Raw genomic sequence first — 57671 nt, 5'->3', positions numbered from 1 at the left:
GGCTTTGTTTTCTTAATTTAGACAAAAAAGGCTCTCCTTTCGTAATCTCTTCTAATCATGTACTTTCCTTCGTGAAAAGAATGACCGTTTCTTGGGTTGTTGTGCCATCATATGCGTTAAAATATGAGAAAACACTTTATCCATCTGTCCATCCTTGTCAAAAGGATCAATATGTAACGGCAGACTATATACACTCGATGTATCCAGAGCTTTACGAATTCGCTGAACTGCTTCACTTGCTGCCAGAGGCAGACAATATATCCATTTCTCTTGTGGATACCGATGATGTGATCGAACAAAAGCGCCAATCTCCGCCTGTCGCCATTCGGCACCTGAGCCTATCACAATCGGCAGATCTGCACGCAGGAATTCTTCCAGCCGGTTCTGGTCCTGACCACTACCGAGATCCATCACGATGAATTGATAACTCCCCCCAAGCAAAGACAAAATATCCGCTCGCCCGGATTGTTTCCAATAATGCACACCATCCACTGCAAACTGTCTGCCTGCTGGCACCGGTTTACCCGCTTGAGCGATTTGTTGAATTCTTGCAAAGGATTGAGAGCGAGGTGACATTTCAATAACAGCTACTTTGAAGTTTTGCCTTTCGAGATAATGACTGATAGCTATAGCCGTGTGGGTAACCCCTACACCAGATGAAGCACCAGTCAAGGCAATAACTCTTGTTCCGCCATTCAAGGTCATGGTTGCATCTCCACCAGGCGTTATTCCACCGGGTATTCGGAGCAGTTCCTTTCGCACCTCATCGGCAGATTGGAATCGCTCCTCGGCATTATATCTTAACAATCTTCTTGCCACAGGGATGTACGTCCGTGGAACATCGCTCCGGATAGAACTTTCCACACCCTGAATCCATTCCGTATAGGCCCCACTTGTCATAAGATACAGCAGCAATGCTCCGAGTCCATATAGATCTGAACGAGCATCGGTCTGACCCGAGCCATATTGTTCTGGAGCGGCGAAACCAGCAGTTCCCAACTTGACGGTATCTTCGGCACTTTGCGGTTTGTAACTTCTGGCGATGCCAAAATCGATTAATCTTACTTCATGTTCCGGAGTGATCATGATGTTTGATGGTTTCAGATCCCTATAGATCACAGGTGGATTCAGATTATGCAAATAACTCAACACATCGAGCAATTGAAGTACAAGCTCCGTCAACTGCTCCATCGGGATCTTCCCACGACACTGCTTGAAATACTCACTGAGCGTTAACCCGTCGATGTATTCCATCACCAAGTACGTGTACCCATCTTCATCCGGGACAAAAAAATCAACAATTTGCGGCAATCTTGGATGGCGAAGTGATGTCAGAAGAGCGGCCTCCGTCTCCATACTGCCTTCATATGGCATAATCGTTACGCTTTCTTTAATTGCCCATATCTTGCCCGGCAACTTGAGATCCTCCGCCTCGTATACATGGCTCATTCCGCCTGTTCCCAGAATGGATACGATACGATATCTACCTCCCAGCAGGCTTCCGCGTTCCAGCCTGGCCGGATGTCTCATATCAATTCCTCCTTCATTACACAACAAAAAAGGGAAAGCTTCACCGAAGTAGAACAGACCGGATATCCGGTTTCGTTCACTTCGGGATGCTTTCCCTCAGGTTTGTTATGGTTAATATTGGTATCATTATAGTACAGGCAGGAATAGATTGTAAAGCACAAAATTTAATGAGCTTAATCGAATCAATTTCATAATGCCTTTAGCTGCTTTAATCAAGGCTAGATCTCTTAATATTTGACCATATAAAGTGTAATCTCTTCCCGGTTATGGAACAACTGCTTGGAACGTTGAATCTGCATCCGCGAACGCTCAAACGTATCAATCACATCTTTAATGAGTGCGAGCGGCTTTTTATGCAATAACTTCACGGTAACAATCGCTGTTCCCCCGGGTTGCAGACTATATAGAAGGTCTGATACAAGTCGGCTCATCAGCTTGGGACTCCAACTCATATCACATACGAGCAGGTCGAATTCTCCTTCGCGGAAACGAACATCCCCTGCGTTTTTCTTCAAGAAAGTCAGTTTTGGTGATGCCAGCAGCGTTGCATCCATCTTCGCCGGATCTACCGCCGTAACTTCAAGCCCACGTTCAAGCAGGAACGAGGTCCATCCACCTGGTGCTGCACCGATATCAAGTGCTTTATGAAAAGAAGTAAAGTCAATGCCAAACGTCTGCTCGGCTTCAAGCAATTTGAACTTAGCACGCGAAATCTGTCCATCTTCTTTTTGAAAACGTACGGCTCCCCCGCTCCAGTCTGACAGGTTCTGTTCAGGTCTGGATACGCCAGCATACAACATATCATTCGCAGCAAATACGGAAATGACATATTCAGCATCACGTACAACCCATTCGCAGCCTAGCTCATCCAGCTTTTCTGTCAGCAATTGCTTCAATGAGGCCGCATTTTCTTGCCAAAAGGACCCTTCTGTCTTCCGTACCTGCAGCACGACAGGGGTACCAGTCAGTTCCTTATGATTCAGCACAAATGCAATCAATTTCTCGATAGATTGTTCCGAATCTTCTGTATTCTCCTGAAACTGAACAGGTTGAATATGACGTAAAAACGTTGGATACTCTGCCCACAGCTTATCTGCAACTTCTTCCTCCGCTACAGGCAGACCCGCAAGCAATATTTCTCCTGGTACGAGTACCGTGCTCTTCACCGCACCAAACGTACGACGCAACTCTTCCTGAGCATAAGGGGCAAAGCCATGATTGGCCGTGCAGATAAAACGGGAGAAGTTGCCTTCTTCCCAAGACGATTGTGTACTCAAATTGTGTTACCCTCCAGAACGTACGCGTATCCACGGACGACCATTATCCCACTGGATATCGACCGGCACATCGTACGTATGCTTAATTGTATCTTGTGTCAAAACTTCATGCTTGGGGCCAGCTGCCGCAATACGTCCATCGCGGATCAAGGCCACATGCGTAAATAAAGGTACGATCTCTTCAACATGATGTGTTACATACACAACTGTAATGTTACGCTGGCGCAGACGATCAATCTCAGCCAGCATTTTCTCACGTTCATATAAGTCTAGTCCGGCACAAGGCTCGTCCATAATCAGCAATTTTGGCTCAGCCATTAATGAACGAGCAAGCATGACTTTTTTACGCTCCCCTTGGGATAACGTTCCAAGCGGGTTGTTGGCCAAGTTGGCAAAGCCCATGTCATCTAACAAACTCATTGCCTTTGCTTTTACTTCATCAGGAATTGTCTGATAAAAACGCAAAAAAGCATAAGCTCCTGTAGCGACGACCTCCCATACCGGATCTCTGGGTGTGAGTTTCTCAATCAACGTTTGGCTGATATAACCGATTTCCTTACGTACTTCCCTGACGTCACATTGTCCATACAAATTACCGAGTACTTCAATGCGTCCCTGGCTTGGAAACATATATCCGTTCATCATTTCCAGCAACGTTGTTTTGCCAGAACCATTCCGACCCAGAATAACCCAATGTTCGCCTTGTTCGATGCACAAATGTACGTCATCCAAGATTTGATTCTCTTCTCGTCGAAGTGAGACATGTTCCATCGAGATTATACTCATTTCAGCACCGCCTTCCGGATCTCCGAGAGTAAATGCTCCACAGAGCTCATCCGATAAACCATTTTTGGAACATCTTGCTGGCCATCAAACAGCATCACTGCTGGTACGCTTGAAATTTGAAATTGTTGCACAAGTTCAGGAATGTCATGGATGTTCATTTCGGATAAAATACCTTCTGGCAGCATGTGCTCCACTACCTCCAACATACGCCGCGCTGCCGCACATGTCCCACATAAAGGGGTATATATAAATACAGCCTGTGGCATGCCTTCCCATACGCCGCGCATTAACATTTTGGATGTAATTGGCTTCATTAACGTTCTTCTCCCGCAGCAACACGCAGCATGACCTCACCCGTCATTGGACCATTATGAATGGTTACCGAATCCGGTTTATTGCTATATAACATCTCGTACATCTGGCGTTTCCCAAACATACTGGACGTATGCAAATAGATCTCACGCGGAAATAAACCTTCTCGTACAATGGATGCCGCAACCTCTCCGCCATTAGGCGAATCTGGACCAAGCTCATAATCCAGAGACAAAATGTCCACGTCACCTTCTCTTAGCAGCATCAGGCACTCTTCTGCATTCGTTGCCAGAACAAACCCTTTCGGACATGCCCGATAGTCATCCAAAAAAACATGCATACAATCGCTCCTCTCCCCACTATAACCAGGAACGCATGAGCACTATATCATCACGGTGCGTTCCATCTTCGCCCGTTTCTGTTTCAAGCACAACAACCGCTTTTTGGAACTCAGGCGCAGTTAACAATGCTTTCATTGATTCATTTCCGATATATCCCTGTCCGATTCTCGCATGTCTATCCTTACACGAACCAGACGCATATTTGGAATCATTAAAATGTACAGCAGCAACATTATCCCAGTATCCGAGCTTCCTGCCCTTATCAAGCATCGCAGCTTCGTTGCCTGACGCCCAAATACCTGAAGCAAAAGCATGGCATGTGTCAAAACAAAAAGCAATATGCTCCGGATATCGGCTTAATTTGCGAATCTGTATCATTTCTTCCATTGTCGTGCCCATCGGGCCATGATCACCTGCCTGATTTTCAATCAGCACCTTTGAATGTCCATTCCAATTCTCCAAGGCGGTATCCAGACAATGAATGAGGTTCTGATAACCCTCCAGCGGATCGTTTGTTTTGATATGTCCAAAATGGACCACCGTCCCAACAGAACCGCAAGCATTCGAAATTTCAAGATCATTGCGAATAGAAGCTATTGTAGCATGAAACCCCGCCTCTCCACGGGTCACGCCCAACGCCGGATTCGTAGGATAGGGTGAATGTGCAATCGAAGCCAGTCCATGCTGTTCACACCAATCCCTGCACTGCTCAGCATCCTTAAGATCCAGACTTTTCAGGCTGAGACTGCGCGGGTTTTTCGGAAAATACTGAAACGCCGTTGCCCCCATCTCATACGCTCTCTTGGCTGCCTGAAGAAATCCACCTCTGGTGCTAACATGTGCCCCGATACCAGTTTTAGGCCTCATGCTGGCATTTCGGACAGAAGAACGCCTTCTTGCCCGTAATTTCCACTCGTTCAATTGTTCCCCCGCAGCGCGGACAAGTCTCGCCTTCCCGATCGTACACTCGACATTGCTCGTCAAAACTTCCTGTCTTCGTATCGCCTTGCATCAGTGGCATTTCCATATAACCACCCTCAGAAGCCGCTTCACGCAACACGGACTGCATCGAATGGAACAAGCGCTCCGTCAGCTCAGGTGAAGTCGCGATGTTCTGCGTTTTGGAGCTTGGTCTCAGACCAGCAGCAAAAGCAATCTCATCCGAATAACAGTTGCCAATCCCTGCAATGATATGCTGGTTTACCAACGTTGTCTTAAGTGTACCCCGACGACCTTTCAACAGAGAAGCAAAACGTTCCACGTTCATCCGTCGATCCAATGGTTCAGGTCCAAGATCAGACATCGCCTCTTCGGTTTCTTTCGAAGTAAGCAGATGTAAATAACCCAAGCGCAGTCCAATAAAGAATAAAATGTGATCGCCAAACTGGATTTCCACTTGTGTGGAACGATCAGGGCGTTCCTCTTCCGTGCCCCAGAAAATCATACCGCCCAACATGAGATGCAGCACCAGACGTTTGCCATTAGCTAAGTGGAAAATCAGATGCTTCGCTCGGCGCTCAACAAATATGATGCGATTACCTGTAAGTTCATTGATGAACAGATCAGGCTCCGTATTTATCGTTTTATCGCGGTTAATTACAACACCTGTAATCAGTAGATCAAGTATTTTCTCGGACAGCAAGGTCCGGTAATTTTCCATTTCCGGTAGTTCCGGCATCGTACATTACCCCTTTTTGGAAGCTTGGTCTGCCTCTTGCGACAGCCACTCCATCAATTTATGCAAATCTTCAAACACATGATCAGGTCGAGCCTTGGCTGCTTGAATGTGTCCATCCATATTATCCCGTGTGGTCACACCGGTAAGTACCAACAGCGTCTCACACCCTGCTGCCACTCCAGCTGCAATATCGGTTCGCATATTATCTCCGATCACTGCCACTTCATGAGACGCCAGGTTTAGCCGGCTAATGGCCGACTTCATTATAACACTCGATGGCTTGCCAATAACGGTAGGATGAACTCCGGTTGCTGCTTCAATTGCTGCTCCAATAGTCCCCGCCCCAGGTGTCAGTCCATCATCGGAAGGAAGCTGCAGATCCGGGTTGGTCATGATGAATTTTGATCCCGCATTAATCCACCTTAGCGCCTTGGTCAGTTTATGGTAGGAAAATTCACGATCAATCCCCTGTATCACGTAATCTGGTGCATCTTCCGTCAGCTGTAGTCCTGCTTTTTCAATGGCTTCCAGCAGTCCTGCTTCTCCAATACATGCCACTTTTGCACCAGGGGACTCTTCAGCAACATATTCAGCAGCCGCCACAGCAGAAGTACATACTTGAGACGCGTCGGCAGGTATGCCCATCCCGTTCAGATGATCTGCCACACCTTGTGGTGTACGGGAAGAATTATTTGTTACGAATAAATACGGCTTTCCTAGCTCTTGCAGTGTTCGAATAAGCTGATCGGCTCCTTCGATACGATGTCTGCCATGATAGAGCGTACCATCCAAGTCAATCAGATAGGCCTTAATCACACACAGCACTTCCTTTCTTCATTCCATTAACATTTAATGTCCTTAATCATTTACCTCGAACTTGACCGCGAACCTATGTATTCAGGCAAAAAAATAATGGCTTGCTGACATATGCACGCAACAAGTCGAACCGGATCGAACAGCGACGGTTTAACTCGCGCGTCTTCTGTACAAGCTTGTCATTTCCTGCGCTTTCCCGGAAAATAATTTGAATCATTTCCCTCTTCATATTGCCCATCCTACACGCTTTCTGACCAGATTGCAAAAGGGACCGCGGGAGTTCCTCTCCCTCAGTCCCGTGCAATTACCCGGATCTTTATATGACGTGTTTAGCCGTGCACTGGTTCGCAATCAGGGTTAAGATTCTTGCTTGCGATGCACGACAGGAATAAGCTGGTGTTCGTTTGCAAGTCTGGTATTCGGGAATACGGACTGCGCCTCTTCCAAAAGTGGCTGAAGTTGATCCTCATCCTTATAGCGTGAACTGAAGTGAGTCATGATTAGTTGCCCTACATTGGCTGCTCTAGCCGCTTCTGCCGCTTGTTTAGAAGTACTATGATAGTACTCATGCGCTGTATCGGCCAAATCATGCATGAATGTAGCTTCATGCACAAGTACATCTGCATTGATGGAAAGTGGCTGTACGTTGTCACATGGACGTGTATCACCTAATATGGTGATCACCATGCCTCGTTTTGGCGCTCCCAATACATCTTCTGGACGAAGCGAATCACCGTTATCCAGCGTAATGGTTTCTCCACGTTTCAGTCGGCCGAACAATGGGCCTGGTTTCAAACCGTATTCCGCCAGTTTGGCTGGGTCCAGGCTTCCTGGACGATCTTTTTCCGTAATCCGGTATCCATAGCTGTCAATCCGATGCTCAAGCAAAGCAGCTTCCACGATAAAACTGTCATCCTCGAACAGGACGCCGCCCGTATGTTCCACGATATTCAAATCATAGTTCACCCGGGATTGGCTAAGCTCCATTGTTGTACTGATCATTCGTTCCGTACCTGGCGGACCATATACGGTTAATGGTGTGGTGCCACCTTGATAGGCTCTGCTCGAAAGCAGTCCTGGAAGTCCAAATACATGATCACCATGCAGGTGAGTAATGAATATTTTCTCCAATTTGCTCAGTTTAAGCGGAGAACTTAAAATCTGGTGCTGCGTTCCTTCCCCGCAGTCAAACAACCACAAAGCTCTGCGCTCATCCAACATGCGTAGCCCAATGGAAGTTACATTCCGTTGAAGCGTAGGTACACCAGCATTAGTTCCCAGGAAATATAGTTCCATTCTGGATCGCACCTCTTTCTGTTGCCAGCAAAAAACCTCCGACATTGCGGAGGGCTTTGCCTGACACTCTACTGATTTATGCCTTTTCTACGTTAAAATACTTGGCTTGCGGATGGCTGAACACCATCGCTGATACAGATGCTTCAGGTTCCATCATGAAACCTTCCGTCAATTCCACACCGATATCCTCAGGCTGCAGCAACTTGAACAACGGCCCTTGATCTTCCAGATCCGGACAAGCCGGATATCCAAAGGATACCCTGATTCCCTGATAACGTGCCCCATGACGTTGCTTCATGGTCATCTGAGCAGAATCAGGGAATCCCCAGATATCTCTCATCATATGATGCACACGCTCAGCTAATCCCTCTGCTACTTCAAGCGCTACGGATTGCAGAGCATGCGAGCGAAGGTAATCCCCTTGATCTTTCCACGCAGTGGATAGTTCACGCACGCCGTGTCCGGCAGTAACAACCATAAAACCAACGTAATCCATTTGACCGGATTCAACAGGTTTCAGGAAGTCGGACAGGCACAGGAACGGCTCAACTTTTTGACGTGGGAACGTAAAGGTATGCAAGATATTGCTGGTGTCCTTTGGATCATAGATGATGATGCTGTTACCACTGGACTGTGCCGGGAAGAAACGATACATGGCATGTGCCTGAATAATCCCGTCACGAACAGCCTCTTGCATAATATCGTCCACGACTGCTTTCAGGTCTGTAGCCTTTTTGTCACCTGAAGCAAGCAGTTGTTCTACTGATCCACGCAACCCCAGATGATGTCCAAGCAACATCTGCATGTTCACGTATGGCAGGATATGTGATAATGGGTAGTTACGCATCGTATGCCGCTCCAGATCAGGCGGGACAAGAACCGGATGATCTACAGCAATATCCGAACGCTCCACTCGTGTAAGCTCTGGAAGAGCCTGAACAGCTACAGCACCTGAAGCATCAGCTTCTTTCTCAGCTTCCATCTCCAGTTGCATCGCTTCACGTGAAACGGGATTCATCAATTTGTTTGCCAGATCCAGACCATCCATCGCGTCTTTGGCGTAAACAACCATTCCGTTATATTCGGGACGGATACGATTTTTGGTGAATTTACGTGTTAGCGCCGCTCCACCAACCATAATAGGCACATCAATACCTGCTGTTCGCAAATCCTGAGCAGTAAGAATCATCTGCTGCGCTGATTTTACCAATAACCCCGAGAGGCCGATCGCATCGACTTTTTCTTCTCGGTATGCCTCAATAATACGTTCTGGTGGTACTTTTATACCCAAATTAATGATCCGGTAACCGTTATTGGACAGGATGATCTCTACCAAGTTTTTACCGATATCATGCACATCGCCCTTAACCGTGGCGAGAATGATCTTGCCTTTAACCGAAGTCTCATTCTTCTCCATAAATTGCTCCAGATATGCTACAGAAGCCTTCATAACCTCCGCACTCTGCAACACCTCAGCTACAATCAACTCATTGTTGTTAAAGAGACGACCTACTTCCTCCATCCCCCGCATCAGTGGACCGTTAATCACTTGAAGTGCTGTATATTTGGCAAGTGCCTGTTCGAGATCTGGCAGCAATCCTTCTTTACTTCCTTCGACTACATATGAAGCGAGACGCTCTTCTAATGAAAGGTTCGAGATTTTTTCCTTCTTCTCAACCTTTTTGTTACGGAACGCCGCTACGAACGCCGCCAGTGTGTCATCATTCGTGTTATATAAAAGCTCTTCCGAGAGCCTGCGTTCTTCTTCTGGAATGGACGCATAACGCTCCAGTTTCTCTGTGTTCACGATGGCATAGTCGAGACCTGCTTTGGTACATTCATACAAGAACACAGAGTTCAGCACTTCACGACCTGCTTCAGGCAGTCCGAATGAAATGTTACTGATACCGAGTATCGTATGACATTCAGGCATCGCTTCCTTAATAACTCTTATACCTTCAATGGTTTCTTTGGCTGAACCGATGTACTGTTCATCTCCGGTACCAACCGGGAACACCAACGTATCAAAAATCAGGTCTTCTGGTTTGAGTCCATATTTGTTCACTAGCAAATCGTAAGAGCGCTTGGCTACGTCAAGCTTGTCTTCCCGACTAATCGCCTGACCCCGTTCGTCAATCGTTCCGACAACAACCGCACCACCATATTTATGAAGCAAAGGCGTAATCAACTCAAATTTCTCTTCGCCATCCTCAAGGTTAATGGAGTTAATTATCGCTTTACCTTGTGAGTACTGAAGGGCCAGATCAATTACTGAAGCATCCGTCGTATCAATCATGAGAGGAACCTTAACTTTTTTCACAACCAGTTCAAGGAACTTCACCATGTCTTCAGACTCTTCACGGTCCGGATCTTGTACACACACGTCAACAATGTGCGCTCCATTTTTCACTTGAGCACGAGCAATTTCCGAAGCTTCTTCATATTTGCCTTCTACAATGAGTCGTTTGAATTTCCGTGATCCCAGGACGTTCGTACGCTCACCAACCATGTACGGACGATTGTCCTGTTCAATGTAGATTGGTTCTATACCAGACAATGCCGGTGGATGTGTTCCGTTCATTTCTCTTGGGGGGTACTGGGCAAGTGTATCGCGCATCGCCCGAATATGTGCAGGGGTTGTCCCGCAACATCCACCAGCAATATTCAACCAGCCCTGTTCGGCAAAAGCACCAATCTTCTGAGCAAGCGAGTCTGGTGACTCATGGTAATTACCGTTCTCATCCGGAAGACCCGCGTTCGGGTAACAACTAACGGCAACCGATGCCATTCCAGAAAGCGAGCGAATGTGATCACGCATGAACTCAGGACCCGTAGCACAGTTTAGTCCTACCGAAATTGGGTTAAGGTGTTCTAAGGATATATAAAAGGATTCGATGTTCTGACCCGCAAGGGTCGTACCCATCGGTTCTATCGTTCCTGATATCATCAGGGGCAGTGTAACGCCACTCTGTTCGAAGGCCTGCTGAATTCCAATGCTGCCTGCTTTTACATTGAGGGTATCCTGTGAGGTTTCGAGTAGTAGCGCATCAACGCCTCCCTCTATTAAAGCAAGCGCTTGCTCCAAATAACTGTCGATAAGTTCCTGGAACGTTACTCCCCCAGTTACAGACAGTGTTTTGGTTGTTGGTCCCATCGCACCTACCACATAACGTGGAGATTCAGGTGTAGAGAAACGATCAACCGCCGCTTTCGCAATTCTGGCTGCTTCCAGGTTGATCTCACGTGCCCGATCCTGAATATCGTACTCAGCAAGTACAACGGATGTGGCACCAAATGTATTGGTTTCGATTAAATCGGCTCCAGCCTCCAGATATTCTTCATGAATGCGCTGGATCAGCTCTGGACGAGTAAGCACTAACATTTCATTACATCCATCCAAATCTTCGCCGCCAAAATCTTCGCCAGTCAGATCAACTTGTTGAATCATGGTCCCCATTGCACCGTCGAGGATTAATATTCGTTGTTTTAATGCATCGTGTAGACTAATCTTATCCAATATCTTCACCCCCGCAAAACGTTAAATCTTAGTTTAACAGAAACTAACTTAATGTGAAAGATCGGGTTTGATCCCGAAAGATGGCGGGTTTGCACGAATATGAACGGAATTTGAGAATCGACAAAAACAAAGCAATCCGATATAATTCAATTAAACCAAGTGGAAAAGAGGGAAAGAACATGGCTGAAATTGTTATCCGAAATACGAACGAACGCATCACTGGTGACGAAAATGTTCGAAATTTCTTGAACAAATACGAAGTATTATACGAGAAGTGGGACGCATCCAAACTGAACACTGATCTGCAAAATAACTTTGGATTAACTGATGAACAGAAAACTGAGGTTTTGGAAACTTACGATTATGAAATCAGAGATTTGGCTGCACGTCGTGGATACCAGATCTGGGATGTCATCACGCTGTCCGAACAAACACCAGATATCGAAGAAAAGCTGGCCAAGTTCGAAGAGATCCACACCCACGCTGAAGATGAGATTCGTGCAATTGTCGCTGGTAAAGGAATCTTTGTTATCAAAGCTACAGACGATGTAGGCTACTTTAATGTAGAATTGTCTCCAGGAGACGTTATCTCTGTACCTGAGAATACACCGCACTTCTTCACTTTAATGGAGAATAAACAAATTATTGCTGTACGTCTGTTCATCGAAAAAGATGGCTGGATTGCAGATCCATACCCTGATCCTACTTTTATCAAACAAGCCTAACACTCTCGTGTTACAACTTGCTTAACCAAAACCCCTGTTCAATTGAACAGGGGTTTTCGCATATGCATATGGAGAGTATTATACAACATCGTTGCATTATATAAAATAATGCGGGTATTTCGCCTTAATCGATTCCTGTTCAATAACAACTAGTCTAAGATGAGCTTCCATCACCTGAACAGCTTGCTCAGTCTGCCGCTCTGTGATAAGCCGATAAATCTCTTTGTGTTGGGAAATAATGACCTCCAGGTTGGAGTCCTCCGCTAGACGTAATAAACGCAACCGATTAAACGGAATATTCAGTTGTTGCAACATTTTCCATGTTCTCAGCTTCCCCGTGCCCTGGAACAAAATCTGATGAAACTCTTCATCCAGTTCAAAAAGCCGATAGAAATTGTTTTTTCCTATACAGACTTCCTGCATTGCAATGTTGGTTTCAAGTCGAAATCTGAACTCTTCAGGAAAAGAAACACAAGCCAAAGTCACGATTTCCTTCTCCATCTTCTCCCGCATAAACCTGCCTTCTTCCACATGCTCCAGATTAATATGAGAGACGATCGTTCCACTCTGGGGAATAATGTCCAGCAGTTCTTCTTCAGCAAGCTTCATGAATGCTTCTCGCACAGGTGTTCTGCTCACCTGCAGTTCATCTGCAATCTCTTTCTCTGAAATCTTGGTACCCGGCTTAAGTTCCAGATGAAGAATTCGTTCTTTTAACAGGTTATATGAATATGCCCGGGTCGAGCCTCTAATTTTTTGATTAAGTGACATGCCTAGACCTCTTTCTATCAGCCGTATTCATTCATCTTAGCACAAATTACCGTTCCACTTATATATCGGTGTGAAACGGTAATCTGGCCAACATCAACTATATTATTGCTTGTTTTCTTTGTAGGCTTTGTACGTATCATTTGCCAGCTTCAGATAATTAGATAAACCTTGACTCTCCAGCTCTTTGGCAAATGTATCGAATTCAGACAAGTTCCGCTCACCCAAAATAAATTTAAGTGTATTTTGATCCGAATAGTCTTTCAGTGGTGTACTCAGAAGTGTCACCCGTTCACGGTCCTCTGAAGAGTAAGGAATCGGTGGTTCTGCCGGGATCACTTCCTTGGTATCCTTCATGTCTTGCTGGAATTTCAACTCTTCTTCACTAAACATCGATTGCAGCAGATCTGTGGTACCCCCGTAGGCAAATACACCACCAGAGAATCCATAGTCAATACGCAAGTCTTTCGTTCCTTTCGGATTCAAGCCATTGTAGTTCACGTCTTCTACCAATTTACGTGTTCCGCCCTCTTTGGTAAATGTTTCGCCTTCAACGCCCCATTTGGCAAACTCTTGACCCTCATCGCTGTAGTATAACCAATCAATAAATTGCATAATAGCTTTGAAGTTTTCGCTTTTTTGAATTTTCCCGGAGATCATAACACCGTTTTCAAGTCTGGAGCCGGACATTAATTGCCCTTTTGGTCCACCAGGTACTGTAATCTTTGCAACTGAGTATTTACCTTCTCCCAGCGTTTTGTTCATATCATTTCGGTGCAGCACCACCGTTTGGGAATTACCATTAATCATGAATGATTTTCCGGATACAAATTTCTGTACAGCCTGATCATCATCCTGTGTAAAGCTCTCCTTATCGAGTAGCCCTTCGGATACCAACTTGTTAAAGTACGTTAGCAACTCTTTATATTCTGGTGTTGTAGCCGTGTACACAAACTCATCCTGATCTTCCTTATACGTCAATCCGTTACCAAAACCCCATCCAGCCTTGGTACCAAAGCCAGTAGCAGCGATGTTCAACGTACTATTAAATTGGAATCGGTCCGAAAACGGAATGGAATCCGGATAAATCTCTTTCAGTTTCTTCGCTGCATCATACAATTCGTCCCATGTGGTCGGGATGGCGATGTTATTTTCTTCAAAAACATCCGTTCTTACGAGTAGTGTGTAATCTGGCCATACTTCTTCATGCAGACCCGGGAGTACATAGTACTTTCCATCTTCCTGTCGAAGTCCTTCAAGTTCATCTTCCAGACCCCATTTTTCCACTTTATCCTTGAAATTTGGCATCAAATCAATATAATCACTAATTGGCAAAATCGCACCGGAGGATACAAATGCAGACTCTTCACCAGGGTACGTTTTAGGAATAACCAGTGGTGCATCACCGGAGCTAATCAACAGAGATCTCTTCTGAGGGTAATCACTCATGGGTACAATCGTTGGCTCAAGCGTAACACCCGTCAGTTCGGTAATTTTATTAAAAAGTAACCAGTCTTTTTTGTATGGATAACTAGGTTGATCACTATATAGTATGGAGAGATTAAATGGCTCAGTCGCCTTGAATGTATCCCCTACATTGTACGTCTCCATCGCTGCCTTGGTTTGAACTTCTGTGACGTCACCTCCAGCTCCGGTACCGCTGCTACATGCTGCCAGAACAACGGTCATCATTGTTGCCAACACCATTTTACCAACAAACTTACGTGGCTTTTGATTCATTTAGGTTATCCCCCTGAATTTGGTTTAGGTTGACCTTGCCTTAAAACTTTTTAATCAATCTCTAAAAGTTAATCATGTGAATCACTCTAGCTGCTGCGCATTACTGTTTAACAGACCCTAACATGATACCGGTTACAAAGTATCTTTGGACAAATGGATAGATGGTGAGTATCGGCAAGATGGTTAATACCATCGTTACTGACTTAATATTGGCAGCAATCTGTGTCAGGTTATCAGCTGAGGTTGCACCGGCAGATGCCCCGCTTGTCGCTCCTGCAATCATATTGCGCAAATAAATGGTGACCGGGAACAGTTCTTTTTTGTCCAAATACAGAAAGGCTGGGAACCAGGAATTCCAATGACCTACTGCGTAGAACAACACCATGGTTGCCATAACTGCTTTACTAAGCGGCAATATAATGCGTAACAAGATCCCGTAGGTGTTCAAACCGTCTATGGAGGCAGCTTCCTCCAGTTCTTCAGGCATATTTTCAAAAAATGACTTCATGATCAGCATGTTGTATATGCTAATTGCGCCAGGAACAACAAGTGCCCACATGGTGTTGTTGAACCCAAGGGAATTAATCAAGACATAGTTTGGAATCAATCCACCACTGAAGAACATCGTGAATACGGCGAACATCGTCAGAAACTTGCGACCCATCAACCTCTTTTTGGACAGAGCATATGCGAAAATAGTCGTCATGAACATGGAGATTAACGTACCTACTACAGTGTAGATAATCGTATTTTTATAATTGGTCCAGAACATGCTGTCACGCGAGATGGTCTTGTATGTCTCCACATTGAATCCTCTTGGGAACAAACTAACCTTACCGGAATTAATATAGGACTCACTACTGAAGGATTGTGCCACGACATTTAAGAATGGATAGAGTGTTATGAATACCACGAACAGCAGAAAGATGACATTGAATACTTTAAATACCTTGTAAGATCTGGATTCCTGCATGATGCTCCTCCTTTACCATAAGCTTCTTTGTGTCAGTCTGCGTGAGATGGCATTTACGGAGAACACCAGAATCAGACCGATCAGCGATTCGAACAAGCCAATTGCGGTAGCATAACTGAAGTTACTGGATTCCAATCCGACCCGATAAAGGTAAGTGGAGATCACATCAGATGTCTCGTAGATCAACGGGTTGTACAAGAGTAAGATTTTTTCAAATCCAACAGCCAGGAAATTTCCCATGTTCAAAATCAATAACGTCACAATCGTTGGCAAGATCCCTGGTATTGTTACATGAATCGTTTGCTTCCACCGATTGGCACCATCGATACGCGCAGCTTCATACAAAGAATCATCAATGGTTGTCAGTGCAGCCAGATACAGAATCGCTCCCCAACCCATACCCTGCCATACCTCAGAAGTGATATAGATTGTTCTGAACCATTCAGCCCGCTGCATAAAAGGAATATTGTCTCCGGTAAAGAAAGCCACCAGCCCATTAATGGAACCATTCACTGCTGTCAGCTGCAGGATCATACCCGCAACGATAACGATGGACAGAAAATGAGGCAGATATGACGCGGTCTGTACAAACTTTTTGAATCGTTTACTCTTCACTTCGTTAAGCATCAAGGCAAAAATGATTGGAACCGGGAATGTAAAGAGTAACGCAAGTCCGCCTAACATAAGCGTATTACCGAATACTCTCCAGAAGGTAGGGTCCTCAATAAACATTTTGAAGTACCTTAATCCAACCCACGTTTCTCCAAATATACTTCCCCCGGGAACAAAACGTCTGAACGCAATCACATTACCAATCATCGGCCCATATTTAAAAATAAGGAGATAGATGATGGGAAGGATTAATAGTGAATACAGCTGCCAGTCTTTGCGGAACAAAGTTGCTGCCGTTCGTAATCTGCTCTCTTTACGTAAAGATGTCATGGTTAACGTTGTTTTAGCGGTTTCCGACTCCATGTGTTTTCACTCCGATCCAGGACTTGATAAGTAAGAGTAATTCATGTACAACTCCCATCGTTTCTCCTCTTGTAGAAGACAACCAATCCTTCAACTTCACCCCCACTACGAAATAGATAAATGCTAAATGTAAGCGATATCAATTTGATGTATTATGTAGAATCACACAATCCAAGGTGCTTCACATCATTAATTAGCACTTACTAAGTGGTGTGATCTCCAAATCGAAATAAGCTTTTTCAAAATATTAAGCGCTTACAATCAATAGAAAATAATTAGCAATAACTCCCTGCTTCCATTTTAATGAAGTAAGTCAAAAAGAAATTGCTTTAGGACAATCTAAATACTAGTCATACTAGTATGTTAGTTATATTCTAATCCAGCTTCCCCCTAATTTCAATAACTTTTAGTAAAAAAAATGGAGATCTCTTTTAACAAGGTAATTTAGTCAACAAGCTCAAATAAAAAAACATTGGTAACTTCAAGAACGACAGCATCGTTCATAGAAGCTTCCAATGTTTCAGGGTGCTGAGGAAAGATGTTATAGCTGATCTGCTTAGAAATTAGCAATAAGCTGATTTAATTCCGATAAATGCGTTATTTCATGGTCTGGCGCATACGTTTCATTGTTGGTCTTATGCTCACGGTTAATCCATACGGATTGGATGCCAGATGATAAAGCACCACGAATATCAGTCGTTAACTTGTCTCCAACCATCATGCTCTCTTCGGGTTTAACACCCAGTTTATTCAAAGCATGTTCAAATATCGACGGATCTGGTTTTCCTTTTCCGAAGTTACCCGAGATAATAATCTCATCAAAGAAAGGAGTCAATTCAGGTACACCATCCAACTTCTCTTGTTGCAAAGCAGGACAACCGTTTGTTAACAACAACAGTTTGTACTTTCCTTGTAACTGGCGCAAGGTGTCCATCGTTTCTTCGTATACATGAGGTCTGGATCTCCGTTCTACTCCAAACTGCGCGGCCAACTGTTCAGCAAGATCTTCCCGATCTATACCCAACTTCAACAAGCCACGACGCCAGGATTCTTTACGGTAAACTGGAGCAAGCTGTTCCAACTGACGGAACTCAGGTTGATCCCCACCAGTAAAGTTAGCCCATAGGCCTTCAAACGGATTGATTCCAATCATTTTAGTGAAAGGAAAGGTTTCATATGATTCATACAGTCCACGTGCCTCATTACGAACAGCTTCTTCAAGTTCTTCTGGTTTAACCCCAGTCTCTTTCGCTGCGATTAGACAAGTCTCATGAAAAGCTTCTCGAACACTACGCTCATCCCATAATAAAGTATCATCTAGGTCGAACAAAATCGCTTTTAACGCCATTCCGATCATCTACCCCTTTATGCAATAATTACTTTTCGACGGTTTCCACGGTGATCTGGTGTGCTTTTGCAAACTTCAACAAACGTTCGGCAATCGCATCTGTATCGTAACGGTTCAATAACTTGGTAAACACCCATCTTTTCCCGCGACTGTTATGTTCGATAACAACTGTACCTGGTTCAATTCTGAATTTGACAATATCGTCAACCCCGATTGAACGTTCACGATTACCCTTCGTCGTGATAATCCGATTACTGCTAATCTTGATGTATGGACGGCGAAGCATGAAGATGACTGCCAAAAATACGTAAAGCAGCATCGTCACCCAGTCCCAAGTTGTCATTGGAGCTTGCACAAGGAATGTGCTCATAAACAGATACAAAAAGGCGAGACCAATCAAAAATATTGGGAACAACAAGCTGCGTCCCTTAAAGACTTCTTCACCTGGTGTACCCGTGATTGGTTGACCACTTTTTTTGCGTTGCTGATTTAACTGCTTGGAATTTTTCTTAACCGTTCTCTCGAACGAACGCGACATGAGAATCCCCCTTATGTGTCTTTGTATCGGCTTACATAACTGTAAACCAACATTTCCCCCTATAAATTGCACACTCAAAATAACAGGAAGAAACCTAAATATCATAATGATATCATTAGGTTTCGTTAGTGTTTGAGTTTGCCTTGGTGGCCTTTGTCATTCTCATCATCAACAATCTCAATGGTATCCAGTTGTTGTCTGAAATTGTTGCGAATATTACTCAAATAAATCTCTCTTAGCTCGGCACGTTCAGCAAGTTCTTCCTCCGACAATCCAGTGGACTTTTGCTTACGAGCCAATTCGTTAATGCGTGCTACCAGACTATCTATATCCAAGCTTGTCCCCTCCAAAAATACAAAGTCATATTAACTTTGCCATTATAAAGGCAGCTTGTCAAGCTGACACGCGTTAACACTCATTGATGTGCATTTTATTCTGCAAATTGCGGTAGAGCTAGTACTTGTCCCACTTGGATGGAAGTTGTATGAAGTTGATTCACTTTCTTAATTGCTTCTATATAAATACGTGTATCCATATTCGTCGGTTTATGTTCCAAAGAAATACTCCATAATGTTTCCCCTTGTGAAACAGCTATCTTTCCTCCAGGCAGAACATCATTCTCATTGCCAGCAAATACAGTTAAAACGGTGCTACATCCAATAAATATAATCAAAGAGGTAATGGCTACCTTTAACATCCATGAAGAAATCTTGAAACGCGCTAAAACCTTCTTGTAGTTCCCTATTTTAGTCTTCACCAGTTCCGAATTCATTGGTTCATAAATGCTTTGATAAGTAGAATATCTCATTAAATACCCGCCTCCAAACGTTTGTTCCTATCTGTTGAAATCAATATAACACGAACACTTGTTTTGTTCAATAGATTTTTAGAACAATTGTTCGCTTCTTTTTTGAAGGAGAAATTTCTTATTTCACTTCCTTTTGCAAAGCATTTGCAGTATTATGCTCTGACTTTTGGACAATTTCTGTTCTATAAGTTAAAAAACACTGATTTAATGCTATTTTATTTAGAACTTATGTTTGTACGAACGGAGGTTCTATGTTATAATTTTCCCAAACGTTACTAAAATGGGGTTGATACGGTATGTCGAAGATATCCAGCAGGCAGCAGGCTATTCTGGAGTTTATACGAAATGAAGTCCGGTTGAAGGGGTATCCTCCTTCCGTACGGGAAATTGGTGAAGCGGTTGGACTTGCTTCCAGCTCAACAGTACATGGACATTTGGATCGTTTGGAGAAAAAAGGTTTGATCCGACGCGACCCTACCAAGCCAAGAGCCATTGAGCTTTTGAGCCAGGAAGAATCTGAGCATTCTCATCAATTTGCTCATAGCGTTGCACGTATTCCTGTCGTTGGTAAGGTTACAGCCGGGGTTCCAATCACTGCAACCGAGAACATTGAAGACTACTTCCCTCTTCCTACACATTATGTAGGCGAACAGAAAGTGTTTATGCTTTCGGTAGTCGGAGATAGTATGGTGGAAGCTGGAATCGTTAACGGAGATTACGTTATTGTCCGTCAACAGCAAACTGCTGATAACGGTGATATCGTCGTAGCAATGACTGAAGACGATGAAGCTACAGTGAAAACGTTCTATAAAGAGAAAGATCATATTCGCCTTCAACCGGAGAATGCGACCTTCGAACCTTTACGTTTGAAACATGTTAGTATTCTGGGTAAAGTCATTGGCCTTTTCCGAGATATTCATTAATATTTAACTTGAGTAACAAAACTAGATGTAATGAAATACGAAAGAGGTTGTCCTGATCAACAGGACAACCTCTTTTTTTCATGTTTATGTTATTTTAGCGGATAATTATTCACTGCGTTTCAGAACACTCTTGTGATGCGAGAACACATCAAAGCTCTGTTGCCCGTGATATGAGCCCATACCGCTCTCTCCTACACCACCAAACGGGAGATAGTGTGAAGTCATATGAGAAAGTGTGTCATTAATACATCCCCCACCGAAGGATACTTGATTCAAAACCTGATCTTGCAGTTGCTCATCCTGTGTGAAGAGATATAATGCCAATGGTTTTGGCCGACGAACAATCTCATCCAGCATAGGTTTCAAGTCACTGTACGTAAATACAGGAAGAATCGGACCGAAGATCTCTTCTTGCATGACAGCTGATTCCCAGTTCACATCTCCAAGTACAGTTGGCTCAATCAGCAACTGCTCACGTACAGATCGTCCACCTATCAGCGTTTTGCCATCTGTGAGGAATTTCGATAACCGATCAAAGTTACGAGCATTGACAATATGCGGGAAATCAGTGTTCTGTAACACATCATCTCCAAATTTATCTTTGATCTCTGCACCAATCAGATTGATCAATTCATCATGAACTTGTTCATGTACAAGCAAATAATCCGGAGCAACGCAAGTTTGGCCTGCATTCAGGAACTTACCACGAACAATACGTTGGGCCACCAGCTTCAGATCTGCATCGCTATGGACAATAGCAGGACTTTTACCGCCCAACTCAAGAGTTACAGGAGTCAAGTGCTCCGCAGCTGCCTTCATCACAATGCGACCAACACCCGTGCTTCCTGTGAAGAAAATATAATCAAACTTCTCTTTCAACAATGCTGTGCTGGCCTCGACTTCCCCTTCCATAACGGCGATATACTCCTGAGGGAAGATCTCCTGAATCAGATCATACGTCAGACGAGATACGGCTGGTGTTAATTCAGAAGGCTTGATAACTGCACAGTTACCGGCTGCAATTGCTCCAATCAGTGGACCGAAGGCCAATTGGAAAGGATAGTTCCAAGGTGCAATAATAAGCGCCACTCCGTATGGTTCAGGGTAAATGGTGCTCACCCCATCCGGCATAGCCGGATTGGTTGGGACTTGTTTAGGTGAAGCCCATTCCTGCAGGTGTTCTAATGCAAAATCCAGTTCACCCAAAACAATACGAATCTCTGAACCGTAAGCTTCCGCCTCTGATTTGTTCAAATCTGCCCGAAGTGCATCTTGAATCCGTTGCTGATACTTTTCAATTCCTTTTCTAAGCTGTTGAAGCGCATTAATCCGATACTCGATATTTTTAGTTTGTCCTGTATAAAAGAATGTACGTTGTTCTGTCACTAGTTGTTTTGCTTGATCCATATTAACATCTCCAATTAATTATTTAAAATTAAATTGTTCAAAATTCAAATAAAGTATACCTCTTCTATATGAAACTTTCAACATACAAATGAAACATCCATTTGTATGTATTGGACGATGGTTGGAATTTTAAAAGAGTGAATGCTAGTATTCCTTTCTATCTGTGGCTATCAGAATTTCTAAGGAAGTTTGATTTAAATCTTTTGCTTCAGAAAGTTTAACATTAATGAAAAGTGAGTTTTGCGATTATCTAAATCGACGAACGAATGTGTTTGTTATAAAGGTAAACCTTGGTCACAGATAAACACAAAAAAGTTACGTGGGCTAATGAAGAAGAATTAGGGGAAATTTTTTAATTTGCTTTAAGATGATTTATCCATTCCTGGCCACAACTTCACAACGAGCAGATTTTAATCCAACAACTACTCCTGAGAGCGGTCTTCGAAGAAAGGGTTAAATAATATCAAATCAACTTGTACTACTTCTATTAAAAAAACTCATCTAGTATCTCACTCATCCGCTGCATTTCATGATCGTCCAAATCTGTTTAGATTGGATATACTACTTAATCAGTTGGAGGAATTTTTGGAAGTTACGTTAGTAGATCTGTAGGGGGGGAAATACAAATCACAATGTAATATATGTCATATTTTTACATTTAATTATGTGGTATTTTTAGAAAGTAAAGTTTTATAAATCATTTAAAGACAGATTGTCAAGCTAAGTGCGACAGTTCCTCTGAAAAGGATTCGTGAGCGGTTCTCCACCTCAAGCATTTTCGGGGTCTGTTATTGATCAAATCGAGTGAGCGGACAAGATCTTCATCCTCTACCCTAGCAAAATCCCTACCCTTGGGGTGGAACTCTCGGAGTAATCCATTCCCATTTTCATTGGATCCGCGTTGCCAGGAGGAGTACGGATCAGCAAAATAAACGTCTAGGCCATGAGTAGTTTCCACACTGGCATAGCAAGCAAATTCCTTGCCACGGTCAGCGGTGGCGGTGAGGAATGTCCCTTGGGGGTATTGTGAGATGGCTACACCCAATGCGATTTCCATGGACAATGCCGTCCGATCCGGCATAAGAATCGCCGTATACAGACGTGTCTTCCGTTTAATGAGTATGGCTACGCACCCTTTACTTTTCCCACGCCCTGAAACTACGGTATCCAGTTCCCAGTGTCCAAACGTTTCACGAGAACGGACTTCCTTCGGGCGATTCGAAATAGACTTTCCAACCGTAAATTTACCGCGAGTTTCAGTGGGTTTCTGACGCTTCCCTTTGTCCCTCAGAACGTGTAGTACACCTCGAACCAGCCTCCCCGTGTAAATCCAGCGATAGATGGTTTTGAAGGAGACTACAGGTAGACCATCGACGCGGAAACGTCCAATAATCTGTCCTGGAGACCATGTGGCCTCAAGTTTTTCCTCCAGTGAAGCAGCCAGAGTATCGGACCATTTACTGTTAGGTATCGAAGCCTTACGACGTTCCTGATAAGCACTTTGAGCTGGCTCCGCCTGATAGGATCCAGATGAAGCTGCACGCTATCTGAGGTGGCTTCGAGTGTCCAATTGGATTAGGAGGCTTTAAAGATATAAAAGGGGTTCTTAATAAATACATTAAGCTAATTCTGCAGAATATGAAGTTTAAAGCTTCACATAATCAATGGTTTGATGCAGCTCTGCCTTCTCCATACTTCCAAAAACATTAAAATCTCTGAGGAACTCATCGAACTTATCCCTCAAATCGCTGACCAAGGAGCACTTCGAAGCTCCCCCTCCAGCTTTGTTGTTAACTTTACCGCATACGTACTCTCCGTATAGGACGGATGCTTTCCATATAAAAGCTCGATCTTCCATAATGCCTCAACCGTATTTGGCATCTCGCTGACCTGAACATCCGGCGCAAACCATCAAGCCCCTAGAAAAGAAAAAAGACGACCCACCAATTCGAGTCGCCTTCATTCCAACTCAATGCCAGTTTAAAAAATCACGAAACGACCCAAACAGCTCCGTCAAAATATACCCCGAAAATGAAGGGGAACTAGAGAAACTGAAGAACAACTGGATCGGACAAACTTCATGAATAAGTATAAATCTTCATAATAAACAGAAAAGTTTCAGCGCTAAGTACACAAGTAGATCTTATATAAACTCGAAGTCATAGCTCACGTTTTTAAAACTTGATGATACGAACAAACACTCTAAACAGCGACCTATTGTAAATCATCACCATAAGATATCATTATTTTAGCCCGGTATCGGTTAGTATTAATCCACATTTACAGGCTCGATCACTTCGAATAAAAATGGATTACCATTTAAATATTCTCTTATGTATGCTTGGGCATACTTTTGTTCATCGATTAAACTGGTTGTTTCTCTTGGATCAGAGGAGTGATGGCAGGAGTTCTCGATCATGAACATGACAAAAAAACATTCCAGATCCCGAATATAGTCCGTTTCCAACTTCCTAATACTCTCATAACCTTGGATAAGCATCCATCGATGCTTTGGCCAAAGCTCCAATATGGTGCCTGCCATATCGTAGAGATAATATCCGTACCCACATCTTCCAAAATCAATCGGATAGGGTTGATTATCCTCAAATACCATATTACCGGTATGTAAATCAGCATGAATGAGTCCATAGTTATGTTCACTTGGATGCATCGTGGTAAGTTGGGATACAACCTTCTCAGCTGCATCTTGATACAGCTTCCATCCCTCTTCGGATAAAAAACGCTCATAGTAACGTTCCAACTTAGCCATTTCACGTTTAAAACTTTCTACTCCCCAAGTAGGTCTTACAAAATCAGAAGGTGGATTGAAATCCTTTGCTGCTTCATGGAGCCTGCTCATCAATACACCCATATTATATGCTTGGCTATCTGTAAATTCACCTGCTGCTTTTTCACCCTCTATCCATCGCATCATCGTTATATAAGGGCGCCTATATCCTGTCTCTGTTTCGATCTCCAATACATAAATACCATCACAATTTGCCATCCCTTCTGGTACTTTTAGATCTTTCGATTTGTTCAGTGCTTGTAACAGTAGGAGTTCCGAACGAACTTCCTCTCTGCTTAATCGGTCCGAATGAATGCGAAGTAAATAATTGTTATCTGTACTGGTTTCAATTTTATACGTGATCGTATCGCCGGATAGTTGAATAAACTGGATGTTATCCCATTCTAAGTCATACTTTCGAATTGCAGATAAAGCGACTTTCCTTGCTCTGATTAATAACGCCCGCCGTTCTTCATCAGTATCAAATCTAAAAAAATCATTCATTTGTTATCCCCCTGCAGTTTTTATGAAGTAAATCAACTACTTCTCTTATATGTTATTATAACGATAGTAAAAGCTTGAAAATATGTAATAAACAATTTAAACTATACTATACACAAAAAAGTCACATTGGAATTTCTTCCAATGCGACTTTTGTTAAGCTATTATTTTGTATAAACGATCTTTTTAATAGTATCGCTTGAAAGGCAAAATCGATCTGAAAGTTTCTCGATAGTGTCACCATCGAGAAACTTTCGCCGGATTTCATCATTTCTAAGATTATAATTTTTCTGCTGCCTGAATTTTCACCCCAATTTTTTACGCAAACCTTTTGATTTAGGGACGTAAACCAATCCACCGTTCATATACTTTTGTATTTCATTTAGTAATTCTTCCGGAAAGATGCTGTCGGCATTTACATATCTCATGATAGCCGCTCCTTAAAATAGTTGAATTTTAAGGTAGCAAAGTCTACACTATAACAATTATCACTATCCAGATTTAAGCGGTTACTTATATTATTAGCTCTATACAAACAACCGCCGTTGTTCATAAAATAGACTTTGCATAGAACATATCTCGAACATTGTCATAGTGTCTCTCCTTCCTAAATAACATTCAAACTAAAATATGTCTTCATCGGAAATAGAATGCTATCTCAATAGTAACATATTACTCCAAGTGGGCGAAGTGTCAACACTATACATTTAAGTCGTTTGAGCTAAACTGTCATATCTCATCTATTCCTTACGAACCATCAATATTAGACACTCCACATGTATCGAGTACGTGAATACTTTAAGCTCCTTCCTGCAAACTCAGCGTTGCCGATGCGATATCCAGTTCAATTCTCTGCTTTATCACTAGCGATGATATGGTTCACCGCAGTTTGATCTTAAACTAAACTGCCCGCTAGCTTAATGAATTAGAGCAGTGACAAGTAGTTAAATACTTATCTAATCGGTAATCAGATCATTTCCTTGTCCTTTTCGGCAATCGGTACAATTTCTGGTCTCGAACTTTAAAGCTAAAGTATGGTCAAATCCTGTGAAATAGGGTAGAATTGTTTTAGTTACTTTTCCGCAAGAAACTTCTGCACTAATCCAAACATAGTTATTGGAGCCAAATATGACTCCTGTACAAACGAGCCTTAGTTACCGAAGGCTCGTTTTTTGATGATTTTTTTTAAAATATCTTTTTCCGACTCTTATTCGAAGTTCTTCCTTTTTCATCTTTCAACAAAAACATTTCACTGCTCGCCTCAAATTGATTAACTTGCGCTTGCATCGCCGTGAGGCGATTTTACATACACATAAAAAGAACTAACGTTCTAGTAGGAGGAATGAAATTGGCAAGTTTTAAGAAATTAAAAAGCGGCTGGAGGTATCGGTTAAAGTACACCGATCCGTTCACTCAACAACAAAAGGAGAAATCCGAGGCTGGCTTTCGAACTAAACCAGAGGCTGAACTAGCTGCTGCTGAATTTTTAAGGCATCTCAAACAAGGGTTTGAACAGTCCGACATTCCTTTGGTAAATTACATTCGTAATTGGATTGATAATTACAAAAAAGGTGTTGTAAGAAAGAACACAATCAAACTACATGATAACAATCTTAACACCCATATCAAACCTTATTTTAAGCGTCTGATGCTCCAGGATTTAAAACCAGATATGTATCAAGTCTTTTTGGACTCTCTATTTAAAAAGGGACTCAGTAAACGAACGGTCGAGATCATTAACTCAACAGTATACTCAGCCATAGAGCATGCATTGATTCAAGGGAAAATATTACGCAATCCATGTAAAGGTTCAATTATTAAAGGAGAGCACAAAAAGAAGACGATCCAATTCATTGATTCAGAGGACATTCCCAAATTTCTTCATACGGCTCGAGGTGACGCGTACATTTATTGGATTTTCTTCAAAGTGCTCATTGAAACGGGTTTACGAAAAGGTGAAGCTGCCGCTCTCAGGTGGTCGGATATCAATTTCAAAGAAAAGACGATCCGCGTGGATGAAACACTCGATTTTCAAGCCGGAGACGAGGACGAACTTTTCGGAGATACAAAAACGCGAAATTCTACCCGCACAATTAGTGTAAGTAACGGAATTATTAATGATTTAAGATATCATGCTTCATGGCAGAATCAAAATAAGATCAATTTAGGAGAGTCAATGTACAGACACGATTTGAACCTAGTCTTGTGCAAAAACGACGGTAGTCCGATGCCTAAATCTAGTCTCTTTAATGCTTCGAAGAGGATTTTGAGAAAGGCTGGTTTGAGTGAGGAATTAACAATTCACTCCTTGAGACATACCTATGCCGTGGTCATGCTTGAAGCTGGGGCAGACATAAAATTTGTACAAGAGCAACTTGGGCATGGCAGTGTGCAAATTACATCCGATGTGTATGCTCATATTTCTAAAAAGCTAGAGAAGCGGAACATTGATAAATATGAAGAGTACACTTCCCGTATTTTTGGATCAGAAAATCAAAAACCGGGGGACATTTGGGGGACGCAACCTCAATAGAAGTGCAATCTCCTCAAAACGTCCCCCGGCTAGATACTTCAAAACCCCGTAGTTACAAGGTTTTTTCAATTAGTACAAAGTAATATATTGATCGCGTTCCCATTGGTGGACTTGTGTTCTATACATATCCCACTCAATTTCTTTCAGCTCATAGAAGTGAGCCAAGGCATGGTCGCCGAGAGCGTCACAGATGACTTCGCTGCGGATCAATTCATTCAAAGCTTCTTTCAAGTCAGCTGGCAAGCTTGGAATACCTTCTTCCACACGCTCTTCTTCTGACATGATGTAGATGTTACGGTCAATTGGAGCTGGTAAGGAAAGCTCACGTTTGATTCCGTCCAGACCTGCTTTCAACAAAACAGCCAAAGCTAGGTAAGGGTTAGCAGCCGGATCCGGGTTACGAACTTCAACACGTGTACTCAGACCACGGGAAGCTGGAATACGAATCATTGGGCTACGGTTACTAGCAGACCATGCTACATAACAAGGTGCTTCATAACCTGGTACAAGACGTTTGTATGAGTTCACAGTTGGGTTAGTAATTGCTGCAAACGCACGCGCGTGCTTCAGAGTTCCAGCCATGAAGTGACGAGCAGTTTTGCTCAGACCCAACTCGTCCGACTCATCAACAAATGCGTTCTCATTGCCTTTGAACAAGGATTGGTTACAGTGCATACCGGATCCGTTCATACCAAACAGCGGTTTCGGCATGAATGTAGCATGTAAACCATGCTGACGTGCAATCGTTTTAACAACGAGTTTGAACGTTTGGATCTGGTCAGCAGCTTTCAGAGCATCAGCATATTTGAAGTCGATCTCATGCTGACCTGGAGCTACCTCATGGTGGGAAGCTTCGATCTCAAAGCCCATTTCTTCAAGTGTGATAACGATGTCACGACGACAGTTTTCACCAAGATCCGTAGGCGCAAGGTCGAAATAACCACCTTGGTCATTCAGTTCGTTAGTTGGGTTTCCTTTTTCGTCAGTTTTGAACAAGAAGAACTCTGGTTCAGGACCAACGTTGAAGGAAGTGAATCCCATATCTTGGGCTTCCTTCAGGTTTCGTTTCAAGATGCCACGTGGATCTCCTGGGAACGGATTACCATCCGGAAGATATACGTCGCAAATCAGGCGTGCAACACGGTTCTCTGCAACCCATGGGAAAATAAGCCAAGAATCTAGATCTGGATAGAGGTACATGTCGGACTCTTCAATACGTACATAACCTTCAATGGAAGATCCATCAAACATCATTTTGTTATCCAGAGCCTTAGTCAACTGACTCACAGGAATCTCAACGTTTTTGATAGCTCCAAGCAAATCAGTAAATTGCAATCGAATGAATCGTACGTTTTCTTCTTTCGAAATGCGGAGAATGTCTTCTTTTGTATAACTCACTATAACCTCTCCCTTTCTTATCTGCGTATTTGGCTTGCCTGTTATATTTGTACATTAGAAAGTTCCACGGGTCAAGGAGTCTCACACCAAAAGTGCATGTTTTCCCCTCACTCGCCAAGTTATACGAATTTACTTTTTATTAAAGAATCGGGAAAGCTCTCCCTGAATGAGAGATACTTGTCCAGGTCTCTTACCTGATACAAGCTGCTGCTTCAGCAAGCGGTGCAACTGCGTATCGGACAACTCTCTGCGTTTAACTTCAGTGTCTGGCGTGATAACTGTAGCTTCCTCGGATTCTTTCGAAACAGGATTCATCACTTGTTTGATCCCCGCGATGTTAACTCCTTTTTCAATCAAAGCCTTGATCTCTAGCAATCTCTCTACGTCATTAAAAGAGAATAAACGTTGATTACCTGACGTTCTCGCAGGAACGATCAAGCTGTGCTGCTCATAATAACGAATCTGACGTGCAGACAGATCCGTAAGTTTCATTACAATACCAATCGGGAATAAGGCCATATTTCTGCGAATTTCATCACCCATGTTCATCAACCTTCCAGTCATCTATTCTTCACCCTATTGTACATTTAGTTATTACCAAGTGTCAATGACGTGTTAGATAAACTCACAATAATTTACGATCTTTCATAGTCTGTAACGCCATCAAAACGCCATATTTGACATGAGAGTACGTTAATCCGCCTTGCATATACCCGATATACGGCTCCCGAATAGGCGCGTCGGCTGATAATTCCAGACTTCCACCCTGAATGAACGTACCTGCCGCCATAATGACAGGGTGCTCATAACCAGGCATATCCCAAGGTTCAGGAACCACATGACTATCCACAGCTGCTGCACGCTGAATCCCCTGCACGAAGGCGATCAGATGCTCAGCAGAGCTAAACTGAACAGCCTGGATCAGATCTGTGCGAGCTTCATTCCAGGCGGGTTTGGTTACAAATCCAGATTCAGCAAACATCGCAGCAGCAAACGTACTTCCTTTGATAGCTTGTCCTACAATTGTCGGTGCCATGTAAAGTCCTTGGTAGATGCCACGTGTTGTCCCCAGCATCGCTCCCACCTCTCCCCCGATTCCAGGGGCTGTTAGACGATAAGCTGCCAGATGTACGTATTGTTCCTTCCCGCATATGTATCCACCGGTTTCCGCAATGCCTCCACCAGGATTCTTGATCAGTGATCCGGCCATCAGATCAACTCCGACTTCTGTCGGTTCACGTTCCTCTGTGAATTCACCGTAACAATTATCTACGAATACGATGACATCCTCCTTCAGCGCTTTAACACGCGTAACCATGTCAGCGATCTCAGCAACGCAGAAGGAGGAGCGCCAGTCATAACCACGTGAACGTTGAATCCCAATAACTTTTGTAGCCGGTGTAATGCTTTTTTCAACTGCTGCCCAGTCCACTCCACCTTCATCAGTTAAGGCCGTCTCACGGTAACCGATGCCAAAATCGCGTAATGAACCTGTACCATCACCGGGTTTGCCAATAACTTTATGCAATGTGTCGTAAGGCTTACCCGTGATGTACAATAATTCGTCACCTGGACGCAAAACTCCAAAGAGAGCTGTACTAATCGTATGAGTACCTGAAGCAAAATGAGGACGCACCAGCGCGGCTTCCGCGCCGAAAACATCAGCATATACTTCATCAAGCACTTCACGCCCACGATCGTTATAGGCATAACCTGTTGAACCTGCAAAGTGAAAATCACTTACTTTTCGCTGTTGGAAAGCATTAATCACCTTCCATTGATTGTGATCTGTGATCCGATCAATCTGTTGCAGTTGTCCTTCAATCTGACGCTCCACTTGACGTTGAAGTTCAGATATTTCTGAATCAAAGCTTACCATCTTACTTCATTCCCCTTCATAGCACGAATCTGACGTTGAATATCCATTATCGTGTAACTTATCACATCAATGTGTCATGAATATTACAATTCAATGAATTCTTCAAGCATATAACCAAATTTCTCATATTCACCTTTTTGCAATTCAACTTCATAAATTACATCATTCTCTTCAAAGCTGGTATCCACTACATCACCAATTTTGTAGAGTACCGACGTAAGATCACCACGTTCTGCCGGAATACGGAAGCGTTTCGTATCACCTGTCAGCTCTGTCTGAATTAATTCACGGATTTTAAGCAGATCCTCAGAGTCTAATGCGCTTACCTTAATATGACCTTTATCCAATGGAAGCATCTCAAGCTGCTCTGGTGTGCACGCATCTTTTTTGTTATACAGGACTAACTGCGGCTTGTCCCCTGAACCAAGTTCTTGCAGAATCGTATTAACCGTCCGCATCTGATCTTCACGCATAGCTGATGAGGCGTCCACAACATGCAGGATCAGGTCTGCTTCATTCACTTCCTCCAGCGTTGCCCGGAATGCTGCAATCAGATCATGCGGGAGATTTTGAATAAAACCAACCGTATCGGTAAGTACGATCTCTTTCCCACTTGGAAGTTCCATCGTACGTGATGTTGGATCCAGAGTAGCGAACAGCTGATCTTGAATATACACATCTGCAGCCGTCAACTGTTTGAGCAAGGTTGATTTTCCAGCATTGGTATAACCAACGAGGGCCACCTGAACAATACCTGTCTTTTTGCGGCGTTCACGATGCAACTTGCGATGACGAGTCAATTCTTCCAGATGACGCTTCAGATCATCGATACGACCACGGATGTGACGGCGGTCTGTCTCCAACTTGCTTTCACCTGGGCCTCTTGTTCCGATTCCGCCCCCGAGTCTGGACAGGTTCTTGCCATGACCCGACAAACGTGGCAGCAAGTAGCTATGTTGAGCCAATTCCACTTGAATAATACCTTCTCTAGTGTTGGCACGTTGTGCAAAGATGTCCAAAATCAATTGGGTACGGTCAATAATTTTGAGATCGAGGGTTTCTTCCAGGTTACGAACCTGTGCACCTGACAATTCCTGATCAAAAATAGCTGTAGTTGCTCCGAGTTCCTCTGCAATCGCACGAAGCTCTTCCACCTTACCTTTACCAATGAACCATTTGGTATCACGTTTTTCCCTGTTTTGAGAAAGTACACTTAGCACTTCCACTCCAGCTGTCTCGGCAAGTTTCACCAGTTCCTCTAAAGAGTACTCAGGGTTGATACCTGTACGTTTTACATCATCCGTAACAAGACTCACCAAGACGGCGCGATCTTTTTTGACCATATCTGTATCATGCGTGCCATTTGTCATGTATATGTTCACTCCCTCTAATTACTAATTGATATACATTGCCACGAATATGCCATGGCATGCCTTAAGCCGAACCGGTTGGCCCGGCCGGCTGGTGTAAAAACTATATTATCGCTTACTTTCGCTCAAAGTTCAAATCCTCTGTACGGATTGTCATCAGCTCCAGTTTTCCCGGACTGCCTTCTGAGTATTGTTCCAACAAACGAACCGCCTGATGCCTGATCGAACGCTCAATGGCATTACGAACGTATCTGGCGTTACTGAACGCATGCAGCGAATCATTTTTTTCCTGAAGCAAATGCTGCTTAAGTTTGAGTATGGTCTGAGGCATTAGAATATAATCACGCTCTTTGGCCATAATCTCAGAGATTTGAATCAACTGATCAATGCTATAGTCTGGAAACTCCACTTGAATGGGAAAGCGAGAAGGTAATCCCGGATTCGTCTGGAGAAAAAAATCAATCTCATCTGAATAACCAGCCAATATGAGGATGAATTGGTTTTTATTGTCTTCCATTGATTTTACAAGCGTATCAATAGCTTCCTTTCCAAAATCCTTCTCTCCCCCGCGGGCCAAACTGTAAGCTTCATCAATGAACAATATCCCACCGAGTGCCTTCTTGACCAAATCTCTTGTTTTCTGCGCCGTGTGACCAATATATTCTCCAACCAGATCCGCACGCTCTACTTCAATAAGATGACCTTTACTCAACACCCCCATCTTCTGAAAGAGTTTGGCAACGATCCTCGCCACGGTGGTCTTACCAGTTCCCGGATTGCCTTTGAAGATCATATGATACACGTGCGCACCACTAAGTAGGCCTGCTTCAGTGCGCATCTGAGCAATCTGTAGGAAAGCATAAATTTCAAATACCAAGTCTTTGATATTTTCAAGTCCAACCAGTTGTTCCAATTCACCCTGTATCTCCTGGAAGTGCGCATGTTTGGTTACACTCTTGGCTGCCTGTACTGCCGCTGCTTCATCTTTGACCAACATCTGAGGTTCCTGGTTACGCAACACAATATTAATTTGTCTGGATGGTCTGCCTCCTGGTTGCTCTCCTGCAGCCATGACCCGTCCGTTCATTCGCCATCACCTCTATTTTATCGGGCTGAACTCTCCTGATTATTAATGTATTCTATCAGGTGCTCCAATATTAGAAGGATCATGAAGAATTCTACGGATAGGTACATGTATCAAATCTGAATGTTTTTTCGAAACTCTCCGTTCTCAAACAAACTCTTCCTATGCTTCAGTGATAACTGAAAGTATGGGAATACATGTGCATCAATGGCATGCAGCAGTTCCTTTGCCGTCTTGTTAGCCAAGTCATAATCGCCTGTAGTAATATGCTTCCGTGACAGTGCATCTTCAAGCTCATCTTCATCCAGCAAAAATACTTCTCCATCTTTCAGTACAACGACATCCAGATACAGGTCATCAAACCAAGGAACGCCCTGATCGGTTATCCCCTGACTACGACATGTATCAATGTACCACTCTACAATCCGTTCCTGATCGTCAAACATCGCCGTAACAACAAAGTGCTCTCCCTTCGGATAGTATTGCAGCCAGGAATAACCTTTATCTGCGATACAGAAGGTACTGCCTCCATAAGTTTTCCACAAAGGTTCTTTCAAATCCTGTATGGTGTACAACGTAATATAACCTGTGAAAATTTTGGATTGAACGAACCGGCATGTGAATTGTCGGTTCGTAATCCGGCGCCAGTTCGCGCGGTCCCCGAATTTCCGTTTCATACGAACCCCTCTTTGCCGACTACAGGTCCGTGACCTGCTCTGATGTTATTGGTGAACAATGTAATAACGTCCGCCTGATGGATTCCAGCGCTCTGGGCCCGCTCTTGCACAACGTATTACGAATAGTTACAGCTTACCATATTTAAGGTTTACACTCAAAATGAAGCTTTGTCCCACCTATTCATCAAATCAGCCGCTATTACAGTTGGTTCCGTATAACAAAAAAACTGCTTCACCGAAATTCCGGGAAGCAGTTTTTTAATGTAGCTATTTAGTGATTCATTGGCTTAACCGCCGGTTCCAGCTTGAGAATCTGCAGGTGCATCTGTTCCTCCAGTATCCCCACTCGTTCCGCTGTCCGGAGTTACAACCTCGCCCGGCGTCGTTACGGCCCCATCATCGGAGCCTTCACCGGTACCGCCTGGCTCTGTTGTTCCCTGGCCAGGTGGGGTCGTGTTTCCTCCCCCAGGTTGACCGTTTCCTTGGCCGGGTCCACCGTTATTACCACCGTTGCCATTGTTTCCGTTATTACCATTACCATTTCCGTTGTTGCCATTTTCATTCCCATTACCATTACCGTTATTACCGTTCGAGTTGCCATTATCCGGTGAACCATTGTCCGGATTCTCCGTACCTGGCTGCTCAGGATCTATCTCTGTTCCAGGGTCTATACCAGGATCAGGTTCCTCCGGCGGCATTTCCTGTGCTTCAATCATCAAGGAAATGGTGTTGGAAGGATCCGTCTCAAGTCCTGATGCCAAGTCGTAAGCTGTCACATAGTACTCATAGGTTAGACCAGGCAACGCACTTAAATCTTGTGCATTGGTCGCTCCTATTGCATCAATGAGATGAGTGAACTGGGCTTCCGATGTTTCTTTCCGATAAATCCGATATTGCGTACTCGCGTCACCCGTTCCAGTCCAACTTAGGGAGACGGTTTGTGCATTTGGATCGTATGATCCACTCAGCCCACTAACGGACAGAGCCGGCTTTTCTGGTTCTTCTACTGGCGGAGGTGCCTGCCCTCCAGCTGGTGCTTTGAATTGCTTCACTGGAACGCCTTTTAAAGCATCTCCCATGACTTTGGCAAAGAAAGCTGCCGACAGCTTACTGCTGTTCTTAAGCATGTGATTGGCATCCGGATTGTCATAGCCCATCCAGACTGCGGCAGTCCATTCCGGTGTGTATCCAACAAACCATACATCACGGTTGGCACTGTTGCCAGAGATACCACTTTGAACAGTTCCTGTTTTACCCGCTACGGGGCGATCCAGACGTGCTGAACGTCCCGTACCGTCATTAACAACGTTCTGCAGCATCTGTGTAAGCTGATACGCATTTTGCTCGCTCATGACACGCGTTGTGTCCGAGTTATCGTGTTTGTACGTTGTTTTGCCTGCGCTATCCTTAATTTCCTTAATCGAATAGGCTTGACGGTATTCTCCGAGGTTGGCAAATGCACTATAGGCTTGCGCCATTTCCAGTGTATTTGTACCTTTACTTAGACCACCGAGGGCAATCGCCAAGTTTTTGTCTTCATCTGTCAGCTGTATACCTACACTCTTGGCAAAATTAATGCCTGTGTTAACGCCTATTTTATCAAGCAGCCAAACCGCAGGGATATTTTCCGATTTTGTAATGGCATCCGTCATACTGATCGTTGAAGAATATCCATGCAAGTTACCAGGACAATAGTTACCAAAACATTGCTTCGCATTACTCAGCGACGAATTGGCACTGTAATTTCCTGATTCAAGTGCCGGTGCATAAGACACAATCGGTTTAAAAGCTGAACCTGGTTGTCTTCGACTCTGCGTTACACGGCTATAACCTTTAGTCTGATAATCCCGTCCACCCAGGAGGGCAACGAGGCTACCATTCTCATGGTTCATAATAACCATGGAGCCTTGAACCTGTTGATCATCTTTACTTGCCTCGAACAGACTATCATCTGTGAACGCAGTTTCCATGGCTGTTTGAGCCTGAGCATCCATAGTTGTATAGATTTTGTATCCGCCGATATTCAGATCATCTTCCGTTTTACCTGTTACTCGTTCAGCTTCACGGAGCACATAATCTATAAAACCTTGATACTTCCTGTCTTTCTCTGGTCGCTTGTAGTTATAGTTAATCTCTTTTGCTTCGTCCATCTCCGCCTTGGTAATGTAGCCTTGTTCATACATCAGCTGCAATACCACACCTCGACGTGCTTTTGAGTCGTTTGGATTGCTCACCGGATTATAGGCAGAAGGCCCTTTCGGCATAGCTGCCAATGTAGCAATTTGCCACAACTTCAACCTCTTGAGATCAGTAACTCCAAAGTAAAATTCAGATGCTGCTTTAATCCCGTAACGTTGATGACCGAAGAAAATCCGGTTCAGGTACATCGTCAGAATCTCGTCTTTTGTGTACTTGCGCTCTAATGCCATGGCAATCGATACTTCCGTTGCTTTACGGAAGAACGTTTTGTCACGGGACAAGAACATGTTCTTGGCAAGCTGTTGGGTTAGTGTACTACCGCCCTCCACCATGGAACGAGCCATAACGTCCTTAACCGCAGCACGCCCAATGGACCAGATATCCACACCTTGGTGATCGTAGAAGCGTTTATCCTCCGTCGCAACAAAGGCTTGCTTCACCAGCTCAGGAATATCATCTTCTTTGACGGGTTCCAACTTCTGAATGGATAGCTCCCCCATTAATTGGCCATTGCGATCATATACTTTTGAAGTTTCATTAATTGTGGTTTTGTCCTTGTTGGCTTTGAGCAGATTTTCACCACTCACCATAATAAATAAATATCCGCCTAGTGCACAGAATATGGCGATTGCCATTGTGAAAAACAGTGTCCATCCAACGCGTTTACCCGTAATTTTTTTCTTTTTAGAGGTCTTTGGCTTCGCTTTTTTGGGTGACTTGTTATTGTTGTTGCGATTGTTAGACCTCGACAACGGATCGTTTGGCATGTTACCTCCTGACTCCCTTTCGGTTGCATAATTTCTATTCGTCTGTAGGCTCAGGCATATATTAAACATATTTTGCCCGGAATGAAAAGAACAACCCTTTATTCAGGTTGCTCTGTTTCAATACCTATACTTGTAGACGAAATGGTTGGTGAAAAGGTTTCGTAATTTTTTTAAGCTTCGCCGCTGTTATCTTGCTGCATCAGCGATACGCTGCGTTGCGGCGTGAACGTGGAGATGGCATGCTTGTAGACCATTTGCTGGCGTCCGTCGCTGTCAATGACGATCGTAAAATTGTCAAATGCCTTGATCGTCCCGCGGATTTGGAAGCCGTTGGTCAGATAGACCGTAGCAGGAATATTCTCTTTCCGCAGTTGGTTCAAGAACGTATCTTGGATGTTGATGGACTTGTTCATTAGCCGTACCCCCATTGGTTCATTTGAATTCGTGTTCAAGTAATATTCAATATCGCTGAGTAGCTTTCGTGCTATTATATCATGAACAGTTTCATATAATCCACAAAAACCCCTTGTCTGCTATTTTACACCCATTCTTGGCGAGGTGAACAAATAGAAGACTTATCCATTATACACCGCTTGTCTGTTTTGCAAAAGAGGGACAAAATCTTCATTTTAAAGCACATTTAATCGTTGTTTGGCGAATGATTGATCTCTACCATCTGTTCTAGTGATAAGTAAAAACCTCTATCCTTTTGAAGACTAAAAGGTAGAGGTTTACATATCTTGATCTAATCGATGCCTGTCAGAAAGATACTAATAATCGCTCAAATCAATCAAATTTCCGTGTAATCAATTCACTTATCTGCTTGTATTTCCCTTCAAAATCCTGGGTATCCGTCATGTCCACCCATTCAATATCCTTCATATGGCGGAACCAGGAAAGCTGCCGTTTGGCAAACCGACGTGTATCCCTCTTTAACCACTCAACCGCAGCTTCCCAACTCACTTCCCCTTGCAAGAACGCTGCAATCTCCTTATACCCTAGTCCTTGCATGGAAATATGACCTCTGGCCACTCCACGTTCCAACAGGGACTTCACTTCATCCACCAGACCTTGTTCGATCATCAGATCAATCCGCTCTTCTACCCGGGCGTACAACTTCTGCCGATCCATTGTCAAACCAACAATAAGAAGGTCATAAGGCGACTCTTTCTTCTGTACTGCCAGCTGATCAGACCACTTCTCGCCTGTCAGGTGATGGATCTCAAGCGCACGTACAATTCGCCGCTGGTCATTTGGATGCAGACGATCCGCACTAACGGGATCAACTTCCCTCAATCGATCATGAAGAGCCTGAGCTCCATTTAGCTCAGCATAGCTGAATTGTTCCTCTCTGAACGCTTCATCAGAACCGCTATCCGAAAATTGGAAGCCGTAACATACTGATTCCACATATAGACCGGTGCCACCAACAATAAAAGGCATTTTACCGCGTTCATGGATTTCACTAATCAATTGTGTGCAACTCTCCTGAAACTCGGCCACAGAATACGGATACTCCGGTTCATGGATATCAATCAGATGATGAGGTACACCCTTCATTTCTTCAGAGGTAATCTTGGCTGTTCCGATATCCATTTCACGATATACCTGCATCGAATCTCCTGAGATAATCTCACAATTGAAAGCTTGGGCAAGCTCGATGCTCATTCTTGTTTTACCTACTGCTGTTGGCCCAACCAGCACAAGCAGTTTAGGTTTTGGTTTAACTTCCACTTTCAACATTAATCACTCCGTACAGGGTTTTTGCATTCGCCCGATCAAGTATTTCAAATCCGAGCCTGTCAAACTCCGCGCTGCCGCGCTTTTCTTTCATGACTACACGTTTACGGGCAACTCGTTTTGCTTCCATAATGCTCTGTTCATCCAGCGCGTGAGCATTTGCATAATCTCGCAAGGGCTGTATAGCACTTGAATCCATCATTGGCTCACGGAACATGGGGTCAAAATATACGGTGTCACAGCTTCGATCCGGCATGGAACGAAGCAACTCAAGATGATCCACATGCCGCAGATCTATGCGCCGGAAAGCCTCATCCACCAAGGGCTGATTGCTCTTATAATGAGACATGCCCTCCAGCAGCAGGGTATAGAGCGGTTGAGAACTTTCACATGCAATGACTTGTCCATTCTTCCCAGCCGCAACCGAAAATACCAGCGCATCTGAACCGAGTCCAGCGGTACAATCCACAATGGTGTCCCCTTCGAGTACTGCACCAGCTTCCAGCATAGGATCGGCTTCACCTCTTAGAACACGTTTAGCGCGAACAAATCCCATACTGGGGTGAAACTCAAGCTCCGTTGCATCCTTGCGAAACAAGCGGGCTCTGCCATTGAGCACGACCAGTATTTCGTTGATACCATAATGTTCAATCAGTTTGGGTAAAGACGTTCTATTGCGCGGTACGTAGGTACCTCCTGTCGTTTCGGCGAGCTTACGCGCACGCTCCACCTGAGAGGCAATCTCCTTGTCACCGGTTGTAATGTACATAATGTCCCCCTAAATAGCTACATCACTCGTTTAAATAATTTTTCCAGATCATACGTTGAAAATGAAACCACAATCGGCCGCCCATGTGGACAAGTGTAGGGCTGACGACATGAACCCAGACGCTGAATTAGCACTTCTGCTTCCTGATCCGTCAGCTTTTGGTTCGCTTTAATGGACGCCTTGCAGGAGCACATAATAGATGCAGCTTCCCGCATCTTGGCCACATCTATGCTGCGTTCGCTAAGTACCCACTCGGACATTTCTTCGATAATGTCTTTCTCGTCCCCTTTGGGGAACCAGAACGGATGGGAACGCACGCGGAACGTTTGTCCACCGAAATGCTCCAAATATACACCCGCCTGCTCGAACCAGGCCAGTCTTGTTTTCAGTTTTTCCGTCTCCGAAGGTGTAAACTCCAGCGTAATAGGCAGCAGTAACTCTTGTGAGGCCTGAGCAGGGTTACCAAATTTCTCGTAATAGTACTCATAATTCACGCGTTCATGAGCGGCATGCTGATCAATCAAATATAAACCTTGGTCATTTTGCGCGATCAAATACGTACCATGATGCTGTCCGATCAGACTCAGCTCCGGAAATGCGGGCATGGATGCATCCGATTTAATGGCAGCAGCAAGTTTAGTGGCATCAGGCAATCCTGAAGTTTTCCACGTTCGTTCTTCTCTCGCAATCGAAGATGGATTGTAGGATGAACGTGCTTCTCTAACCGGTGAAGTTACGGAATCGGAACGATAGGTAGCCGGTTTGCCTTCAGCCAGTGGTTTTTCTGTTGCTACACGATCCCCACCATCTCGAGAAGAGAGGTCAGATTTGGGAACAGTTTCGGTAGAACTAGCACTTACATCCTTGGTACCTTCCTGCACGTTAGCGGATGCCTGTCCCCCGTCATGACTAGCAATCTTCTGCAAAATATCCCCGTTCCAACTTTCTAACTGCTCCGGGGGCTGTGTAACCTCAGGTGGAGCTTCGGGCAACGGCACTGAGTGACCATGTTCAGATACCAACTGTGCTGTAGACACATCCGCCGGAGCATCCAAATCCAGATCATCATCTTCGGCAGTTAAATTCAGCGGTGTAACAGTAGGTTTCCCAAGTGGACCTTGTTGCCCACATCCTTCTGCATCAGATGCATCTTTCAGCGGACCACGTGGAAAGAGGAATTGTTCCTGGATAAAGGCACTATCGTCTCCACGTCGAATCTGCTGTTTTTTGACCTGTGGAATCAATACCTCCTGCCGGAGTATCCCTCGCAACGTCGTTTCTATAAATTCATACAGTTCTGGTTCCTTGCTGAAGCGAACCTCCAACTTGGCCGGATGCACGTTCACATCCACAAGAGATGGGTGCATCTCCAACTGCACCACGACAAGTGGGAAACGATTAATGGGCAGCAAGGTATGGTAGGCTTTAAGAATCGCCTGATTGAGACCGTAATTGCGAACAAATCGCCCATTAACAATCGTAGACATACCACCACGATTCGCTCGTGTCCATTCTGGCAGGCTGATCAACCCACTCACCCGGTAATCCAGACTTTCTCCTTGGATGGGAAGCATCGCCTTCGCTGCACTTGTACCATAGATCGCTGCAACCACTTGCAGCAGATCGCCGTTGCCCAACGTCTGAAGCAACACATTCTCATTATGTCGCAGTCTGAACGAAATATTGGGGTGAGACATCGCCATCCGGTAAAGAACATCTGATATATGTCCCAGTTCCGTCTGGATCGTTTTCATATATTTGAGTCTGGCTGGTGTATTGTAAAATAGTTCTCTCACTGCAAAATCTGTACCTTGGGGTGAGGTTGCATCTTCATGAGAAACAAGGTTCCCACCTTCAATTAAAATGCGGCGTCCTCGCCCGTCATTGTCACTTGCCGATAATACCTCTACCTTGGACACTGCGGCAATACTCGCCAGGGCTTCTCCGCGGAATCCAAGACTTGTGATCTGGAACAGATCTCGGCCATGAGCTATTTTACTGGTCGCATGACGATAAAAGGCAGTTTCCATATCCTCTGGCTCGATACCTGAACCATTGTCTTTGACACGAATACTGAGGAGTCCGCCCTCTTCCACTGTTACTTCAATCTTGGTGGCGCCTGCATCCACCGAGTTTTCGAGCAACTCTTTGACAACCGAAGCAGGCCGTTCGACCACTTCACCCGCCGCAATCTGGTTGGCAATATGTTCATCTAACACATGTATTTTCGCCACAGGTTTTCCCCTCCCTTATATTCAGGATAATTGCTGTGCCTTTAATTTGAGATCATTTAATATCTGCATCGCCTGAAGAGGCGTCATATTCATGACATCGATATCTTTCATCGTACGGATGAATTCTCGCGCTGGCTTATCCTCCGCAACTACATCCGGTTTCGTTGCCACATTCGGCTCATCATCCCCAAAGATGGACAGTTGAACCACATCTGAATGGGTTGCACCGGACTGTGCTTTGCTAATTGATTTCTTGGCATGTTGCTTTCCGGCCGAATCTTCAATAGAAGGTGTGTACTCTGCACTCTCCGCAATCTCGCGCTCCCGGATCAATGGTGCTGAATCCGTATGCTGGAGCTCTGCACCTTTTAATTTCAAGCCTGCTTCCTGCTTCTCAGTCGAAATATATTCACTGCCCACCGCTACTTGCGCGGCCGCATGTTCGAACCCATGCAACAGTCCATTTGCTCGCTCAATAATGCTATCAGGCAGACCTGCAAGACGTGCACAATAGATACCATAACTGCTGCTGGCTGCTCCGGCAATCAATTTGCGCAGGAAATTCACCTTGTCCCCGCTCTCCTGCACCGCCATCGAGTAGTTGGCCAGCTTGTCCAGACTCTCTTCCAGATGAGCAAGCTCATGGAAATGAGTTGATACAAGGGCTTTACATCCGATAATATCATGTACATATTCAATAACAGACTGTGCGATAGCCATACCTTCGCTGGTTGACGTTCCCCGTCCCAGTTCATCGATAATAATCAGACTGCGTGGTGTGGCTTTGTCTGTCATAACCTGAATGTCGGCCATCTCCACCATGAATGTGCTTTGTCCACCAATGAGATCATCCGCGGCACCGATCCGTGTGAAAATGCGATCCATGATCGGCACTTCCGCCTGACCCGCAGGTACAAAACAACCTACTTGCGCCAAAATGGAGATTAAAGCGACCTGTCGCATATACGTACTCTTACCAGCCATATTTGGACCAGTAATCAGCAGAATACGTGCCTCTTCCTTGGTTATTGCTGTGTGATTGGCAATAAATGCGCCATCTCGCATGACCGCCTCAACGACCGGATGACGTCCTTCTTCCACAACCAGATCATAACCGTCGGTCAACGTAGGCCGTACAAAGTTGCGCTCAGCACTGATCACCGCAAAAGATTGATACACATCAATTTCGGCTACCTGTTCAGCCAGCTTTTGCAATCTTGCAATCTCTTTGTTCAACCGCTCGCGAAGTTCCGCAAAAAGTCCATACTCAATATCAACCATTTTGTCCTGAGCTTCGAGAATCAGCGTCTCTTTTTCCTTCAACTCCGGCGTAATGTAACGTTCTGCATTGGCAAGTGTCTGTTTACGTTCATAACGTCCCTCTGGCAATGCGGACAGATTGGACTTGGTGATCTCGATATAATAACCAAACACTTTGTTATATCCAATCTTCAGCGATCGAATGCCTGTCGCCTCACGCTCTCGCGCTTCCAACTCTGCAATCCACTGTTTCCCGTTGACCGAAGCCTCACGTAATTCATCCAGACGTTCATGGTACCCTTCACGAATCAGACCTCCGTCCCTTACCGATACAGGCGGCTCGTCCACAATGGCTTGCCCGATAGCTTCACGCAGATCATTGCAATCATCCATCGTTTCGGCAATATGCTGCAATGTTGCGGAAGATGATCCAGCGCAATGTTGACGAAGTCCTGGAATTTTCTCCAGGGATGATTTGAGCGCATTCAGGTCACGACCATTGGCATTACCAAACGCAATCCGGCCTACCAAGCGCTCCAGATCATAGATGTCTTTGAGTTCTGCCCGCAGGTCCTCACGCAATATAAACTGGTTGTACAGCGTATCCACTGCTTCAAGACGCTCATTAATCTTCCCTTTTTGCAATAATGGCTTATCGACCCAGCGACGCAGCATTCTTGCACCCATGGATGTCTCCGTCCGATCAAGCAACCAAAGTAGTGAACCTTTTTTGGAGCGTTCACGCACGGTTTCCACCAATTCCAGGTTCCGGCGGGTAAACGGGTCCAAGATCATATAATGATCTGGCTCATACGTTGAGATTTGTGTTAATTGTCCCAGAGAACGTTTCTGTGTCTCACTCAGATAGGAGAAAAGACGTGCAATGCATGCCTGACGTTCAGGCTCTAATCTTGCCCACACAGCCTCACCAAACTGCTGACGGACCAGATCTTCCTTATTCTTTGTCCAGGACGTGTAGACCACAGGTCGACCGATTGGAGACGCCTCGGCTTCTACCGTTTCAAGCAGCGCTGCATCTCCTACCAGCTCCGATGGTTCGTAGATGCCGATTTCATCCTTAAGCCATTCCTTGGAATAGGGTACGGATGTCACATACAACTCACCCGTTGACAGATCACAGGCCGCGAGAGCCAGCGTATTTTGATTACCTGTAAGACACACCATGTAGTTGTTGGATTTATCCCCCAGCGTTTTGCCTTCCATCACCGTTCCGGGTGTAACCACACGTACAATTTCGCGTCGTACCATGCCTTTGGTTACACTCGCATCTTCCATCTGTTCACATATCGCTACTTTATATCCTTTTTCAATCAGACGCTGTATGTAATTGTCAGCCGAATGATAAGGTACACCGCACATCGGAATCTTGTCATCCGTGCCTCCGTTACGTGCGGTCAGCGTGATCTCTAGTTCACGAGCAGCATTAATCGCATCCTCGAAGAACATTTCATAGAAGTCACCCAGTCTAAAAAATAGAAAAGCATCTTGTGCTTCGGCCTTCACTTGCAAATATTGTTGAATCATTGGCGTATACTGAGCCATGATGAATATCCTCCATCCCATTCCTATAATGTCAGGAAGAAACGCGTCCTGGAAGGACAATAAGACGGTCAGGCACTGTGTTTGCGCCTCCGCCTTATGTTTTGGCTATTTGCCACTTCCTTCAAAGGTTGCTGCTCCATATCTTCCGTAGCTACTACTTAAAAAAAGACTTGTTTCTTATTATATCAAAAAAACGTCCGTACTTCATGAACCTGCCCGAATATTCCAGAGTTTGCGAATATCGCGGCTTTCATCCCAAGTTCTTCCCAGTTTTAATTGAAGGAGTAACGGAGACGCATACCGTTCATAACGTGCATATCCATCCAACCTCTTCAGATCATCTACGAGAGCTGGAATGTGTTCCTTAATCACTTCGCGCTTTCCTTCATAAAAAGCGGTATGAACCTCAGCTTTTGCCAACGGACGCTGCCGTAATTGAGTATACCCGCTCGCGATCAGACCTGCCAAGGCCACAACACCTTTCGCAACAAGGGGTGACACAAGAAAGCTGGGTAACGTACGATACTCAAACCCACCGTAGGATTTCAGACGAAAATCACCAAGCGCTCCATAACGGGGCCGTCTTCCCGATCCACGGGGGTCTTGCAGAAATGCCAGTGGCAATGCCAAATAATTGTCCAGTGCACGAAGCAGTTCCCCGGTAAGATTCACGCCGCTAAAATGAATATGACCACCCAGAGGTAACCCCCGCTGTGGCATCCCTCCTGCCTGCCAGATGAGCGAGTGATCACTGATGCTGCGGGAAGCTGCTGCGAATGCCCTCATCAGATGAGCCAGCAGTTCTCGTGGTTCGGAGCTGGGAGCAGGTCTCAGTTCGGCAACCGGATATATGCGCCGTCCACCAATCGTCACGGAATCACAGCCTGCCATTCCTGTACGTTCAAGAAATTTGGAGGCGGGTACGATTTTGGATTCCGGCATCTGCACCAGAAGAAACTCCGGGTCCATGCCGAGTATCGGAGTGGGTCTGTGACTCACTTCCTCATCCAGCAGTTCCTGATGCTGCTTCCAGCTTTCCCTATAGGTAGCAGCAAGGTTGGTCACCCCTTTCCAGGGACCCGGATCAATCGAAATCACTGCACATCCGCCATTCCCTGAAGATTCCATTCGAACAGCTCCATGATCCAGTCCTAGCGTATACAGCGTTTTGATCGCAAGTCGTTCTATGCGCTTGAACAAGGTTGAACTCGCTTCACGCTCCAACAGAGTTTCCTGTGCCCCTCCCATGCCACTAGTATCCTTGCGCTTGATCCGGATCGCCTGCAGACAACTTATCTCTACATCATAGCGTACACGCAAGCCTGGTTCGCGTTTGCGCCGATCGTGCAGTGACAATACTTCAATGCCTGCCTGTTTTAACCGTTTTGTACGTTCTCCAGAAGTCATCCTTTCATATCGGAGTAATGCCTCCTCCGCTTGTTCTAAGACATTCATGACGTCCCCCCTCCCGGATCATGCAACTAAATAAAAATAACCCCGCAATGCGGAGCCTTCCCATGAAAGGTATTCCAGGCATATTGCGAGGCTCGTTAACACCCATTTTTCAATATTTAAGAAGAAAGAGGGCTTACGCCCTCTTCATCGCGCCTTCTGGCGCATATGATACCTTAGGTTAACAAATACATGATGAATCAAACTCACAGCTCATCGTCGAGCAGATCGGGATCGAGATCGTCATAATCTCCATCGCCACTGCCAAAGTCATAGTCCTTGTCTTCGTAATCACCGCAACCATCTGTGCAGACCTTCACACAAACTTTGGTTTCGGCAACGAGTTCCACAGCGAATTCCCGTTCTACCCGGATAATTACACTGCTTCCACCTGCGGATACTGTGGCTTCCACACAGCTAGGTTCCTGCGTTGCATCCGCAGATACCTCCACTGTGGAAGTCCGGTGTTTCGGGTCCAGATAGGACAAAGGCACATGTTCTACATACGAGACCGTTTCTTTGGCTACATCCGTCTGCGAATTCTTGTCATAGGAATACCAAATGTTGATATCGTAAGTACCAATAACTTCAATTCCGTCACCCGCTGATACGGCTTCATATTGGTGGTTGATAATCCAAGCCCCCAAAATACTTGTCGGACCATTTGGCGGAGTCACGGTATGTGTTACGGTAGAGAACTTACGACCTTTGCCGCAGATCGCCTTCGTGATAATCTCTCTACATTGATGTTTATGACTCAATGACATCTTTAAACCTCCTCCATACAATCATTCACTACAAGTGTATGCAGGGCATTCGTCTAGGGTGACAACTATTTTCTATTATTCGTTTGTAGATTGGGACCGGTCCGAGATTGGGGACGGTGCTTTGTCCTTCTTCGCGACTTTCAGATACAGCGCGAGTTCGCGGCACAACTGGAGAATTGCAGAACGAATCTCGAATTCTTCCCTTGTATCCGGCAGTTCCATACGTTTGAATTCTTCTTGCACATCCGCAAGAAGTTTTTCAGTTCGTCCGGTGTAAGATTCAGTAAGTACATCCTGACTAAGCTGATCGAACAGCTCCGATACCATTTCCGCATGTGGCATCTTCTGATAGATCTGGGACACCAGATGCATCATATGCTGGATGGAGTCCAGCTGCGTTTTGCGCATATAGAAGTAGACACTCCATTCTTCGTTCGGATGAATCACCTGATTCTCCAGAGAACGCTTGGCTGCATCGATACCGCCAAGGATAGCTTTATCCGCTTCAATCAGTTCTCTCCCCGCCCATGCTTCATTGGGATTACGCAGCGTGGCCGCGAATTCCTTGAAAATCTTCGAAAAGAGCTCATCGATTCGTTTGCGAATGCGCAGCATCTGAGGATCCGCTGCCGGCATATAGGCCAGATTAACCGCCATTGCGGAACCAAGACCAATCAGAAGCAAAGCAATTTGTACGAGGACGACATGCACGTCCATTTCCCCGCCGCCGAACACCCGAAATACCACGACCGAACCTGTTACAATACCTTCCTTGAAGCCAACCCGGACAATAACCGGGAATGCGATCAATATGTATACGGCCAGTACCCAGTAATGGAAGCCTAGAAAGTGAAAAAGTACACTTGCAAATAAAAGTCCAACTACGGAAGCAAAAAATCGAGCCGATATGGTACGAATACTTCGTTTTCTCGTTACATCCACCCCGAGAATGGCAAGCAATCCCGCTGATGTCGGTCCTGGCAAGCCGCACCAGTCCGCAATCAGCACGGCCATTAATGCGGCGATTGCGGTTTTAATTACCCTAAAACCCATTTAACATTCCATCTCCTCTAAGCTGCAAAAAAATTCTTAGCCAGCTCGTCGCCTCATTCATTTATCATGACTAGTATGTCTCATCCAAATGTAAACTAGACGACATCAACCGACATGCGCATGCATGCCGGTCACAGCAACACGCCCCGAATGAGGGACGCTGGCAAGTTAGATCGTTGCGACAGAACCTCAAGGCCCTCTTCTCCAATCATCGCATTCATTCCGGATCTGCGCGGAATATTCATACTAAATATGGTACTTGATTTTACGGTATCGGGCAACGTGACACCCCTTGTGAAATTGTATACATATCATACCCGGTCACATTACGAGTAAAACACGTCCGAATCACCTGCGGCCAGCCAGCATTTTGCGTTCTGCATAGACAACAAGTTGGTACATGGCTGTTGCAACTGCAGCAATAATTAACAGACTTGATAATACAAGTGTGAAGTTGAATACCTGGAATCCGTAGATAATGAGATAACCGAGCCCTTGTTTGGCGACCAGGAACTCACCCACAATTACACCCACCCAAGCCATGCCAACGTTCACTTTTAAGGTGGATACAATCGCCGGAAACGAAGCAGGTAATACAACTTTGGTAAAAATCTCGGAACGTTCTCCACCAAACGTACGAATCACTTTAATATAATTGGGATCCACTTCATTGAAGCTGTTATACACCACCAGTGTTGTAATAATGACCGTGATGGACAACGTAGTCATAACAATTGCCGTAAAACCAGCGCCAAACATAACGATAAAGATCGGGCCAAGCGCTACCTTTGGCATACTGTTGAACACAACCATATAGGGGTCCAACACTTTGGACAAAAAAGGAGACCACCAAATTAAAACCGCAAGCAAGGTTCCAACGAGTGTTCCCAGTAAAAAACCAACTGCCGTCTCCCCTACGGTTACCCCAACATGTGCCCATAATTCGCCGCTAGCGATGTCCTTGCCAATCTGGGCAAAAATCTTACTCGGATAACTGAATAACAGTACATCAATCCAACGGAGTCTGCCTGCCACTTCCCATAGCAAAAACATACATACCAACATAGATAACTGTACGGCAAGTACTTGATGTCGCCATCTGGCCACCTGCTGAATATGATTCCGATGCAGCTGCCCCATCCATTCGTCACGCTTTTCCTGCTTCGGATTCATTGGATTCACGCGTCTTCCTCACCTCCCCCGGACTGATCCAGTTCACTCCACAACGCCTGAAACAACGCATTGAATCCTTCTTGCTCCCTGGCATGAAACGGCTGAGCCTTCCGAATACCATCAGGGATAATAAACTCACGGCGGATGCGGCCGGGATTGCGATCAAGCACAATGACGCGGTCACTGACCGCAATGGCTTCAGACAAATCATGGGTGACGAGAACGGATGTTTTGCCAAACTGTTTTAACGTATCCGAGACCAGATCCTCCAGTTGCAGCTTGGTTTGATAATCAAGTGCTGAGAATGGTTCATCCAACAATAAAATTCCCGGATCGGTTGCTAACGTGCGCACCAGAGCCACTCGCTGTCTCATGCCTCCTGAAAGCTCTGATGGGTACTGATTCTCCGTTCCGGCCAAACCCATACTTACCAGCAGTTCACGCACACGCTCACGGCTCCGTTCATCCAGTCTGCCTGTCAGTTCAAGACCAATCAATGCATTATCCAGAATGGTCCGCCATGGAAACAGATAGTCTTGTTGAAGCATATAACCAATCTGTGCTGAGGGGCCGCCAACGAGTTTTCCTTTAACCTTAACCTCTCCTCGGGTGGGTGTGAGCAGCCCGGCGATGATCGACAACAATGTCGTTTTACCGCATCCACTCGGTCCAACCAGACTGACGAACTCTCCTTTTTGGATCTCCAGACTCAAGTCTTCAATCACCAATGAAGCTTCCCGCTCGCTGACGTATACTTGAGAGATCCCCTCCAGTCGGATCACACTTTCGGATTCAGGCATTCTGCTCACTTCCTTTCCTGAATACCCATCACTTTGATTTCGTAGCTTCTTCCGCATAGGCATTATCCACAATTGCACTCAAATCCACGCGTTCTTTCAACTCGCCGGCGGCACTCATGACATCAAGCAGATTGTTCCACTCTTCCTCATCAATGATCGGGTCCGTTGCATAGCTGCCCTGTTCCTTATAACGGTTCACACTGCTTACCAAAATGGCCGGATCGATGTCTTTGAAAAAAGGAGAAATGACTTCAGCAATCTCTTCGGACGTATGGGAATCCACCCATGTCTGCGCTTTGTGCAGACCATTCGTAAACTTCTGGACGATATCCTTATTGTCGTTAAGATAACTCTGTTTCGTCATGAAGACCGTGTAAGGCAGACGACCACTTTCTGTTCCAAACGATCCAATAACCTTGCCCCGACCTTCTTGTTCAAAGATGGATGCCTGGGGTTCAAACAGTTGAACATAATCTCCCGTGCCTGAGGCAAAAGCAGACGCAATGTTGGCAAAGTCCACATTCTGTATCAGCTCCAGATCACTTTGCGGATCAATGCCATGTTTGTTCAGTGCGAACTCCCCTGCCATTTGCGGCATGCCGCCTTTGCGCTGACCGAGAAATGTGGAATCCCTCAGTTGCTCCCAATCGAAGCTACCTTCTGTGTTACGAGCGAACAGAAATGTACCATCCGTCTGGGTGAGCTGGGCAAAGTTAATGACCGGATCTTCCGCTCCCTGCTGATAGACATATATGGACGTCTCCGCTCCTACCAGTGCGATATCCACTGAACCTGCGAGTAATGCCGCCATCGTTTTGTCACCGCCAGCAGTCGTCTGAATATCCACCTCAAGTCCCTGCTCTTCAAAAAAACCTTGAGCCACAGCCACATACTCCGGTGCGTAAAATACCGAACGAGTCACTTCGCCAATCGTAATCTTGGCTTCATTCTCTTCCTTGTTACAGCTGGTGAGCGCCACAATGATAATCAGCAGAATAACGATGCCCCGGACGAACCATGGCGTGTATTTCATGTTGTTTCCCTCCTTCACTGGTTTCAGCAGTTTCTCTCTATTATGGATATGCCGATGCCCAACAAAAGGTTAAGAACTTAAATGCAAAAAAGAGCCGGGCAATGATGCCCGACTCTTCAGCTCTTCGAAATGTTATTCAATATGTTATTTATAGGATATCTACAGCTTGTAAATCTCGGCATATTTGGCTTCCAGATAATCGGCCAGATAATCCGGGTTCAATTCTTCACCCGTTACGGCAACAATCAATTCCGAAGGTGTGCGACTTTTACCATACCGATAGATCTTGTCTGTAAGCCATTCCTTAATTGGAATCAGATTACCTTCAGCAATAAGGGTATCAAACTCCGGCATTTCCTTGCGCAATGTATGTAGAATTTGAGCTGCATACATATTACCCAGAGAATACGAAGCAAAGTAACCAAAGTCACCACCAGACCAGTGAACATCCTGAAGAACGCCGTCTCCATCATTCGTTGGCATAATACCGAGGTATTCCTTGTATTTTGCATTCCAGGTCTCCGGCAGGTCTTTCACTTCCAGACCATCGTTGAATAACATTTTCTCGATCTCATACCGGATAATAATATGCAGGTTATAGGTCAGTTCATCCGCTTCAATCCGAATGAGTGAACTCTCCACCCGATTGATTGCACGATAGAAATCTTCCAGCTCAACCTCGCTCAATTGAGGGAAATGCTGCTGCAAATCTTTGTAATAACGTGTCCAGAATGGCAGGCTCCGACCAATCATGTTTTCCCAAAGACGAGACTGTGACTCATGAATCCCCATGGACGTTCCTTCGGCAAGAAGGGTACCCGCCAGACTGTCATCAATATTTTGCTCGTACAGGGCATGTCCGCCCTCATGCAGTGAACTGAAGACTGCGCTTGCTACATCATCTTGCAGATAATGTGTTGTAATTCGCACATCACCCGGGTTAAGACCCGTTGCAAATGGATGCACACTCTCGTCCAATCGTCCAGCTTCAAAGTCATAGCCCATTTGTTCCAAAATGAACAGACTGAACTTCTCCTGCTGTTTGGTGTCAAACAACTGATTCAGAAACTCTGTATTTGGCTTGTTTTCTGAAGCATTAATCTTCTCTTGCAGAGGCACCAAACGTGCTTTGAGGCGGGCAAATACAGCATCCACTTTCTCAACGGTCAGATCCGGTTCATACATATCAAGCAGCGTATCATAACGCGTATCCTTTACACCCCAGTAATCAATAAACTCCTGTTTGAGCTTAACGATATCTGTCAGATATGGGGAGAATCCTGCAAAATCACTGTTATGCTTGGCATCTTCCCATGCCGTTTCCGACTTGGCTGTGAGCACGGTATAAGCTTGTACTTTTTCCGGTGGTACGGATTGACTGCGATCATATTCTTTCTTGCAATCTTCAACCAGACGACGATCTATATCTTGGAGCTGTTCCAATACCGCTGGAGTCGTTAACGCATCCAGGTAAGTCTTCATGTCAGCTGAGGTTTGCAGCTTGAATGCTTCGGTGGACAACATACCCAGCGTCTCCGAACGAGTCGGAACGCCTTTTTTCGGCGCACCTGTGCGCAGATCCCAGTGAAGCAAACCAATGGCTTCATGATAGCTCTTAATTTTACGAGCCAGATTACGGAAGGATTCCAAATGTTCCTGTGTTTGTTTATCCATTGTTATCGTTCACCTCTTCAAAAAAAATGTTATACCCTATTGATGATACTTTTTGCATTGCGTATAATCAACTTTTAACAGATGAAAATTGCATTGTTCTCCTAAAGATACGTGTTCAAAAAGTCTGGTTTTCATTACCGAGAAGATGGAAATGGCGTTCAACTTCGATGCCGATGATGCCCTCAGGCATGATTTGTAATCAAAAGTGGACTTTTTGAACAACCTCTAAAGGGTTGGAGTAATGCCATCTGCTGACCGTGAAATACTATTAAAGCAAAGGCGTGTAGGACAAGCTGCATCATATGCAAGTGGCCGTGCTCGTCGTATTGGATAACAGGAGGCAATGGACATGAACAACATTCAAGAGATTTTGGCTTACAACAAATCATTTGTCGAGACCAAAGAATACGAAAAGTATACGGCTGGCAAGTTTCCAACCAAAAAGATGGTTATCATCACTTGTATGGATACACGTCTGGTGGAAATGCTGCCCAAGGCCATGAACCTGAAAAACGGTGATGTGAAAATCATCAAAAACGCAGGCGCAATTATATCTCAGCCTTTCGGGAGTGTAATGCGTAGTGTGCTTGTCGCCATCTATGAACTGGGTGCAGATGAAGTCCTGGTAGTGGGTCATACGGAATGTGGTATGGCTTCCCTTCACGCTGAGACCATGATTGGACATATGGTAGAGCGTGGTGTATCGGAAGAAGTCATGACTACTCTGGAGAATTCGGGCATCCGTTTGCAAAAATGGTTGCGTGGGTTTGACAGCGTCGAAGAAGGGGTAAAACATACTGTGGAAGTGATCAAGAAGCATCCTTTACTTCCTCCCAATGTACCCGTCCACGGCATGGTTATCGATTCTGCCACAGGTGAGCTTGATCTTGTCGCTGAGGGGTATGGACAACAGGCATCTCTCTAAATGGTTTGGAGTGCGGACCTTATGGTTCGCACTTTTTTTTGTCTAAATTAAGGCAGTTGTTCTGTCAGGTTGTCAAACCATACAGTTTCAGTGTACACTTTTTATGAAAGCGGTCAAAGAAAGTAAAAACGATTGTCCTCTCTGACCTAGCCCTAATATTAAGGAGACATGTGCATGAACATACTTTCCTACGGATTGCTCGGGCTGCTTACCCGCGAGGAGTCATCGGGCTATGATCTGATGCTGAAGATCCAGCCGCATTGGCAGGCGAAACACAGCCAGATCTACCCACTCCTGTCCAAGATGGAAAACGATGAGTTATTGGCCTCCCGCTGGGTACAACAGTCTGACAAACCGGACAAGAAAATGTACGCAGTTACGGAAAAAGGCATTGAAAAGCTCTTGGAATGGATGATTACTCCTGTTACCGCACCGGTTACACGCGATGAATTTAATTTGCGTATTTTGTGTGTTGGCATAGCGGAAGACGGAAGCATGAGACGCATTCTGAATGAGCGTAAAAGCTGGTTCATGGAACGCATACGTTATTTCGAGGATCTGAAGTCACGTATACCTCAGGATAATCTTCGTGTAGGCAACCGAGATTTTGGAAGCTACATCCTGGTACAAAAAGGGTTAATGCACGCACAAACAGGCCTGGAATGGTGTCATTGGGTTACCCAATTGCTTGATGGCCAAGCTGCAATTCAAGACCCAAGTCCAAGCGTTTCAGAAATTTAATAAAATTTGAAACGTTCCTGCAAGTTGACCGTATTACATGAGTAAGGCCCATTTTTGGGCGATTCAAACAAATTAATCGGGGGGTTACGATCTTTACAATGAAGAAAAAATTTGGAGTTAAACATCTAATGATGGTATTTATGGCCTTTACATTATTGTTCGCAACAGTGGGAGTAACGAATCCGGATTCAGCGGATGCTAGACGTGGTGGCGGATTCAAATCCGGTACAAAAAGTTATACCAACACTCCTAAGAAATCCGACTCCAACAACAACGTGAATCAATCCAATTCCGGTAATAACTCCGGTACTGGTGCAGCTGCAACCCGTGGTGGTGGATTCTTCGGCGGTGGCGGCGGATTCATGAAAGGCATGATGCTTGGTGGTCTTGCTGGTATGATGTTTGGCGGATTGTTCGGTGGCATGGGCGCTCTGGGTAACATCCTCGGATTGCTCGTGAACGTTGCAGCAATTATGTTGATTGTTATGCTGGCTATGGCACTCTTCAGAGCCATCTCCAATCGTCGTAAACCTGCAGCGGATGGTCGTTATGACCGTCGCAATGATCGTGATGATGACCGTAACAGAAACGGACGGTACTAATCTCTATGGTTCTGAGCATGGATGAAATTGTGAATGCAATCTGTATTCATATGGCAGAACGTAAGGGTGTACGTCCAACCGATGTGAACGTAGAACTGAGCTGGGAAGAAGATACAGGTTATTCTGCTGAAGTTTGGATTCAAGGCCGCAGTCAATATCTGGTCGAGTCCAATATGATTGAAGCGATTCTTCGCTACCTGCACAGTGAATACAACATCCGGGCGTACCGTGAGAACGTACGACTTGATCTGGATGAAGAGATCACAGCGATCGTTAATCAATAAGATAGGTCACTCACTGGCCTGATATACGAAAGACCGCCTCCCCTCTGTCGCCTGACAGAGATGGAAGGCGGTCTTTTTGTTTTTGTATTTGTGGCTTATTTGTGTGTCTATTGTAGACTCTATACGTTTCTGTGTTACGTTCTAATTCTTGGAAACTACGATTGAAGTTTAACCAGGCTGTAGTTCTTCTTACCTTTACGGATAATGATGAATTTACCGCCAATGGCGTGTTCTGCCGACACTGTGAATTCAAGCTCCGTGATTTTCTCACCATTCATGGAGATCGCACCTTTGGTGACATCCTCACGCGCCTGGCGTTTGGATGGCTCCAGGCCGAGATTTACGAGCCAGTCCACGATATTTTTCGCTTCGCCGTCCGTCTCGAATGTTGGCATTTCCTTGAATCCCTGCTCGATTTCATCAGCCGTCAGGGAACGGATATCACCACTGAACAGCGCCGCTGTAATACGCTTAGCCTGTTCGAGCATTTCTTCGCCGTGAACGAATTTTGTCATTTCTTCCGCGAGTGCTTTCTGTGCTTCACGTCTGTGCGGCTCTGTCTCTACCTTTTCAGCCAAAGCTTCAATTTCTTCTTTGCTGAGGAAGGTAAAGTATTTCAAGTATTTGATCACATCACGGTCATCTGTATTCGCCCAGAACTGGTAGAATTCAAATGGTGTCGTTTTGTTCGGATCAAGCCAGATTGCTCCGCCAGCTGTTTTACCAAATTTCGTACCGTCGGATTTGAGCATGAGCGGAATAGTCAGACCGTACGCCTTCGCTTCAGATCCTTCTTTTTTACGAATCAGATCAAGACCACTCGTGATATTCCCCCATTGATCAGAACCGCCGATTTGAAGCTGTACATCTTCGTTCTGGAACAGGTGCAGGTAGTCGAGTGATTGAAGGATCTGGTAGGAAAACTCGGTAAACGAAATTCCGCCTTCCAGTCTGCTCGCAACTACATCCTTAGCCAGCATGGTGTTGAGGTTAAAGTTTTTGCCGTAGTCACGCAAGAATTCAATGACATTGATCTTGTGCGTCCAATCGTAGTTGTTCACCATGCGAACCTGATTATCACCGTCTGTTACAAACAACTTCTTCATCTGCGCTGTCAGTGCATCCACATTCTCCTGCACTTGCTCCATCGTTTGCAAAGAACGCTCTGCCTGACGACCACTTGGATCACCAATCGTGCCTGTAGCTCCACCAATCAGAATAACTGGACGATGTCCTGCCAGTTGAAAACGTTTCAGCATCATGAAGGGAATGAGATGTCCGATATGCATGCTATCTCCCGTTGGGTCAACACCGCAGTACAAAGAAACGGACTTCGTTTCAGTCAACTCACGTAATCCCTCTGCATCCGTCTGCTGGTTAATGGCGTCACGCCACTGTAGTTCATCAATAATATTCATTCGTATAACCCCTTTTCTATCCTCAAGATTCAGTCATGATCTACGTTAAATTACGAAATAACACGCTGGAACGGCTTTTTTGGACACAAAAAAATCGCCTCCTTGTCTTCATTAGACACAGGGACGATTATCATAACCGTGGTACCACCCAAATTGCATGGACAACACGTGACCTTAACACGTTATCCATACCACTTTTGGCAATATATCGTTTGCCCATCCGCTTGGCATTACCCAAGTACTCCAGAGTGTAATTCGCAGCCCTTGTATGTATCAGGTTCCATCAACCCCTGACTTTCTGTAACAGGGACAAAGCCGCTACTGCGCTCTATCAACGTGATTCATGTATTCAATTTATAGCAAGTATAGCCGAACGTTCCAGTCATTGCAAGACCAAGTATGCAATCTTTGAACAGAACAACGGATGCATAATTGAAACCAGATTATATAATCATCATGTTCAATTTTCCGTGATAATAACCATAGGCTTTCTCCGCAATCTGATCCTCATTGTTCCAAAATTGCTGATCCAGCGCATCTAACTGGTCCTCTTGTTCCTTTGTCAGTAATTTAGGAATATCCCACAGTTCAGTAAGCCTTTCATCCTCTTTCAAATACTCCATGCAGCCGTACGCTGACGTTATAATCTCCACGACTTGAGTCGCACCAATGGTATGTAATGCCCGCAACGCGTAACGGTATACCTCTTCCCCCCAGTTACAGAAAAACTGAATAAAACCGCCATTAAAGACATCCGCCTCTAATAGCCATAAAGCAGCAATATCCTGCTCGTTCGAAGTCAACGAAGCCCAGCCCTGTTCAGATTTATTCTTTTTTTCGACAAATAACACAGCATAGTCATACCATACATCATTAATATCTTGCTCGCTCACGTAACACACCTCATTTTTATTTATTTCATACCCTCTAACTCCTGACGTTTACCCTTCAGATACCAATGTAAATACGGATCACCGATCTGCTGGAAGGCTTCCTGAACACCCCTGTTTAGTTCATTCATCACTTCATTTGTGTAGTTCAAATGCGTCTGTTTATTATCCACGCCATATCTTTCCAACAACCCTACATGCGTCGCGGTGAAAATAATATCCTCCAGCATCCAATAGATGACTTCATCCGGCTGTTTCACCCGTTTCTCTAACGTGACGAAACCACGTTCGTAGATTCGAACGATATACGCATCTTCTCCATTCTCTACATAGGGCACA

At 44.8% G+C, this 57671-nt stretch carries 51 protein-coding genes, 1 pseudogene and 1 other annotated feature (2 of these 53 cut by a window edge); of the genes and pseudogenes, 7 read left to right on the top strand and 45 right to left on the bottom strand.

Annotated features, from left to right (window positions below):
- The 11 genes from BLS69_RS05875 to metH all read right to left on the bottom strand — a co-directional run.
- A protein-coding gene (locus BLS69_RS05875) for an SAF domain-containing protein (RefSeq protein WP_091029336.1) crosses the window boundary here: on the bottom strand, positions 1-25 show its beginning. It extends 995 nt beyond the left edge of the window; the window shows 25 of its 1020 coding nt (coding positions 1-25); it begins with the start codon at positions 23-25; the stop codon falls past the left edge of the window.
- Between the two features lie 26 nt (positions 26-51).
- A complete protein-coding gene (locus BLS69_RS05870; RefSeq protein ID WP_091029334.1) occupies positions 52-1530 on the bottom strand; it encodes a serine/threonine protein kinase in 1479 nt (492 codons plus the stop codon).
- Positions 1531-1757: 227 nt separating this feature from the next.
- Entirely contained in the window at positions 1758-2807 is a 1050-nt protein-coding gene (locus tag BLS69_RS05865) for an SAM-dependent methyltransferase (RefSeq protein ID WP_091029333.1), read from the bottom strand.
- 6 nt (positions 2808-2813) lie between these two features.
- Positions 2814-3593: an ABC transporter ATP-binding protein gene (locus tag BLS69_RS05860; RefSeq protein ID WP_283945756.1), complete on the bottom strand. Its 780-nt coding sequence runs from the start codon at positions 3591-3593 to the stop codon at positions 2814-2816.
- Positions 3590-3907, bottom strand: a complete 318-nt coding sequence (locus BLS69_RS05855; RefSeq protein WP_062834898.1) for a thioredoxin family protein — start codon at positions 3905-3907, stop codon at positions 3590-3592. Before BLS69_RS05855 ends, BLS69_RS05860 begins: the two co-directional genes overlap by 4 nt.
- Entirely contained in the window at positions 3907-4245 is a 339-nt protein-coding gene (locus tag BLS69_RS05850; protein ID WP_091029331.1) for a cyclic-phosphate processing receiver domain-containing protein, read from the bottom strand. The genes BLS69_RS05855 and BLS69_RS05850 overlap by 1 nt, the downstream gene beginning before the upstream one ends.
- Before the next feature lie 19 nt (positions 4246-4264).
- A complete protein-coding gene (locus tag BLS69_RS05845) occupies positions 4265-5113 on the bottom strand; it encodes a deoxyribonuclease IV (protein WP_091029328.1) in 849 nt (282 codons plus the stop codon).
- Complete coding sequence (locus tag BLS69_RS05840) at positions 5103-5924, bottom strand: Fpg/Nei family DNA glycosylase (RefSeq protein WP_091029323.1); 822 nt, start codon at positions 5922-5924, stop codon at positions 5103-5105. The genes BLS69_RS05845 and BLS69_RS05840 overlap by 11 nt, the downstream gene beginning before the upstream one ends.
- Before the next feature lie 6 nt (positions 5925-5930).
- Positions 5931-6740: a TIGR01457 family HAD-type hydrolase gene (locus BLS69_RS05835; RefSeq protein ID WP_047843396.1), complete on the bottom strand. Its 810-nt coding sequence runs from the start codon at positions 6738-6740 to the stop codon at positions 5931-5933.
- Positions 6741-7097: 357 nt separating this feature from the next.
- Positions 7098-8036: a ribonuclease Z gene (gene rnz, locus BLS69_RS05830; RefSeq protein WP_017688042.1), complete on the bottom strand. Its 939-nt coding sequence runs from the start codon at positions 8034-8036 to the stop codon at positions 7098-7100.
- Positions 8037-8112: 76 nt separating this feature from the next.
- Positions 8113-11553 (bottom strand): methionine synthase, encoded by a 3441-nt coding sequence (gene metH, locus BLS69_RS05825; protein WP_091029322.1) that lies wholly within the window; start codon positions 11551-11553, stop codon positions 8113-8115.
- A 179-nt stretch (positions 11554-11732) separates the two neighbouring features.
- Here metH and BLS69_RS05820 point away from each other — a divergent pair, with 179 nt between their 5' ends.
- Positions 11733-12278: a cupin domain-containing protein gene (locus BLS69_RS05820; RefSeq protein ID WP_047843398.1), complete on the top strand. Its 546-nt coding sequence runs from the start codon at positions 11733-11735 to the stop codon at positions 12276-12278.
- A 96-nt stretch (positions 12279-12374) separates the two neighbouring features.
- On the opposite strand, the gene BLS69_RS05815 is transcribed toward BLS69_RS05820, so the two are convergent.
- The 8 genes from BLS69_RS05815 to BLS69_RS05780 all read right to left on the bottom strand — a co-directional run bounded on the left by BLS69_RS05815 (position 12375) and on the right by BLS69_RS05780 (position 19428).
- Positions 12375-13049: a GntR family transcriptional regulator gene (locus BLS69_RS05815; protein WP_091020712.1), complete on the bottom strand. Its 675-nt coding sequence runs from the start codon at positions 13047-13049 to the stop codon at positions 12375-12377.
- A 102-nt stretch (positions 13050-13151) separates the two neighbouring features.
- The gene (locus BLS69_RS05810; RefSeq protein ID WP_091029319.1) at positions 13152-14786 is read right to left on the bottom strand and encodes an ABC transporter substrate-binding protein; all 1635 of its coding nucleotides are present in this window, start codon (positions 14784-14786) and stop codon (positions 13152-13154) included.
- A gap of 100 nt (positions 14787-14886) precedes the next feature.
- Positions 14887-15759: a carbohydrate ABC transporter permease gene (locus tag BLS69_RS05805; protein ID WP_036613592.1), complete on the bottom strand. Its 873-nt coding sequence runs from the start codon at positions 15757-15759 to the stop codon at positions 14887-14889.
- A gap of 12 nt (positions 15760-15771) precedes the next feature.
- Positions 15772-16701, bottom strand: coding sequence for an ABC transporter permease (locus BLS69_RS05800; protein ID WP_371129062.1), 930 nt, complete (start codon positions 16699-16701; stop codon positions 15772-15774).
- A 589-nt stretch (positions 16702-17290) separates the two neighbouring features.
- Positions 17291-18082, bottom strand: a complete 792-nt coding sequence (locus BLS69_RS05795) for an HAD family hydrolase (RefSeq protein WP_091029314.1) — start codon at positions 18080-18082, stop codon at positions 17291-17293.
- Positions 18083-18110: 28 nt separating this feature from the next.
- On the bottom strand, positions 18111-18620 hold the full coding sequence (locus tag BLS69_RS05790; RefSeq protein WP_017688037.1) for a hypothetical protein: 510 nt from the start codon (positions 18618-18620) through the stop codon (positions 18111-18113).
- Between the two features lie 125 nt (positions 18621-18745).
- Positions 18746-18955 carry a DUF896 domain-containing protein gene (locus tag BLS69_RS05785; protein WP_091029313.1) on the bottom strand — a complete coding sequence of 70 codons (210 nt, stop codon included), beginning with the start codon at positions 18953-18955 and terminating at the stop codon, positions 18746-18748.
- Between the two features lie 95 nt (positions 18956-19050).
- Positions 19051-19428, bottom strand: coding sequence for a LysM peptidoglycan-binding domain-containing protein (locus BLS69_RS05780; RefSeq protein ID WP_091029310.1), 378 nt, complete (start codon positions 19426-19428; stop codon positions 19051-19053).
- A 296-nt stretch (positions 19429-19724) separates the two neighbouring features.
- Between BLS69_RS05780 and lexA the strand changes: the two genes are divergently transcribed.
- Positions 19725-20351 carry a transcriptional repressor LexA gene (lexA, locus tag BLS69_RS05775; protein ID WP_017688034.1) on the top strand — a complete coding sequence of 209 codons (627 nt, stop codon included), beginning with the start codon at positions 19725-19727 and terminating at the stop codon, positions 20349-20351.
- A 105-nt stretch (positions 20352-20456) separates the two neighbouring features.
- Here the strand turns inward: lexA and BLS69_RS05770 are convergent, their stop codons facing one another.
- From BLS69_RS05770 to BLS69_RS32895, 4 genes and pseudogenes are all read right to left on the bottom strand, one after another.
- The gene (locus tag BLS69_RS05770; protein ID WP_091029307.1) at positions 20457-21758 is read right to left on the bottom strand and encodes an aldehyde dehydrogenase; all 1302 of its coding nucleotides are present in this window, start codon (positions 21756-21758) and stop codon (positions 20457-20459) included.
- Positions 21759-22473: 715 nt separating this feature from the next.
- Positions 22474-23283, bottom strand: a pseudogene (locus BLS69_RS05765) (IS30 family transposase); the annotation flags it as partial.
- Positions 23284-24027: 744 nt separating this feature from the next.
- Entirely contained in the window at positions 24028-25050 is a 1023-nt protein-coding gene (locus tag BLS69_RS05755; protein ID WP_091029303.1) for a phosphotransferase enzyme family protein, read from the bottom strand.
- Between the two features lie 302 nt (positions 25051-25352).
- The gene (locus BLS69_RS32895) at positions 25353-25475 is read right to left on the bottom strand and encodes a hypothetical protein (RefSeq protein ID WP_346654821.1); all 123 of its coding nucleotides are present in this window, start codon (positions 25473-25475) and stop codon (positions 25353-25355) included.
- A 920-nt stretch (positions 25476-26395) separates the two neighbouring features.
- Here BLS69_RS32895 and BLS69_RS05745 point away from each other — a divergent pair.
- Entirely contained in the window at positions 26396-27580 is a 1185-nt protein-coding gene (locus BLS69_RS05745) for a tyrosine-type recombinase/integrase (protein WP_091029300.1), read from the top strand.
- 69 nt (positions 27581-27649) lie between these two features.
- Here the strand turns inward: BLS69_RS05745 and glnA are convergent, their stop codons facing one another.
- From glnA to BLS69_RS05650, 19 genes are all read right to left on the bottom strand, one after another.
- Positions 27650-28978, bottom strand: a complete 1329-nt coding sequence (gene glnA / locus BLS69_RS05740) for a type I glutamate--ammonia ligase (RefSeq protein ID WP_091029299.1) — start codon at positions 28976-28978, stop codon at positions 27650-27652.
- 129 nt (positions 28979-29107) lie between these two features.
- A complete protein-coding gene (locus BLS69_RS05735) occupies positions 29108-29521 on the bottom strand; it encodes a MerR family transcriptional regulator (RefSeq protein WP_056689944.1) in 414 nt (137 codons plus the stop codon).
- An 82-nt stretch (positions 29522-29603) separates the two neighbouring features.
- Positions 29604-30857 carry a methionine gamma-lyase family protein gene (locus BLS69_RS05730; protein WP_091029295.1) on the bottom strand — a complete coding sequence of 418 codons (1254 nt, stop codon included), beginning with the start codon at positions 30855-30857 and terminating at the stop codon, positions 29604-29606.
- A gap of 83 nt (positions 30858-30940) precedes the next feature.
- Complete coding sequence (gene hflX, locus BLS69_RS05725) at positions 30941-32227, bottom strand: GTPase HflX (RefSeq protein WP_076331536.1); 1287 nt, start codon at positions 32225-32227, stop codon at positions 30941-30943.
- Between the two features lie 115 nt (positions 32228-32342).
- Positions 32343-33314, bottom strand: a complete 972-nt coding sequence (locus BLS69_RS05720) for an AAA family ATPase (RefSeq protein WP_091029292.1) — start codon at positions 33312-33314, stop codon at positions 32343-32345.
- A gap of 110 nt (positions 33315-33424) precedes the next feature.
- The gene (locus BLS69_RS05715; protein WP_091029289.1) at positions 33425-33988 is read right to left on the bottom strand and encodes a ribonuclease FAU-1 family protein; all 564 of its coding nucleotides are present in this window, start codon (positions 33986-33988) and stop codon (positions 33425-33427) included.
- A gap of 287 nt (positions 33989-34275) precedes the next feature.
- Positions 34276-36954, bottom strand: a complete 2679-nt coding sequence (locus tag BLS69_RS05710) for a transglycosylase domain-containing protein (protein ID WP_091029287.1) — start codon at positions 36952-36954, stop codon at positions 34276-34278.
- A 170-nt stretch (positions 36955-37124) separates the two neighbouring features.
- Positions 37125-37367, bottom strand: coding sequence for an RNA chaperone Hfq (gene hfq, locus BLS69_RS05705; protein ID WP_017687918.1), 243 nt, complete (start codon positions 37365-37367; stop codon positions 37125-37127).
- 373 nt (positions 37368-37740) lie between these two features.
- The gene (miaA, locus tag BLS69_RS05700) at positions 37741-38697 is read right to left on the bottom strand and encodes a tRNA (adenosine(37)-N6)-dimethylallyltransferase MiaA (RefSeq protein ID WP_249912392.1); all 957 of its coding nucleotides are present in this window, start codon (positions 38695-38697) and stop codon (positions 37741-37743) included.
- Positions 38678-39463: a class I SAM-dependent methyltransferase gene (locus BLS69_RS05695; RefSeq protein WP_091029285.1), complete on the bottom strand. Its 786-nt coding sequence runs from the start codon at positions 39461-39463 to the stop codon at positions 38678-38680. Before BLS69_RS05695 ends, miaA begins: the two co-directional genes overlap by 20 nt.
- Before the next feature lie 17 nt (positions 39464-39480).
- Positions 39481-41697 carry a DNA mismatch repair endonuclease MutL gene (mutL, locus tag BLS69_RS05690; protein ID WP_091029283.1) on the bottom strand — a complete coding sequence of 739 codons (2217 nt, stop codon included), beginning with the start codon at positions 41695-41697 and terminating at the stop codon, positions 39481-39483.
- A gap of 21 nt (positions 41698-41718) precedes the next feature.
- Positions 41719-44520 carry a DNA mismatch repair protein MutS gene (gene mutS, locus BLS69_RS05685; protein ID WP_091029281.1) on the bottom strand — a complete coding sequence of 934 codons (2802 nt, stop codon included), beginning with the start codon at positions 44518-44520 and terminating at the stop codon, positions 41719-41721.
- A 204-nt stretch (positions 44521-44724) separates the two neighbouring features.
- Positions 44725-45975: a putative amidoligase domain-containing protein gene (locus BLS69_RS05680; RefSeq protein ID WP_091029279.1), complete on the bottom strand. Its 1251-nt coding sequence runs from the start codon at positions 45973-45975 to the stop codon at positions 44725-44727.
- 203 nt (positions 45976-46178) lie between these two features.
- A complete protein-coding gene (locus BLS69_RS05675) occupies positions 46179-46739 on the bottom strand; it encodes an outer spore coat protein CotE (RefSeq protein ID WP_062835006.1) in 561 nt (186 codons plus the stop codon).
- Between the two features lie 75 nt (positions 46740-46814).
- Entirely contained in the window at positions 46815-47792 is a 978-nt protein-coding gene (locus tag BLS69_RS05670) for an aromatic acid exporter family protein (RefSeq protein ID WP_091029278.1), read from the bottom strand.
- A 348-nt stretch (positions 47793-48140) separates the two neighbouring features.
- The gene (locus BLS69_RS05665) at positions 48141-48932 is read right to left on the bottom strand and encodes an ABC transporter permease (protein ID WP_253442648.1); all 792 of its coding nucleotides are present in this window, start codon (positions 48930-48932) and stop codon (positions 48141-48143) included.
- 38 nt (positions 48933-48970) lie between these two features.
- On the bottom strand, positions 48971-49765 hold the full coding sequence (locus BLS69_RS05660) for an ABC transporter ATP-binding protein (RefSeq protein WP_091029275.1): 795 nt from the start codon (positions 49763-49765) through the stop codon (positions 48971-48973).
- 28 nt (positions 49766-49793) lie between these two features.
- Positions 49794-50798, bottom strand: coding sequence for an ABC transporter substrate-binding protein (locus tag BLS69_RS05655; RefSeq protein WP_091029274.1), 1005 nt, complete (start codon positions 50796-50798; stop codon positions 49794-49796).
- A 159-nt stretch (positions 50799-50957) separates the two neighbouring features.
- Positions 50958-52472 (bottom strand): carboxypeptidase M32, encoded by a 1515-nt coding sequence (locus BLS69_RS05650; protein ID WP_091029271.1) that lies wholly within the window; start codon positions 52470-52472, stop codon positions 50958-50960.
- A 349-nt stretch (positions 52473-52821) separates the two neighbouring features.
- Here BLS69_RS05650 and BLS69_RS05645 point away from each other — a divergent pair, with 349 nt between their 5' ends.
- The 4 genes from BLS69_RS05645 to BLS69_RS05630 all read left to right on the top strand — a co-directional run bounded on the left by BLS69_RS05645 (position 52822) and on the right by BLS69_RS05630 (position 55024).
- On the top strand, positions 52822-53397 hold the full coding sequence (locus BLS69_RS05645) for a beta-class carbonic anhydrase (protein ID WP_062835011.1): 576 nt from the start codon (positions 52822-52824) through the stop codon (positions 53395-53397).
- A 174-nt stretch (positions 53398-53571) separates the two neighbouring features.
- Positions 53572-54138, top strand: a complete 567-nt coding sequence (locus BLS69_RS05640) for a PadR family transcriptional regulator (protein WP_036613540.1) — start codon at positions 53572-53574, stop codon at positions 54136-54138.
- A 98-nt stretch (positions 54139-54236) separates the two neighbouring features.
- Positions 54237-54740, top strand: a complete 504-nt coding sequence (locus BLS69_RS05635; RefSeq protein WP_091029269.1) for a hypothetical protein — start codon at positions 54237-54239, stop codon at positions 54738-54740.
- 5 nt (positions 54741-54745) lie between these two features.
- Complete coding sequence (locus tag BLS69_RS05630; protein ID WP_017687903.1) at positions 54746-55024, top strand: YxcD family protein; 279 nt, start codon at positions 54746-54748, stop codon at positions 55022-55024.
- Between the two features lie 155 nt (positions 55025-55179).
- On the opposite strand, the gene tyrS is transcribed toward BLS69_RS05630, so the two are convergent.
- The 3 genes from tyrS to BLS69_RS05615 form a co-directional block, all read right to left on the bottom strand.
- A complete protein-coding gene (gene tyrS, locus BLS69_RS05625) occupies positions 55180-56442 on the bottom strand; it encodes a tyrosine--tRNA ligase (protein ID WP_091029267.1) in 1263 nt (420 codons plus the stop codon).
- Between the two features lie 116 nt (positions 56443-56558).
- Positions 56559-56786: a binding site (T-box leader), on the bottom strand.
- Positions 56787-56885: 99 nt separating this feature from the next.
- Entirely contained in the window at positions 56886-57335 is a 450-nt protein-coding gene (locus BLS69_RS05620) for a DMP19 family protein (protein WP_091029265.1), read from the bottom strand.
- A 20-nt stretch (positions 57336-57355) separates the two neighbouring features.
- Positions 57356-57671, bottom strand: partial view of an Imm63 family immunity protein gene (locus tag BLS69_RS05615; RefSeq protein WP_091029261.1) — the 3' portion only. Its footprint extends 128 nt past the window's final position; 316 of the gene's 444 nt are visible here — the last part of the coding sequence; the start codon falls outside the window, past its right edge; the stop codon is at positions 57356-57358.

Source organism: Paenibacillus sp. CF095 (genome assembly GCF_900101225.1).
Taxonomy (GTDB): domain Bacteria; phylum Bacillota; class Bacilli; order Paenibacillales; family Paenibacillaceae; genus Paenibacillus.
Note: the sequence above shows the minus strand (reverse complement) of the source record. Positions and strands in the feature narration are given on the sequence as shown.

What these genes read in the sequence shown, in the direction of transcription:
- BLS69_RS05695 (WP_091029285.1), bottom strand. Translation starts at nt 39,463, where the DNA reads ATGTACATTACAACCGGTGACAAGGAGATTGCCTCTCAGGTGGAGCGT.
- BLS69_RS05665 (WP_253442648.1), bottom strand. Translation starts at nt 48,932, where the DNA reads ATGGGGCAGCTGCATCGGAATCATATTCAGCAGGTGGCCAGATGGCGA.
- BLS69_RS05820 (WP_047843398.1), top strand. Translation starts at nt 11,733, where the DNA reads ATGGCTGAAATTGTTATCCGAAATACGAACGAACGCATCACTGGTGAC.
- BLS69_RS05800 (WP_371129062.1), bottom strand. Translation starts at nt 16,701, where the DNA reads ATGACATCTTTACGTAAAGAGAGCAGATTACGAACGGCAGCAACTTTG.
- BLS69_RS05635 (WP_091029269.1), top strand. Translation starts at nt 54,237, where the DNA reads ATGAAGAAAAAATTTGGAGTTAAACATCTAATGATGGTATTTATGGCC.
- BLS69_RS05815 (WP_091020712.1), bottom strand. Translation starts at nt 13,049, where the DNA reads ATGTCACTTAATCAAAAAATTAGAGGCTCGACCCGGGCATATTCATAT.
- BLS69_RS05630 (WP_017687903.1), top strand. Translation starts at nt 54,746, where the DNA reads ATGGTTCTGAGCATGGATGAAATTGTGAATGCAATCTGTATTCATATG.
- BLS69_RS05730 (WP_091029295.1), bottom strand. Translation starts at nt 30,857, where the DNA reads ATGGTAAGCTTTGATTCAGAAATATCTGAACTTCAACGTCAAGTGGAG.
- BLS69_RS05735 (WP_056689944.1), bottom strand. Translation starts at nt 29,521, where the DNA reads ATGGGTGATGAAATTCGCAGAAATATGGCCTTATTCCCGATTGGTATT.
- mutS (WP_091029281.1), bottom strand. Translation starts at nt 44,520, where the DNA reads ATGGCTCAGTATACGCCAATGATTCAACAATATTTGCAAGTGAAGGCC.
- BLS69_RS05870 (WP_091029334.1), bottom strand. Translation starts at nt 1,530, where the DNA reads ATGAGACATCCGGCCAGGCTGGAACGCGGAAGCCTGCTGGGAGGTAGA.
- BLS69_RS05660 (WP_091029275.1), bottom strand. Translation starts at nt 49,765, where the DNA reads ATGCCTGAATCCGAAAGTGTGATCCGACTGGAGGGGATCTCTCAAGTA.
- tyrS (WP_091029267.1), bottom strand. Translation starts at nt 56,442, where the DNA reads ATGAATATTATTGATGAACTACAGTGGCGTGACGCCATTAACCAGCAG.
- BLS69_RS05645 (WP_062835011.1), top strand. Translation starts at nt 52,822, where the DNA reads ATGAACAACATTCAAGAGATTTTGGCTTACAACAAATCATTTGTCGAG.
- BLS69_RS05805 (WP_036613592.1), bottom strand. Translation starts at nt 15,759, where the DNA reads ATGCAGGAATCCAGATCTTACAAGGTATTTAAAGTATTCAATGTCATC.
- miaA (WP_249912392.1), bottom strand. Translation starts at nt 38,697, where the DNA reads ATGTTGAAAGTGGAAGTTAAACCAAAACCTAAACTGCTTGTGCTGGTT.
- BLS69_RS05840 (WP_091029323.1), bottom strand. Translation starts at nt 5,924, where the DNA reads ATGCCGGAACTACCGGAAATGGAAAATTACCGGACCTTGCTGTCCGAG.
- BLS69_RS05680 (WP_091029279.1), bottom strand. Translation starts at nt 45,975, where the DNA reads ATGAATGTCTTAGAACAAGCGGAGGAGGCATTACTCCGATATGAAAGG.
- BLS69_RS05640 (WP_036613540.1), top strand. Translation starts at nt 53,572, where the DNA reads ATGAACATACTTTCCTACGGATTGCTCGGGCTGCTTACCCGCGAGGAG.
- BLS69_RS05855 (WP_062834898.1), bottom strand. Translation starts at nt 3,907, where the DNA reads ATGAAGCCAATTACATCCAAAATGTTAATGCGCGGCGTATGGGAAGGC.
- lexA (WP_017688034.1), top strand. Translation starts at nt 19,725, where the DNA reads ATGTCGAAGATATCCAGCAGGCAGCAGGCTATTCTGGAGTTTATACGA.
- BLS69_RS05715 (WP_091029289.1), bottom strand. Translation starts at nt 33,988, where the DNA reads ATGAAACGGAAATTCGGGGACCGCGCGAACTGGCGCCGGATTACGAAC.
- BLS69_RS05845 (WP_091029328.1), bottom strand. Translation starts at nt 5,113, where the DNA reads ATGAGGCCTAAAACTGGTATCGGGGCACATGTTAGCACCAGAGGTGGA.
- BLS69_RS05780 (WP_091029310.1), bottom strand. Translation starts at nt 19,428, where the DNA reads ATGAGATATTCTACTTATCAAAGCATTTATGAACCAATGAATTCGGAA.
- BLS69_RS05710 (WP_091029287.1), bottom strand. Translation starts at nt 36,954, where the DNA reads ATGCCAAACGATCCGTTGTCGAGGTCTAACAATCGCAACAACAATAAC.
- BLS69_RS05790 (WP_017688037.1), bottom strand. Translation starts at nt 18,620, where the DNA reads ATGTCGCGTTCGTTCGAGAGAACGGTTAAGAAAAATTCCAAGCAGTTA.
- BLS69_RS05670 (WP_091029278.1), bottom strand. Translation starts at nt 47,792, where the DNA reads ATGGGTTTTAGGGTAATTAAAACCGCAATCGCCGCATTAATGGCCGTG.
- BLS69_RS05720 (WP_091029292.1), bottom strand. Translation starts at nt 33,314, where the DNA reads ATGAACGGACGGGTCATGGCTGCAGGAGAGCAACCAGGAGGCAGACCA.
- BLS69_RS05770 (WP_091029307.1), bottom strand. Translation starts at nt 21,758, where the DNA reads ATGGATCAAGCAAAACAACTAGTGACAGAACAACGTACATTCTTTTAT.
- BLS69_RS05675 (WP_062835006.1), bottom strand. Translation starts at nt 46,739, where the DNA reads ATGTCATTGAGTCATAAACATCAATGTAGAGAGATTATCACGAAGGCG.
- BLS69_RS05850 (WP_091029331.1), bottom strand. Translation starts at nt 4,245, where the DNA reads ATGCATGTTTTTTTGGATGACTATCGGGCATGTCCGAAAGGGTTTGTT.
- BLS69_RS05795 (WP_091029314.1), bottom strand. Translation starts at nt 18,082, where the DNA reads ATGGCGTTAAAAGCGATTTTGTTCGACCTAGATGATACTTTATTATGG.
- BLS69_RS05810 (WP_091029319.1), bottom strand. Translation starts at nt 14,786, where the DNA reads ATGAATCAAAAGCCACGTAAGTTTGTTGGTAAAATGGTGTTGGCAACA.
- BLS69_RS05860 (WP_283945756.1), bottom strand. Translation starts at nt 3,593, where the DNA reads ATGAGTATAATCTCGATGGAACATGTCTCACTTCGACGAGAAGAGAAT.
- BLS69_RS05650 (WP_091029271.1), bottom strand. Translation starts at nt 52,472, where the DNA reads ATGGATAAACAAACACAGGAACATTTGGAATCCTTCCGTAATCTGGCT.
- hflX (WP_076331536.1), bottom strand. Translation starts at nt 32,227, where the DNA reads ATGACAAATGGCACGCATGATACAGATATGGTCAAAAAAGATCGCGCC.
- rnz (WP_017688042.1), bottom strand. Translation starts at nt 8,036, where the DNA reads ATGGAACTATATTTCCTGGGAACTAATGCTGGTGTACCTACGCTTCAA.
- BLS69_RS05655 (WP_091029274.1), bottom strand. Translation starts at nt 50,798, where the DNA reads ATGAAATACACGCCATGGTTCGTCCGGGGCATCGTTATTCTGCTGATT.
- BLS69_RS05755 (WP_091029303.1), bottom strand. Translation starts at nt 25,050, where the DNA reads ATGAATGATTTTTTTAGATTTGATACTGATGAAGAACGGCGGGCGTTA.
- hfq (WP_017687918.1), bottom strand. Translation starts at nt 37,367, where the DNA reads ATGAACAAGTCCATCAACATCCAAGATACGTTCTTGAACCAACTGCGG.
- BLS69_RS32895 (WP_346654821.1), bottom strand. Translation starts at nt 25,475, where the DNA reads ATGAGATATGTAAATGCCGACAGCATCTTTCCGGAAGAATTACTAAAT.